Annotated in this window: 48 protein-coding genes (2 of these 48 only partly in view); 31 read left to right on the top strand and 17 right to left on the bottom strand. The window is 73.0% G+C overall.

Annotated features, from left to right (window positions below; genetic code table 11):
• The 11 genes in view from ACFYR0_RS30180 to ACFYR0_RS30130 are tightly spaced (at most 7 nt apart) and all read left to right on the top strand, a layout consistent with a single transcriptional unit that may run on beyond the window.
• Positions 1–1,152 carry the 3' portion of a glycosyltransferase gene (locus ACFYR0_RS30180; protein WP_389334997.1) on the top strand. Its footprint begins 120 nt before the window's first position, so 1,152 of the gene's 1,272 nt are visible here — the last part of the coding sequence; the start codon falls outside the window, past its left edge; the stop codon is at positions 1,150–1,152.
• Positions 1,153–2,388, top strand: coding sequence for a methyltransferase domain-containing protein (locus ACFYR0_RS30175; protein WP_389334994.1), 1,236 nt, complete (start codon positions 1,153–1,155; stop codon positions 2,386–2,388).
• Positions 2,385–3,194: a sugar phosphate nucleotidyltransferase gene (locus ACFYR0_RS30170; protein ID WP_389334990.1), complete on the top strand. Its 810-nt coding sequence runs from the start codon at positions 2,385–2,387 to the stop codon at positions 3,192–3,194. Before ACFYR0_RS30175 ends, ACFYR0_RS30170 begins: the two co-directional genes overlap by 4 nt.
• Positions 3,191–3,838 (top strand): PIG-L deacetylase family protein, encoded by a 648-nt coding sequence (locus tag ACFYR0_RS30165; protein WP_389334987.1) that lies wholly within the window; start codon positions 3,191–3,193, stop codon positions 3,836–3,838. Before ACFYR0_RS30170 ends, ACFYR0_RS30165 begins: the two co-directional genes overlap by 4 nt.
• Positions 3,839–3,841: 3 nt before the next feature.
• Positions 3,842–4,867 (top strand): NAD-dependent epimerase/dehydratase family protein, encoded by a 1,026-nt coding sequence (locus tag ACFYR0_RS30160; protein ID WP_389334984.1) that lies wholly within the window; start codon positions 3,842–3,844, stop codon positions 4,865–4,867.
• Positions 4,855–6,138 carry a DUF4910 domain-containing protein gene (locus ACFYR0_RS30155; RefSeq protein WP_389334981.1) on the top strand — a complete coding sequence of 428 codons (1,284 nt, stop codon included), beginning with the start codon at positions 4,855–4,857 and terminating at the stop codon, positions 6,136–6,138. The genes ACFYR0_RS30160 and ACFYR0_RS30155 overlap by 13 nt, the downstream gene beginning before the upstream one ends.
• Positions 6,139–6,143: 5 nt before the next feature.
• The gene (locus ACFYR0_RS30150; RefSeq protein ID WP_389334978.1) at positions 6,144–7,433 is read left to right on the top strand and encodes a hypothetical protein; all 1,290 of its coding nucleotides are present in this window, start codon (positions 6,144–6,146) and stop codon (positions 7,431–7,433) included.
• Entirely contained in the window at positions 7,430–8,377 is a 948-nt protein-coding gene (locus ACFYR0_RS30145) for a glycosyltransferase family 2 protein (RefSeq protein ID WP_389334975.1), read from the top strand. Before ACFYR0_RS30150 ends, ACFYR0_RS30145 begins: the two co-directional genes overlap by 4 nt.
• Entirely contained in the window at positions 8,374–9,621 is a 1,248-nt protein-coding gene (locus ACFYR0_RS30140) for a polysaccharide pyruvyl transferase family protein (protein ID WP_389334972.1), read from the top strand. Before ACFYR0_RS30145 ends, ACFYR0_RS30140 begins: the two co-directional genes overlap by 4 nt.
• Positions 9,618–10,169, top strand: a complete 552-nt coding sequence (gene rfbC / locus ACFYR0_RS30135; protein WP_389334969.1) for a dTDP-4-dehydrorhamnose 3,5-epimerase — start codon at positions 9,618–9,620, stop codon at positions 10,167–10,169. Before ACFYR0_RS30140 ends, rfbC begins: the two co-directional genes overlap by 4 nt.
• Positions 10,170–10,176: 7 nt before the next feature.
• Positions 10,177–11,511 carry a glutamate-1-semialdehyde 2,1-aminomutase gene (locus ACFYR0_RS30130; protein ID WP_389334966.1) on the top strand — a complete coding sequence of 445 codons (1,335 nt, stop codon included), beginning with the start codon at positions 10,177–10,179 and terminating at the stop codon, positions 11,509–11,511.
• A 101-nt stretch (positions 11,512–11,612) separates the two neighbouring features.
• Here ACFYR0_RS30130 and ACFYR0_RS30125 read toward each other — a convergent pair whose 3' ends face one another.
• Entirely contained in the window at positions 11,613–12,311 is a 699-nt protein-coding gene (locus tag ACFYR0_RS30125) for a phosphatase PAP2 family protein (RefSeq protein WP_389334963.1), read from the bottom strand.
• Between the two features lie 363 nt (positions 12,312–12,674).
• On the opposite strand from ACFYR0_RS30125, the gene ACFYR0_RS30120 reads away from it, so the two are divergent.
• A complete protein-coding gene (locus tag ACFYR0_RS30120; RefSeq protein ID WP_386381747.1) occupies positions 12,675–12,959 on the top strand; it encodes a hypothetical protein in 285 nt (94 codons plus the stop codon).
• A 269-nt stretch (positions 12,960–13,228) separates the two neighbouring features.
• Here ACFYR0_RS30120 and ACFYR0_RS30115 read toward each other — a convergent pair whose 3' ends face one another.
• The 4 genes from ACFYR0_RS30115 to ACFYR0_RS30100 all read right to left on the bottom strand — a co-directional run bounded on the left by ACFYR0_RS30115 (position 13,229) and on the right by ACFYR0_RS30100 (position 19,790).
• A complete protein-coding gene (locus tag ACFYR0_RS30115; protein WP_389334959.1) occupies positions 13,229–13,987 on the bottom strand; it encodes a thioesterase II family protein in 759 nt (252 codons plus the stop codon).
• 177 nt (positions 13,988–14,164) lie between these two features.
• Positions 14,165–15,250: an aminotransferase class V-fold PLP-dependent enzyme gene (locus ACFYR0_RS30110; RefSeq protein WP_389334957.1), complete on the bottom strand. Its 1,086-nt coding sequence runs from the start codon at positions 15,248–15,250 to the stop codon at positions 14,165–14,167.
• Between the two features lie 392 nt (positions 15,251–15,642).
• Positions 15,643–19,011, bottom strand: a complete 3,369-nt coding sequence (locus ACFYR0_RS30105) for a discoidin domain-containing protein (protein WP_389334954.1) — start codon at positions 19,009–19,011, stop codon at positions 15,643–15,645.
• Positions 19,012–19,361: 350 nt separating this feature from the next.
• Positions 19,362–19,790, bottom strand: coding sequence for a hypothetical protein (locus ACFYR0_RS30100; protein WP_389334952.1), 429 nt, complete (start codon positions 19,788–19,790; stop codon positions 19,362–19,364).
• Positions 19,791–19,964: 174 nt separating this feature from the next.
• Between ACFYR0_RS30100 and ACFYR0_RS30095 the strand changes: the two genes are divergently transcribed.
• The 3 genes from ACFYR0_RS30095 (at position 19,965) to ACFYR0_RS30085 (ending at position 22,006) form a co-directional block, all read left to right on the top strand.
• Positions 19,965–20,705 carry a class I SAM-dependent methyltransferase gene (locus tag ACFYR0_RS30095; RefSeq protein WP_389334949.1) on the top strand — a complete coding sequence of 247 codons (741 nt, stop codon included), beginning with the start codon at positions 19,965–19,967 and terminating at the stop codon, positions 20,703–20,705.
• A 77-nt stretch (positions 20,706–20,782) separates the two neighbouring features.
• A complete protein-coding gene (locus ACFYR0_RS30090) occupies positions 20,783–21,340 on the top strand; it encodes a hypothetical protein (RefSeq protein WP_389334946.1) in 558 nt (185 codons plus the stop codon).
• 75 nt (positions 21,341–21,415) lie between these two features.
• On the top strand, positions 21,416–22,006 hold the full coding sequence (locus tag ACFYR0_RS30085) for an SUKH-4 family immunity protein (protein ID WP_389334943.1): 591 nt from the start codon (positions 21,416–21,418) through the stop codon (positions 22,004–22,006).
• 65 nt (positions 22,007–22,071) lie between these two features.
• On the opposite strand, the gene ACFYR0_RS30080 is transcribed toward ACFYR0_RS30085, so the two are convergent.
• The 3 genes from ACFYR0_RS30080 to ACFYR0_RS30070 form a co-directional block, all read right to left on the bottom strand.
• Entirely contained in the window at positions 22,072–22,521 is a 450-nt protein-coding gene (locus tag ACFYR0_RS30080) for an SRPBCC family protein (protein WP_389335055.1), read from the bottom strand.
• 150 nt (positions 22,522–22,671) lie between these two features.
• Positions 22,672–23,148 (bottom strand): hemerythrin domain-containing protein, encoded by a 477-nt coding sequence (locus tag ACFYR0_RS30075; protein ID WP_389334940.1) that lies wholly within the window; start codon positions 23,146–23,148, stop codon positions 22,672–22,674.
• Between the two features lie 48 nt (positions 23,149–23,196).
• Positions 23,197–24,480 carry an MFS transporter gene (locus tag ACFYR0_RS30070; protein ID WP_389334937.1) on the bottom strand — a complete coding sequence of 428 codons (1,284 nt, stop codon included), beginning with the start codon at positions 24,478–24,480 and terminating at the stop codon, positions 23,197–23,199.
• Between the two features lie 609 nt (positions 24,481–25,089).
• Between ACFYR0_RS30070 and ACFYR0_RS30065 the strand changes: the two genes are divergently transcribed.
• The gene (locus ACFYR0_RS30065) at positions 25,090–25,512 is read left to right on the top strand and encodes a pyridoxamine 5'-phosphate oxidase family protein (protein ID WP_389334934.1); all 423 of its coding nucleotides are present in this window, start codon (positions 25,090–25,092) and stop codon (positions 25,510–25,512) included.
• Positions 25,513–25,577: 65 nt separating this feature from the next.
• Here ACFYR0_RS30065 and ACFYR0_RS30060 read toward each other — a convergent pair whose 3' ends face one another.
• The 6 genes from ACFYR0_RS30060 to ACFYR0_RS30035 all read right to left on the bottom strand — a co-directional run bounded on the left by ACFYR0_RS30060 (position 25,578) and on the right by ACFYR0_RS30035 (position 32,901).
• Positions 25,578–26,591 carry an Acg family FMN-binding oxidoreductase gene (locus ACFYR0_RS30060; protein ID WP_389334931.1) on the bottom strand — a complete coding sequence of 338 codons (1,014 nt, stop codon included), beginning with the start codon at positions 26,589–26,591 and terminating at the stop codon, positions 25,578–25,580.
• 59 nt (positions 26,592–26,650) lie between these two features.
• Positions 26,651–27,097 (bottom strand): hypothetical protein, encoded by a 447-nt coding sequence (locus ACFYR0_RS30055; protein WP_389334928.1) that lies wholly within the window; start codon positions 27,095–27,097, stop codon positions 26,651–26,653.
• Complete coding sequence (locus ACFYR0_RS30050; RefSeq protein ID WP_389334925.1) at positions 27,097–29,778, bottom strand: multicopper oxidase domain-containing protein; 2,682 nt, start codon at positions 29,776–29,778, stop codon at positions 27,097–27,099. The genes ACFYR0_RS30055 and ACFYR0_RS30050 overlap by 1 nt, the downstream gene beginning before the upstream one ends.
• A complete protein-coding gene (locus ACFYR0_RS30045) occupies positions 29,759–31,033 on the bottom strand; it encodes a TIGR04053 family radical SAM/SPASM domain-containing protein (protein ID WP_389334922.1) in 1,275 nt (424 codons plus the stop codon). The genes ACFYR0_RS30050 and ACFYR0_RS30045 overlap by 20 nt, the downstream gene beginning before the upstream one ends.
• A gap of 440 nt (positions 31,034–31,473) precedes the next feature.
• Positions 31,474–31,971 (bottom strand): hypothetical protein, encoded by a 498-nt coding sequence (locus tag ACFYR0_RS30040; RefSeq protein ID WP_389334919.1) that lies wholly within the window; start codon positions 31,969–31,971, stop codon positions 31,474–31,476.
• A gap of 96 nt (positions 31,972–32,067) precedes the next feature.
• Positions 32,068–32,901 (bottom strand): DUF2249 domain-containing protein, encoded by an 834-nt coding sequence (locus ACFYR0_RS30035; protein ID WP_389334916.1) that lies wholly within the window; start codon positions 32,899–32,901, stop codon positions 32,068–32,070.
• 422 nt (positions 32,902–33,323) lie between these two features.
• Between ACFYR0_RS30035 and ACFYR0_RS30030 the strand changes: the two genes are divergently transcribed.
• The 5 genes from ACFYR0_RS30030 to ACFYR0_RS30010 are packed head-to-tail and all read left to right on the top strand — an operon-like array spanning position 33,324 to position 40,809.
• Complete coding sequence (locus ACFYR0_RS30030; protein WP_389334913.1) at positions 33,324–37,022, top strand: nitrate reductase subunit alpha; 3,699 nt, start codon at positions 33,324–33,326, stop codon at positions 37,020–37,022.
• 1 nt (position 37,023) lies between these two features.
• On the top strand, positions 37,024–38,577 hold the full coding sequence (narH, locus tag ACFYR0_RS30025; RefSeq protein WP_389334910.1) for a nitrate reductase subunit beta: 1,554 nt from the start codon (positions 37,024–37,026) through the stop codon (positions 38,575–38,577).
• Positions 38,577–39,413, top strand: a complete 837-nt coding sequence (narJ, locus tag ACFYR0_RS30020; protein WP_389334907.1) for a nitrate reductase molybdenum cofactor assembly chaperone — start codon at positions 38,577–38,579, stop codon at positions 39,411–39,413. The genes narH and narJ overlap by 1 nt, the downstream gene beginning before the upstream one ends.
• Positions 39,410–40,192, top strand: a complete 783-nt coding sequence (gene narI / locus ACFYR0_RS30015; RefSeq protein WP_389334904.1) for a respiratory nitrate reductase subunit gamma — start codon at positions 39,410–39,412, stop codon at positions 40,190–40,192. Before narJ ends, narI begins: the two co-directional genes overlap by 4 nt.
• Positions 40,189–40,809, top strand: coding sequence for a vitamin K epoxide reductase family protein (locus tag ACFYR0_RS30010; protein ID WP_389334901.1), 621 nt, complete (start codon positions 40,189–40,191; stop codon positions 40,807–40,809). Before narI ends, ACFYR0_RS30010 begins: the two co-directional genes overlap by 4 nt.
• 6 nt (positions 40,810–40,815) lie before the next feature.
• Here ACFYR0_RS30010 and ACFYR0_RS30005 read toward each other — a convergent pair whose 3' ends face one another.
• The 3 genes from ACFYR0_RS30005 to ACFYR0_RS29995 all read right to left on the bottom strand — a co-directional run bounded on the left by ACFYR0_RS30005 (position 40,816) and on the right by ACFYR0_RS29995 (position 42,970).
• A complete protein-coding gene (locus ACFYR0_RS30005; RefSeq protein WP_389334898.1) occupies positions 40,816–41,505 on the bottom strand; it encodes a response regulator in 690 nt (229 codons plus the stop codon).
• 277 nt (positions 41,506–41,782) lie between these two features.
• Entirely contained in the window at positions 41,783–42,406 is a 624-nt protein-coding gene (locus tag ACFYR0_RS30000) for a hypothetical protein (RefSeq protein ID WP_389334895.1), read from the bottom strand.
• Positions 42,407–42,649: 243 nt separating this feature from the next.
• Positions 42,650–42,970 (bottom strand): WhiB family transcriptional regulator, encoded by a 321-nt coding sequence (locus ACFYR0_RS29995; RefSeq protein ID WP_389335052.1) that lies wholly within the window; start codon positions 42,968–42,970, stop codon positions 42,650–42,652.
• A gap of 264 nt (positions 42,971–43,234) precedes the next feature.
• Between ACFYR0_RS29995 and ACFYR0_RS29990 the strand changes: the two genes are divergently transcribed.
• From ACFYR0_RS29990 to ACFYR0_RS29945, 10 genes are all read left to right on the top strand, one after another.
• Positions 43,235–43,531, top strand: coding sequence for a hypothetical protein (locus tag ACFYR0_RS29990; protein ID WP_389334892.1), 297 nt, complete (start codon positions 43,235–43,237; stop codon positions 43,529–43,531).
• A 269-nt stretch (positions 43,532–43,800) separates the two neighbouring features.
• Complete coding sequence (locus tag ACFYR0_RS29985) at positions 43,801–44,910, top strand: tetratricopeptide repeat protein (RefSeq protein WP_389335049.1); 1,110 nt, start codon at positions 43,801–43,803, stop codon at positions 44,908–44,910.
• The gene (locus ACFYR0_RS29980; protein WP_389334889.1) at positions 44,907–45,935 is read left to right on the top strand and encodes a polyprenyl synthetase family protein; all 1,029 of its coding nucleotides are present in this window, start codon (positions 44,907–44,909) and stop codon (positions 45,933–45,935) included. The genes ACFYR0_RS29985 and ACFYR0_RS29980 overlap by 4 nt, the downstream gene beginning before the upstream one ends.
• 211 nt (positions 45,936–46,146) lie before the next feature.
• Positions 46,147–48,039 carry an FUSC family protein gene (locus tag ACFYR0_RS29975; RefSeq protein ID WP_389334885.1) on the top strand — a complete coding sequence of 631 codons (1,893 nt, stop codon included), beginning with the start codon at positions 46,147–46,149 and terminating at the stop codon, positions 48,037–48,039.
• A 195-nt stretch (positions 48,040–48,234) separates the two neighbouring features.
• Positions 48,235–48,408 (top strand): hypothetical protein, encoded by a 174-nt coding sequence (locus tag ACFYR0_RS29970; protein WP_389334882.1) that lies wholly within the window; start codon positions 48,235–48,237, stop codon positions 48,406–48,408.
• 650 nt (positions 48,409–49,058) lie between these two features.
• Positions 49,059–49,787: a 4'-phosphopantetheinyl transferase family protein gene (locus ACFYR0_RS29965; protein WP_389334879.1), complete on the top strand. Its 729-nt coding sequence runs from the start codon at positions 49,059–49,061 to the stop codon at positions 49,785–49,787.
• A 28-nt stretch (positions 49,788–49,815) separates the two neighbouring features.
• Complete coding sequence (locus tag ACFYR0_RS29960) at positions 49,816–51,243, top strand: acyltransferase domain-containing protein (protein ID WP_389334877.1); 1,428 nt, start codon at positions 49,816–49,818, stop codon at positions 51,241–51,243.
• Entirely contained in the window at positions 51,240–54,494 is a 3,255-nt protein-coding gene (locus ACFYR0_RS29955; protein ID WP_389334874.1) for an SDR family oxidoreductase, read from the top strand. The genes ACFYR0_RS29960 and ACFYR0_RS29955 overlap by 4 nt, the downstream gene beginning before the upstream one ends.
• Positions 54,491–57,310 carry an SDR family NAD(P)-dependent oxidoreductase gene (locus ACFYR0_RS29950; RefSeq protein ID WP_389334871.1) on the top strand — a complete coding sequence of 940 codons (2,820 nt, stop codon included), beginning with the start codon at positions 54,491–54,493 and terminating at the stop codon, positions 57,308–57,310. Before ACFYR0_RS29955 ends, ACFYR0_RS29950 begins: the two co-directional genes overlap by 4 nt.
• Positions 57,307–57,355: the 5' portion of a cytochrome P450 gene (locus ACFYR0_RS29945; protein ID WP_389334868.1), read on the top strand. The gene runs 1,373 nt beyond the window's last position; the window shows 49 of its 1,422 coding nt (coding positions 1–49); its start codon is at positions 57,307–57,309; the stop codon falls past the right edge of the window. The genes ACFYR0_RS29950 and ACFYR0_RS29945 overlap by 4 nt, the downstream gene beginning before the upstream one ends.

Here is a 57,355-nt window from a genome sequence, read left to right as displayed (position 1 = left end):
CGGCGCAGCGACGACATCGCCGCGCGCTCCCTGCCGGGCAAGGTCGCGGTGCCGCTGCTGGTGCCGTGGAACCCGGCGGTCCGCAAGGAGCTTGCCGCGAGGCTGCGCGCCGAGCGGCCGGACGTGGTGCACGTCCACAACGTCTTCCCGCTGCTGTCGCCCGCGGTGCTGGCCGCCTGCGCCGACGCCGGGGTGCCCGCCGTGGCCACGCTGCACAACTACACCCAGATCTGCCCGCCCGGCACGCTCCAGCGGGACGGCCGGCCGTGCACCGAGTGCGTCGGGTCCTCTCCGCTGCCCGCCGTACGGCACGGCTGCTACCGGGGCTCCCGGCTGGCGACGGTGCCGCTCGCGGTCGGCATGTCGGTGAACCGGAAGCGGTGGTGGTCCGGGGTGCAGCGGTTCTTCTGCATCTCCGCGGCACAGCGCGACGTCCTGGTGCGGGCCGGCATGCCCGCCGAACGGCTGGCGGTGAAGCACAACTTCGTGCCCGACCCGGACGACCGCCGGACGGGCCCCGGCGAGCATCTGCTCTACCTCGGCCGGCTCGCCGAGGCCAAGGGCGTACGGCTGCTCATGACCGCCTGGGACGAGATCGCCGCCGGCGGCGGAATCGGCGTACCGCTCGTGATCGCCGGGGCGGGGCCGCTGGAGCCGGAGGTGACCGCCTGGGCCGCGGGCCGCGACGACGTGCGCTGTGTCGGCCTGTACGACCTGGAACAGTGCCGGCGGGCCATCGCACGCTCGGTGGCGGTGGTGGCGCCCTCCACGTGGCTGGAGGCGTTCGGCCTGGTGGTCGTGGAGGCGATGGCGGGAGGGGTCCCGACCGTCGCCGCCGGGCACGGCGCGTTCGTCGAGCTCGTCGAGGACGGCAGGACCGGGCTGCTGCACCGGCCGGGCGAGCCCGCCTCGCTCGCGTCCTGCCTGCGCCGGATCACGACCGATCCGGACGCCAACCGGGAGATGGGACGGGCGGCCCGGCGCCGGTACGAGCAGCACTTCAGCCCGTCCGTCGGGCTGGAGCGACTGCTGGAGGGGTACCGCGCCGCGATCGCGGCGCGGTCCGGCGACGGGGACGGCCCGCCGCCGGCAGGGGACGACAGCACAGGCTCGCGCCGGGCACGCCCGCGCGGGCGGGATGGGGGGCAATAGATGACACGATGCCGACTCTGCGGCTCGGCCGCGCTGGAGAGCGTCGTCGACCTGGGGGCGACCCCGCCGTGCGAGAGCTTTCTCGCCGCGGACCGACTCGACCGGCCCGAGCCGACGTACCCGCTGCACCTGCGGGTCTGCACCGACTGCTGGCTCGCGCAGATACCGCCGCTGATCAAGCCGGAGGAGACCTTCACGGAGTACGCGTACTTCTCCTCCTACTCGACCTCCTGGGTGGAGCACGCCCGCACCTTCGTCGACGACGCCGTGCGGCGCCTCGGCCTCGGCTCCGACGCCTTCGTGGTCGAGGTCGCGAGCAACGACGGCTACCTGCTCAGGCACGTGGTGGACCGCGGGATGCGCTGCCTGGGCATCGAGCCGTCGGTGAACGTCGGCGCCGCCGCACGGGAGGCGGGCGTGCCCACGCTCACCGAGTTCCTGTCCCCGGACACCGGCGCCGCCGTCCGCGCCGAGCACGGCCCGGCGGACCTGGTCGTCGCCAACAACGTGTACGCGCACATCCCCGACGTGGTCGGGTTCACCCAGGGGCTGCGCGCCCTGGTCGCCGACGACGGCTGGGTGACCATCGAGGTGCAGCACCTGCTGACCCTGATCGAGGAGAACCAGTACGACACGATCTACCACGAGCACTTCCAGTACTACACGGTCGCGGCGGCGATCCGGGCGCTGGCGAGCGGCGGACTCACCCTCGTCGACGTCGAACTGCTGCCCACCCACGGCGGTTCCGTCCGGCTGTGGGCCCGTCCCGCCGAGGCGGCGGGCGAACCGGCCCGGCGGGTGGCCGACGTACTGGACCGCGAGAAGGCCGCCGGGCTCCAGGAGCTGTCCGGGTACACCGAGTTCTCCGCCCGCGTGGCCAAGGTCCGCCGCGACCTGCTGCGCTTCCTCATCGAGGCGGCCGAGCGCGGCGACACCGTCGTGGGCTACGGCGCCCCGGGCAAGGGCAACACCCTGCTCAACCACTGCGGCATCCGGCCCGACCTGCTCGCCTACACGGTCGACCGCAACCCCTACAAGCACGGCAGGTTCACCCCGGGCACCCGCATCCCGATCCTGGCACCCGAGCAGATCGCCGCCGACCGACCGGACTACGTCCTCGTCCTTCCCTGGAACCTGCGGGCCGAGCTGACCGAGCAGCTGTCCTTCGTGCACGAGTGGGGCGGCCGCCTGGTCTTCCCCATCCCGGAACTGAGCATCGTCGAGGTGGGGTCATGAAGGTCGTCCTGTTCTGCGGCGGTTACGGCATGCGCATGCGCAACGGCACCACCGACGACGTCCCCAAGCCGATGGCGATGGTCGGCCCGCGACCGCTGATCTGGCACGTCATGCGCTACTACGCGCACTTCGGGCACACCGAGTTCATCCTCTGCCTCGGCTACGGAGCGCACCACATCAAGGACTTCTTCCTCAGCTACGAGGAGACCACGTCCAACGACTTCGTGCTGCGCGGCGGCCGCACCGAGCTGCTGTCCACCGACATCTCGGACTGGACGATCACCTTCGCGCAGACCGGCATCGAGTCCCCGATCGGGGAACGGCTGCGCCGGGTACGGCACCACCTGGACGGCGACGAGATGTTCCTCGCCAACTATGCCGACGTGCTCACCGACGCCCCGCTGCCGGAGATGATCGACCGGTTCGCCCAGCGCGACGCCGGCGCGTCGATGATGGTCGTGCCGCCGCAGTCCTCGTTCCACTGCGTGGACCTCGGCGAGGACGGCCTGGTGGGCGGCATCACCCCGGTCAGCGAACTGCCGCTGTGGGAGAACGGCGGCTACTTCGTGCTCCGCCAGGAGGTCTTCGACCACATCCCGGAGAACGGTGACCTGGTCGCCGACGGCTGCGCCCAGCTCGCCAAGCGCGGACGGCTGGTGGCACACCAGCACAGAGGCTTCTGGAAACCCACCGACACCGTGAAGGAGCGGGCCGCGCTCGACGAGGCCTACGCCCGCGGCGACCGCCCCTGGGCCGTGTGGGAACACGACGGCGCGGCAACGAAGGCCCGGGTGGGGAGCGCATGATCAAGCTCGGCACCGCACGCCTGGACCGGATCGTCGCCGTCGGCGCGCACTGCGACGACATCGCCATCGGCGCCGGCGGCACACTCCTCGCGATGTGCCTCGCCCGGCCGGGCCTGCGCGTGGACGCGCTGGTGCTCTCCGGCGGCGGCAGTGACCGCGAGCAGGAGGAGCGGGCCGCGCTCACCGCCTTCTGCCCCGGCGCCGACCTGAACCTCACCGTGCACAAACTGCCCGACGGACGGCTGCCCGCGCACTGGGACGAGGCCAAGGGCGCGGTGGAGGACCTGCGCGCCCAGACCGAACCGGACCTCGTCCTGGCCCCCCGCACCGACGACGCCCACCAGGACCACCACGGCCTGGCCCGGCTGATCACCACCGCGTTCCGCGACCACCTCGTGCTCGGCTACGAGATCGTCAAATGGGACGGCGACCTCGGCCGCCCCTCCGTGTACCAGCCGCTGTCCACCGAGACCGCCGAACGCAAGGTGCGCCTTCTCCAGGAGCACTACCCCTCGCAGCGCCACCGGCCCTGGTACGACCGGGAGGCCTTCCTCGGCCTCGCGAGGATCCGCGGCATCGAGTGCAACGCCCGCTACGCCGAGGCGTTCGCCGTCACCAAACTCACTCTCGACCTGGGGGAATGAACCTTGCGCGTACTGCTCACCGGACACCAGGGCTACCTGGGCACCGTGATGGCCCCCGTCCTCACCGCCGCCGGGCACGAGGTCACCGGCCTGGACGCCGGACTGTTCGCCGGCTGCGTACTGGGCCCGGTCCCCGCCGACCCGCCCGGACACCGGGTGGACCTGCGCGACGTCACCACCGACCACGTGGCCGGCTTCGACGCCGTCATCCACCTGGCCGCGCTCTCCAACGACCCGCTGGGCTCGCTGGCCCCGCAGCTCACCTACGACATCAACCACCACGCCTCCGTGCACCTGGCCCGCCTCGCCCGCGACGCCGGAGTGGGCCGCTTCCTGTACGCCTCCACCTGCTCCGTCTACGGCGCCGCGGGCGGCGAGGAACTGGTCGCCGAGGACGCCCCGCTGCGCCCGGTGACGCCCTACGCGGAGTCCAAGGTGCGGGTGGAGGACGACCTGCACGCCCTGTCCGACGGCGACTTCAGCCCGGTCTACATGCGCAACGCCACCGCCTTCGGCTTCTCGCCCCGGCTGCGCGCCGACATCGTGCTGAACAACCTGGTGGGGCACGCCCTGCTGTCCGGCGAGGTCCTCGTGCTCTCCGACGGCACCCCCTGGCGCCCCCTGGTGCACGCCGCCGACATCGCACGGGCCTTCACCGCCGCGCTCACCGCGCCGCGCGAGGCGGTGCACGACCGGGCGTTCAACATCGGCAGCGAGTTCAACAACGTCACGGTCGCCGAGATCGCCGAACAGGTCGCCGAGGCGGTGTCCGGAGCCAAGGTGAGGATCACCGGGGAGAACGGCGCCGATCCGCGGTCGTACCGCGTGGACTTCTCCCGGTTCCGTGCCGCGATACCCGGCTTCGACTGCGAGTGGACCGTGAAACGCGGCGCGCTCGAACTCGCCGACGCCTACCGCGAACACGGCCTGACCCGGGAGGACTTCGAGCAGCGCTTCACCCGGCTCGCCGTGCTGCGCGCGGCCTCCGACGCGGGCACCGTCGACGACACCCTGCGGTGGCGCCCGTGACCACGGCCGGCGAGGAGATGCACGAACTGGTGGAGCGGATGTACCCGCTGTGCCGGAGCATCACCGGCGACGGGGTACGCGCCACCCTGGACATCGTCGGCGAGTACATCCCGCTGACGGTGCACGAGGTGCCGACCGGGACCCAGGTCCTCGACTGGACGGTGCCCCAGGAGTGGAACATCCGGGACGCCTACATCGCCGACCCCTCCGGCAGGCGCGTCGTCGACTTCGCCGACTCCAGCCTGCATGTGCTCGGCTACAGCGTGCCCGTCTCGGCGACCATGCCGCTGGCCGAGCTGCGCGGACACCTGCACACCCTGCCCGACCACCCGTCCTGGGTGCCGTACCGCACCAGCTACTACAAGCCGGAATGGGGGTTCTGCCTGGCCCAGGACACCCTGGACGCGATGCCGGACGGCGAGTACGAGGTGCGGATCGACTCCACGCTCGCCGACGGCCACCTCACCTACGCCGAGCACGTGATCCCCGGGCAGGTCACCGACGAGGTCATCGTCTCCTGCCACGTCTGCCACCCGTCGCTGGCCAACGACAACCTGGCCGGCGTCGCGGTGGCGACCTACCTCGCCCGGGAACTGGCCGCGCAGACGCCCCACTACACCTACCGGTTCGTCTTCGCGCCCGGCACCATCGGCGCCATCACCTGGCTGGCCCGCAACGCGGAACGCGTGCACCAGGTCAGGCACGGACTGGTGCTGGCCTGCGCCGGCGACCCGGGCCGGCTCACGTACAAACAGAGCAGACGCGGCGACGCGGAGATCGACCGGGTACTGCGGCACGTGCTCACCGCGTCCGAACGCCCGCACCGCATCGACGAGTTCACCCCGTACGGCTACGACGAGAGGCAGTACTGCTCCCCCGGCTTCGACCTCGGCGTGGGCTCCCTCAGCAGGACCCCGTACGCCGGCTACCCCGAGTACCACACCTCCGCGGACAACCCGGACTTCGTCTCCCCCGAGGCCATGGCGGACACACTCGCCCTGTGCCGCGAGGCGTTCGCCGTCCTGGACCGCAACCGGCGGTACGTCAACCTCAGCCCCTACGGCGAACCACAGCTGGGACGGCGCGGGTTGTACGACTCGCTCGGCGGCCGCAGCGACGCGAAGGAAGCCCAGATGGCCATGCTCTGGGTGCTCAGCCTCTCCGACGGCGAGCACAGCCTGCTGGACGTCGCCGAACGGTCGGGACTGCCGTTCGACACCGTCGCCGCCGCGGCCGACGCCCTGCACGGCGCCGCACTGATCAAGGCGTGACGCCGATGACCACCGAGGAGGACAGGTCGACGGCACCGCCGGGATCCACCCGGCGGGCCTTCGCCGGCCGGCTGTCCTGGGGGCTGGCCGACCAGGCGGCCTCCAGCATCAGCAACTTCGCGGTGGGCGTCTACGTGGCCCGCTCGCTGGGGGTGACCGCGTTCGGCGTGTTCAGCCTCGCCTGGGTGACCTACGGCGTGGTGCTCAACGTCTCCCGCGGTCTGGCCACCGATCCGCTCGTGGTCCGCTTCAGCGGCGTGTCCGACGCCTCCTGGCGCAGGGCGGTGGCCCGGTCCTCGGGCACCGCCCTCGGCGTCGGCGCCGCCGTCGGAGCGGGGTGCCTCATCGCCGGCCTCGCTCTCGGCGGAGAGGTCGGGCCCGCGTTCGCCTGTCTCGGTGTGATGCTGCCGGGGCTGCTGCTCCAGGACTCCTGGCGGTACGCGTTCTTCGCCGCGGGCACCGGGCGGAAGGCCTTCGTCAACGACGTGGTGTGGGGCGTCGCGCTCGTCCCCGCCATGGTCGTGGCCGCCCATGTGCACAGCGTGGCCGCGTTCGTGCTCGCCTGGGGCACCTCCGCCACCGTGGCCGCCGGGTACGGCCTCCTCCAGTCCGGCATCCGGCCCCGCCTCTCCCTGGCCCGCGCGTGGCTGCGCGAGCAACGCGACCTCGGCTACCGGTACCTGGTCGAGAACGTCAGCCTCAGCGGAGCGAGCCAGCTGCGCGCCTACGGGCTCGGCGCCATCGTCGGGGTCGGCGCGGTCGGCGCCGTCCGGGGCGCGGAGCTGCTGCTCGGCCCGTTCCTCGCCCTGCTGATGGGGCTGTCGCTGGTCACCGTCGCGGAAGCGGCACGGGTACTGAGGCAGGCCCCGCAGCGGCTGGGGAGGTTCTGCCTCCTCCTCGGCGGCGGGCAGGCCGTCGCCGCGCTGTGCTGGGGCGGGGCGCTGCTCCTGATGCCGGACCGGCTCGGCGAGCTGGTGCTCGGCGACGTCTGGACCTCCGCCGCACAGCTCGTCGTGCCGGTCACCCTCGGCGTCGCGGGCGCCGGCCTCGGCACCGGCGCCGCGGCCGGACTGCGCGCGCTCGCCGCGGCCCGCCGCAGCCTGCGCTGCCAGCTGTTCGCCTCCGCCTGCTACGTCACCGGCGGACTCGGCGGCGCGGCCCTCGCCGGCACGGTCGGCTCGGCCTGGGGCGTCGCCACCGCGACCCTCGCGGCCTCGGCCGTGTGGTGGCTCCAACTGCGCTCCGCCCTGCGCGAGCACCATCTGAACTCCATCCCCGAAGTGAGGACGCAATGACCGCGCAACCCAGGCTGAGCATCGGCCTGCCCGTGTACAACGGCGAGGAGTATCTGGCCGAGTCGTTCGACGCCCTGCTCGGCCAGACGTACGAGGACTTCGAGCTGGTCGTCTCCGACAACGCCTCGACCGACGGGACCGAGGACATCTGCCGCCGGTACGCCGCGAAGGACTCACGTGTCCGGTACATCCGGCTGCCCCGCAACATCGGCGCGGCACCGAACCACAACTACGTGTTCACCGAGTGCCGCGGCGAGCTGTTCAAGTGGGCCTCGCACGACGACCTGTACGCCCGTGACCTGCTGCTGCGCTGTGTCGAGGCGCTGGACGAGCGGCCGGACACCGTCCTCGCGCACAGCGGCCAGGCGGTCATCGACGGCGACGGCCGGGTGAAGGTCCCCTACGAGTACGGACTCGCCACCGACTCCCCGCACGCGCCGGAGCGGTTCCGCAGCCTGCTGTTCGAGCCCGGCGGCGACGACTTCTACGGGGTGATGCGCGCCGACATGCTGCGGCGGGTGAAGCCGCACGACAGCTACCACCACGCGGACCGCACGTTCGTCGCGGAGATCACCCTGCACGGGCCCTTCCACCAGGTGCCGGAGCTGCTGTACTTCCGCCGCGACCACCCCACCCGCGCCGAGCGGGCGAACCCCTCCAAGCGGTCCCGGTGCGTCAACCTCGACCCGCGCCGGGCCGGCCCGCTGCACCCGACGCCCCGGCTGCTCGCCGAGTACGTCTGGGGTTTCGTCGCGGCGATCCGGCGGGCGCCGCTGTCCCCGGCCGACCGGCGGGAGTGCTACCGCCATCTGGCCACGTGGATGACCAGCCGGGCCCGGCCGGGCGCCGGTGAGCGGGTCGAGGACCGTGCCCCGGTCGACCCGGCCCGGCTCACGGTCTCCGTGGACGCCCTGGTCGCCGGCCGCGAGGGGAGGCACGCATGACGCGTGCGGGCGAAACCCCTTTGCGTGTGGGGGTGTTCGGCCTGCTCGGCTCCGGCAACCTCGGCAACGACGGCTCGCTGGAGGCCGTGCTCGGCTACCTCCGCGCCGAGCACCCGGAGGCCGTCGTGGACGCGCTGTGCGGCGGCCCCGAGGTCGTCTCTGCGCGGTACGGGATTCCGTCGACGCGGCTGCACTGGTACCGCGGGGAGTACCGGACCGCGTCGCGTGCGGGCGCGATCGTGGGCAAGGGACTGGGCAAGCTCGTCGACGTGGTGCGCACCGCCGCCTGGGTGCGCCGGCACGACGTGGTGATCGTGCCGGGGATGGGCGTCCTGGAGGCCACGCTGCCGCTGCGGCCGTGGGGCTTCCCGTACGCGCTGTTCCTGCTCTGTGCGAGCGGGCGGCTGTCCGGGACCCGGGTGGCGCTCGTCGGTGTCGGCGCCGCGCCGATCGGCGACCGGGCGACCCGGGCCCTGGTGCGCCGGGCGGCTCGGCTGGCCGCCTACCGGTCGTACCGGGACGCCCAGTCCCGCGAGGCGATACGGGCCATGGGTGTGGACACCTCCCGTGACGGGGTCTACCCGGACCTCGCGTTCGCCCTGCCGACGCCGAGTGTGCCGGGTGCCGCGGCGGGGGCGGGGGGGCCGGGCACGGTGTGCGTCGGTGTCATGGACTTCCACGGCGGGAACGACGACCGGGCCCGGGCCGAGGAGATCCACCGGCGCTACCTGGAGGGGACGACCCGGTTCGTGCGGGCGCTGGTCGAGGAGGGCAGACCGGTCCGTCTCCTCACCGGCGACGAGTGCGACGCGTCGGTGGTCGCCGCGATCCTCGACGCGGTGGACTCGCCGCTGGTCACCGCGGCCGAAGCGGCCTCGCTGGCCGACCTGATGAAGGAGACGGCGGCCGCCGGCACCGTGGTGGCGACCCGGTACCACAACCTGGTCTGCGCGCTGAAGGCCGGCACACCGACCCTCGCGCTCAGCTACGCCGCGAAGAGCGACGCGCTGATGGCGCGGATGGGACTGGGCGACTACTGCCACCCGGCCCGCGAGGTCGACGCGGACCGGCTGCTCGCCCAGTTCCGGGGGCTGGAGAAGCGAGCGGCCGAGCTGCGGCAGACCCTCGCCGAGCGGAATCTGATCGCCGCCGGGGAACTGGAGCGCCAGTTCGCCGACCTGACCGCGGCCCTGTTCCCGGCGGCGGGCCACGTCCGCGCCCATGTCACGCGGGAGGCCTCATGAAGGCGACCGAAGTCCCGTCCGTCGCGGGCGCGTTCCTGTTCGAGCCGACGCCGTACGCCGACGAACGCGGCTTCTTCTGCCGCACGTTCGACGCCGACGTGGTCCGCTCGGTGGGCCTCGACCCGGACGCCTTCGTCCAGGACAGCGTGTCCCGCTCGGTCCGGGGGGTGCTGCGCGGGCTGCATCTGCGCTCCGGCGACGGCGAGGCCAAGCTGGTGCGTTGCTCGTACGGGCAGATCTTCGACGTGGTCGTGGACCTGCGGCCGGACTCGCCGACGTACCGCAACGTGGCCACTTTCGAGCTGTCCGGCGAGACGCAGAGGACCCTGTACATCCCGGCGGGGTGCGCGCACGGTTTCCAGGCGCTGACCGAGACCGCCGACACCTCGTACCGCATCGACCGCGCGCACGATCCGGCCGAGGACGTGACGATCGCCTTCGACGACCCGGAACTCGCCATTCCCTGGCCGCTGCCGGTCGCGTCGATGTCCGAACGGGACCGGAAGGCACCGAGCCTCGCCGAGGTCCTGAAGCACACAGAGAGCTGAGGTCGGCGTGCACACCGAAGACACCGAGGAACTCCTCCTCCCCCGCTCGCGGGAGGCGAACGAGCGGCTGCACGCCCTGATCCCCGGGGGCGCGCACACCTACGCCAAGGGCGACGACCAGTACCCCGAGAACCTGGCCCCGGTCATCAGTCACGGCCACGGCGCGCACGTCTGGGACGTCGACGGCAACCGGTACGTCGAGTACGGCTCCGGTCTGCGGTCGGTCAGCCTCGGTCACGCCCATCCGCGCGTGACCGAGGCGGTGCGACGCGAGCTCGACCGCGGCGCCAACTTCGTCCGGCCGTCGATCCTGGAGGCCGAGGCCGCGGAGCGCTTCCTGGCCACGGTGCCGACCGCCGAGATGGTGAAGTTCGCGAAGAACGGCTCCGACGCCACCACCGCCGCGGTGCGCCTCGCCCGCGCCGCCACCGGGCGCTCACGGGTGGCGCTCTGCGCCGACCATCCGTTCTTCTCCACCGACGACTGGTTCATCGGCACCACACCGATGTCCGCCGGTATCCCGGACGCGACCAACGACCTCACCGTGGCGTTCCCGTACGGCGATCTGGCCGCCACCGAGGAGCTGCTCAGCCGGTACCAGGACGACGTCGCCTGCCTGATCCTCGAACCCGCCACCCACACCGAGCCGCCGCCCGGGTATCTGGAGGGCCTGCGCGCGCTGGCCGACCGGCACGGCTGTGTCCTGGTCTTCGACGAGATGATCACCGGCTTCCGCTGGTCGGAGGCGGGCGCCCAGGGCCTGTACGGCGTCGTGCCCGACCTCTCCACGTTCGGCAAGGCGCTGGGCAACGGGTTCGCGGTCTCGGCACTGGCGGGGCGCCGGGAGCTGATGGAGCGGGGCGGGCTGCGGCACTCCGGAGACCGGGTGTTCCTGCTGTCCACCACGCACGGCGCGGAGACGCACTCCCTGGCCGCCGCGATGGCCGTGCAGACCACGTACGCCGAGGAGGGCGTGACCGCGCGGCTGCACGCCCTCGGCGAGCGGCTGGCCGCCGGTGTGCGCGAGGCCGCGGCCGGCATGGGCGTCGGGGACCACGTCGTCGTCCGGGGCCGGGCCAGCAACCTGGTGTTCGCCACCCTCGACGAGCGGGGGCAGCCGTCGCAGCCGTACCGCACCCTGTTCCTGCGCCGGCTCCTGGCGGGTGGGGTGCTGGCCCCGTCGTTCGTGGTGAGCAGCGCGCTCGACGACGCCGACATCGACCACACCGTCGAGGTGGTGGCCCAGGCGTGCGCGGTGTACCGGAAGGCGCTGGACGCCGGTGACCCCACGCCGTGGCTGGGCGGACGACCGGTGAAGCCGGTGTTCCGCCGCCAGGCGTGACATGGGGTGACGTCGGACCCGTGTGCCGCCGCGCGGCGTGACGTGGGCCGACGGTCCGACCCGTGTACCGCCGCCCGCAATGACGTGGGGCGGCGGTGTCTTCAGCGGTGCTCCCCCGCACCGGCGTCGGCCGTACGGTCGGCCGGGCGGCAGGCCCTCCGGTCCGCCGTCCGGTCGACCAGCCACGCGGTCACCGGTACGACCGCCAGCGCGGTGCACCAGCCGCCGAGGACGTCGGTCGGGTAGTGCGCGCCCAGGGCGACCTGCGCCCAGCCCATGGCGCCGCCCGCGACCGCCGCCGCGGCGAGCACGAGTGCGGTGCCGGCCGCCCTGCCGAGGCCGCGCCGGCCGGTCACGAGCAGGGCCGCCACGAGGGCGAACGCGGTGAGGAAGGCGGTGTGCCCGCTCGGGTAGGACAGGTTGTCGGGGCCGTGGATCGTACGGCCCACCAGGGGCTTGAGCAGCGTCGCCGTCACCACGGCCAGGCCCGGGCCGGCGACTACGAGCACCGCCGCGCGGCGCCACCGAAGCAGCAGACAGCCCGTCACGACTGCCACGACCAGCAGCGCCGCTCCGGCCGGCTCCCCCAGGAAGTCCGCGGCCAGGGCGACGTGCCGCAACGGCGGCCCCACGCTGTCCGCCGTCGGCTCGACGAACCACCTGTCCACCCTGCCGGGCAGGCTGTGCCCGGCGTACAGGGCCCCGATCGCGACGACCACCAGCACGCTCAGAGCCGCGATCACCCCGAGCGGCCCCCGCAGCGTCGGAGGCAGCAGCGCGGGCGTGGACGCCCCGGTCACCCGCCCACCGCGCTCTGTCGGTTTTCGGCTGCTTGCGCCCACGCGAATTCCCCCCACCAACGAGCCCCCGTCGTATCCGACTTGGCCCCGTACGGGCCACCGGTCCGCGCCGCCCCCAACCAGTCGGCCGGTCCGTCACCCCGGTCAAGGGCATCGGACTCACTCTCCGTCCGCCACCCTAACCAACGTGGCCGTCGCGGCACACCGCCGTAGATCACGCCCCGGCCGGCTCCGCCCCTCCGTTCGGACCACCCGGCGAGAGCCTTTCCGGTGATTCGCGCCGGACCCGCGCCGACCGCGGTCGCCGGGGCGGGTACGCCGTCCCCACACGACACGACCTCACCCATCACGAGGAGACCAGCCATGTACGCAGTGGTCCGCCGGTACGAAGGAGTCACCGACCCGGCCGAGGCAGGACGCAGGGTCGACGAGGAGTTCGTCCCGCTCCTGCGTCAGGTCGAGGGCTTCGTCGCCTACTACTTCGCCGACGCCGGCGACGGGGTCATGGTCTCGACCGGGGTCTTCCAGGACCGGGCCGGCGCCGAGGAATCGACCGCCAGGGCACGCGACTACGTACAGGACCGCCTCGCCTCCCTCCTGCCGCAGCCGCCGCAGATCACCGCGGGCGAGGTCGTGGCCCACTCCTAGGCCCTGTCGTCAGTCAAACTCCCGCCTGCCCCGCGACGCCGTGCACGCTCCCCCACTTCGTGGGAGGTGCCCCCACTCGCCGCACCGGGCACCAGCCCGAGTACGTCCGGTACGAGGGCCTGCACCCGGCACTCCCCCAGAGGGGGACCCCCAGAGCACGCACCTGACGCCGCGGGGCCGCCCTCCGGGCGACGCCGGGAGTCCGACGACAGGACCCAGCTGACGTGCCCGGCCGCCGACCGTGCCGCCCCGCCGGTGGCGCCGACGGCTCATGCCACGCGGTGGCCGAGGCGCGCGCGGACCAGCTCCCTCACCTCGTCCTGGTGGTCGTCCAGGTAGAAGTGCCCGCCGGGCAGCAGGCGCAGTTCGAAGCCGCCGCGGGTGTGCCTGGCCCAGGCCTGTGCCTCGTCGAGGGTGGTCCAGGGGTCGGAGTCCCCGATGACCGTCAGGATGGGTGTGCGCAGCGCCAGACCCGGCGGGCAGCGGTACGTCTCGATCGCCCGCAGATCGCTGCGTACGGTCGGGACGATCATGGCCCGTGCCCTGGCGTCCTCCATCAGCCGGCTGTTGGCGGGGCTCAGCTCGGCGATGTGGGCGGCGAGCTGGGCGTCGTCGAGCAGATGCACCAGCTGATCGCGCTGTCTGGAGGGTGCCCGGCGCGCGGAGGCGACGAGTATCCCGGGGCCCGTGCCGTCGGCCTCCAGGCGTCGGGCCACCTCGAAGGCCAGTGTGGCGCCCATGCTGTGGCCGAAGAGGGCGTACGGGCTGTCACCGACGGCGTCCCGCAGGGCCGGGAGCACGCCCTTGGCCAGTTCCGCGAGGTTCTCGACCCGAGGTTCGGCGATCCGGTCCTGCCGACCCGGGTACTGCACCGCGAGGACCTCGACGTCCGCCGGGAACGCCGACGCCCACTGGTGGAAGACCACCGCCGAGCCTCCCGCGTGCGGGAAGCAGACCAGCCGTACGGCGGCGTCCGGCCGGGGCCGGTAACGGCGGATCCAGGTGCCGGGACCGCTGTCGCGCTGCATTGCGGAACGTCCTCCAACGGGGAGCGTCTCGGGAGCGGGCGGCGTGCGGGGAACCGAACGCGGCCCGGCGGCCCAGGCTAGCGCGCGGCGGCGGTGGCGGCGCAGCGCGCTGACGCGGTCGCCGGGAAGCTGACACGGCTGACGGAGGCGCTCCGGCGCCGACGCGGCGGGAAGGCCCTAGCCTCGGGTCGCGGTGCGGGCCCACTCGCCGAGGACGGGAACGCATTTCTCGGCGAAGTACTCGTAGTCGGCGGCGGTGTTGTACACGTGCGTGGACAGCCGGACGTAGCCGACACCGTCGAAGCTGGTGAACGCCGCCGCCACGTCGAGTTCGCGCGCGACCCTGTCCCGCAGCGCGTCGGCTTCGAGGCGGGTGGCGGCCAGACCGTCCGGCAGTCTGACGAGGCGAAGGGCGTCGACCGGCATGCCGACGTCGACGGGCCGGTCGTCGCCGGTCAGTTCGGCGATGGCGGCGCCGACGACGTGCACCGCGTAGTCGCCGAGTTCACGCATGTACGTGCGTGCGGCCTGCCATCCCCAGGTGTCCTCGATGAATCCGAGGGCGGCCGGGGCGGCGAGGCAGCCGGTGACGTCCAGCGTTCCCTGACTGTCGAAACGGCCGGGGAAGGGGTCCTCGGCTCCCCACGAGTCGATGAGCGGGTACAGCCCGTCGCGCAGCGGGGTCCGCGCGACGAGCACGGCCGCGCCGCGCGGGGCGCAGCCGAACTTGTGGAGGTTGCCGACCCAGAAGTCGCACTCCAGGTCCCGCAGCGGATCGTCCAGCAGTCCCGGGACATGCGCCCCGTCCACTAGGAACGGAACGCCGCGGCGGCGTGCCTCCCGCCCGATCCGCTCAACGGGCAGGCGGCGGGCCGTGGGCGAGGTGATGTGGTCCACGACGACGAGCCCGGTCCGCTCGCCGACCGCGGACATCACGGCGGCGAACGCCTCGTCCTCGTCGGCGTCGAGCGGCACGTGTGCCGTGCGCAGTGTGCCGCCGTGGCGGCGGGCGAGCCGCTCGGCGCCCATGGTGACGGCGCCGTAGCCGTGATCGGTGACCACGATCTCGCCTCCCGCCGGGAAGGGCACGCCGTTGTAGACGACGCTCGCGCCGCCGCTGGCGTTCGGCACGAGGGCGAGGTCGTCGGGGGCGACGTTCAGGAACCGGGCCACGGCCGTGCGCGCCTGTCCCGTCCGGGCGGCGAGCCCGGGGAACCAGACGACGGGGTTGCGCTCCATCTCCTCGCGCAGCTCCTGCTGCACCGCCTGGGCGGCCAGCGGGACGGCCCCGAAGGAACCGTGGTTCAGGTGTCTGGCATCCGGGTCCAGTGACCAGGCGTCCGCGGCCGGACGGCCGTCGGCGAGCAGGAGGGGGCGGGGGGGCGGTGGTGAGGCCGGTCTCGGTCACGTCTCTCCATGGCGGGGCTTCGGAGGCTCACCGGCGGAGGTCGGATGAGTCGATGGATTCTGGCACCCTGGCGGGCCCCGCAACCAGGGGCCCTTTCTCGGAGATCACCGGTTGCCGGAATCGGCTGTTCGGCCCGGCCTCGGTGACGGGAGTGGACTACCGGTCCGGCCGGTCCGCCCCGGTGGGGACGGACCGGTCGCACGTGCGGCGCGGTCCGGCGGACCGGCCGCACGGGTGGAGCGACGGGTCAGCCGACCGCCCAGCTGGTCAGGCCGGCACCGTAGCGGTACAGCGGGTTGCCGTACGTCGTCGGCACCGGCTGCCCGGCGTCGATCCTCGCCCGGATGTCCGCCCGCTCGGCGGCCGTCGCGCCGAGGTCGTACGGCAAATCCCAGGCCTCGTTCGCGTCGGCCAGGACGTCACCGCCGCCCGGCTTGAGCACCTGGTCCAGGCTGCGCGGCAGCTGCCAGGGCAGCTGGCTGTGCGGGGTGTAGTCGCCGAACAGCAGGCTCGCCGTCGCGGGACCGACCTCCTCACCGCCGCGGTAGGTCACCACGATGGCGTCGGCCAGGTCGTTCCACTCGCTGATCACCATGGGCCTGGGCAGGGTCAGCACGACCACCACCTTCAGTCCCTGGTTCTTGTAGTCCCGGATCAGCGCCGCCTGGTCGGCCGGCAGGTGCGGCCGGAGGTTCGGCCAGGCGGTGGCGTGCGTGTACGAGGGCTCACCGGCGTACACGACCGCGACCTTCGGATCGGCGGGGTTGCCCTGGGAGACGTTCACCCCGTTCCGCGCGGCTCTCGCCTTCAGGGCGTCGAGCTGGTTCAGCGACCCGTGGTCCTCGTGGAAGTAGCTGGACCAGATGCAGCACGCGGCGCCGTCGGTCGCCCGGTCGCCCGCCACCACGATGTTGTCGCCGGAGTTCAGTCTCAGCGGCAGCACACCGTTGTTCTTCAGCAGGGTGTTGGACTCGCGGGACGCCTGGTTGGCCAGCTGCGTGTACGACGGCTGGTGGAAACGGTAGGGGCCGTTGACCGGGTCGCCGTACGGGCGCTCGAAGACGCCCAGCTCGAACTTGAGCTTGAGAATCCGCGAGACGGCGTCGTCGATCCGGGCGAGCGGCACGTTCTGCTCGAACTCCGCCATGGTGAAGCCCGGGGCGCCCGGGTCGGCGCCGCCCATCACGTCGGAGCCGGCGTTGGCCGCCCTGACCCAGGTGCCGGACGGCAGCCAGTCGGTGGTGATCAGACCCGTGTAACCCAGGTTCTGCCGCAGGTAGTCCAGGATCTTCCTGCTGTCACCCGCACCGGGTCCGCCCGGGTCGAGGTACGTGCTGCCCGCGTAGCCCGGCATGATGTTGACCGCGCCGGCCTCCATCGCCGCGCGGAACGGGATCATGTGGTACTTGATCGTCGTCCCGTCGTAGACGATGCCGGCCTCACCGCCCGCGCCCTCGCCCGGCCAGTGCTTGACCGTGGCCAGCACCGAGGACGGGTTGAGCTCCGGCCCGCCCTGGAGTCCCGCGACCAGCGCCCGCAACTGCGCGGCGGCCACGTCGGCGTTCTCGCCGCCGCCTTCCTGGATGCGCGGGTAGAGCACCTTGGTGCCGACCTCGGCGAGCGGCGACAGGGTGCCGCGCGCACCGACCTCCAGCTGCTCCCTGCGCTGCATGTCGCCGAGCCTGTAGTCGAGCGGGTAGTTCCTGCCCGCCGCGAGGGTGCTCTGGAGCGGGTACGTCGTCTGGTAGCCGGCCGTGGTGTCGCCCGCCGTGACCGGCGGGATGCCGAGCCGGGTGGCGGCGGTCGACCTCAGGACGCCGTCGAGGTCCGCCGGTTGGGCGGGCCCGAAGTGCCAGCCGGACAGCGGGAATTCCTGGACGTTGTAGAACATCTGGTACGCCTTCTCCTCCAGCGTCATCCGGCTGAGAAGGTCGCTCACCCGCACGTCGACCGGCTGGCGCCAGTTCTCGTACGGCTCGATCCGGCCGTTCTTGTTGAGGTCACGGGCGCCGTCGACGACGTTCACGCCGTCCGCGACCTGTTCCATGTCGGGCTGGTAGAGGCTGAACGTACGGATGGTGGAGGTGGTCCTGGCGCCCGAGCCGGAGACCGCCACCACGAACCACTTGTACGTCCAGCGGTCGGTGATGTCCCAACTCGGCGTGTAGGTGGTGTCGGTGGGCTCGGCGACCTTGGTGTACAGGTCCAGGAGGTTGCCGGACGCCGTCCAGTCGTAGTCGGTGCGGCTGATGTTGAGCCACACCTCGTAGCGGGTGGTGCCGGCTACGGCGTTCCAGCTCAGTCGCGGTCGGCGGGTGGTGGTGACCATCGCCTTGTCCGCCGGTGCGGTCAGCTGGAACTGGCCTGTCGTGGCCGGGGCCTTGGTCGGGCCGGACAGCAGGGGCGGGGTCGCGGTGCTGGTGTCGACGGTGCCGTAGACCTGGAACTCCCAGAGGGAGTAGCCGTATCCGCTGGCGCGGGCCGTGCCGGTGAGCCGTACATAGCGGCCCTTGCCGGTCACCGGGAGCTTCTCCACACCGCCCTTGCCCGTCGTCGTGGCGTAGAGCCGGGTCCATGACGTGCCGTTGTCCGAGATCTCGAGGCGGTAGCCGCTGCCGTACGCGGCCTCCCAGTTGAGGACGACGCCGCTGAGGGTGCCCGTGCCGCCGAGGTCGACCTGGAGCCACTGGTCGTCGGTGGCGAGGCTGGACCACCGGGTGGTGGTACGGCCGTCGAGGGCGGCGGCCGGGGCGTTGCCGCCCTCGTGCGAGGACGCCGTCACCTGCTTGTAGGCGGAGATCACCGTGCCGGAGAAGTCGCCGCCGCCGGGGTCGGGCGGGGTGGTGGTGCCGGTGGTGCGGACCTGGAACTCCCACAGGGAGTAGCCGTATCCGGTGCCGCGGGCGGTGCCGTGCATCCGCACGTAGCGGCCGGTGCCGCTGACGTCGAGCGTCTTGTCGCCGCCCGTTCCGGTGGTGGTGGAGTAGACGTCGGTCCAGGTCTGCGCGTTCTCCGAGACCTGGATCTTGAAGGCGGTGGCGTACGCCGTCTCCCAGTTCAGCACCACCTGGCAGACCGTCGCGCCGGCGCCGAGGTCGACCTGGAGCCACTGGGGGTCGTCGGCCGCACTGGACCAGCGGGTTCCGGCGTCGCCGTCGACCGCCGCGGACGCCGGGGTGCCCGCGTTCTCGGTGGAGGAGGCGGTCGCCGTCCTGCCCTGCGCGGCGTTGGTGGTGCCGCAGGCGCCGGTGCCGCCGGCGGTGCCGTAGACCTGGAACTCCCACAGGGAGTAGCCCCAGCCGGTGGCGCGGGCGGTGGCGTGGATGCGGACGTAGCGGCCGGAGGCGTCGACGGGAATCGTCTGCCGCCCACCGGTGCCGGTGGTGGTGGAGTAGGCGTCGGTCCAGGCCTCGCCGTCGTCGGAGACCTGGATCCTGAACGCCGTGGCGTACGCCGCCTCCCAGTTGAGCGAGACGGAGCTGAGAGCGGCGGTGCCGCCGAGGTCGACCCGCAGCCACTGCGGGTCGCTCGCGGCGCTGGACCAGCGGGTTCCGGCGTCGCCGTCGACCGCCGCGGACGCCGGGGTGCCCGCGTTCTCGATGGAGGAGGCGGTCACGGTCCTGCCTGCGAGAGCAGGGTGGGTGCGGCGTACGCGGTATCCGGCGTGGCGGTGAGCGCCCCGGCGACCGCGACCACGGCGGCGACCGTCGCGGCCAGCAAGGGTCTTCCGCGCCGGACGCGCCGCAATAAGGGGGACAGGAGGCTCATATGCATCTCCATGAGGGGGGTTGGGCCCTGAAATAGAGCCGGGAGAGCGCTCTCCCGGGAGTCTCACGGAGGCCTCCGACCGTGTCAATGCCTGCGCCCGGGGGACGCCGAAGGGCCGGCTGGGCGGGGTGGGGCGGCGCCGGGCGCGGGATTCGCGTGACCCTGCTCGCGTGGATCACGTCGGCGAAGTCGGCCGGATCAGGGTCCGGGCAGGGGCCTGATGAAGATCCGGCCCAGATCCGCCCGGGTGACAAGCGCAACGGTGGACCGGTCTCGGCGGATCTCCACCGAGGCCGACGTGCAACGGGCCGGCAACTGCCCTTCGGCGACGATCAACGCGTCTCGCAACTGGGCCGCATGCCCGACGTGCGTCAAGGCGCCCTCGTGATCCGGTGCTCCGACCAGATACGCGTCCGGCTCGCGCGGGTCGTCGAGGACCTGGACGTCGGTCTGCGAGACGGTGAGGACGAGGCGTTGCCCGTGGAGCACCTCGACACGGTCGGCGACGCCCTTGCGGATCCACCAGCTCGCGATGCCGGCGGCCTGGGCCAGAACGTTCACACCTGTCAGGTGAAGAAGGCTCGAGGGTCCTTCCGTCCGCGTGACGTCGCGGCGGAACCGGTACATCGGCTCTTCGGGATCTATGCGACCTCCTCGTGTCGACCCCAGTCTCCCCCGGTCCGCGGACGCCGAGGCGGCATCGTCACCGGCGCGACCCCGCCGCCCGACCGGCGCCACCACGCCCGGGACGCGCACCGTGGGCGTGGTGTCGGCCCCAGCCCGCCGCGCATACTGCTTGCCGTGGCCACATACGACAGCATCGGCGCGACCTACGCTCACACCCGACGACCGGACCCCCGTATCGCCGCCGGAATCCATGAGGCCCTCGGCGACGCCGCCACCGTGATCAACGTGGGAGCGGGTACCGGCTCCTACGAACCGGCACAGACGGTGCTGGCCGTCGAACCGAGCTCGGTGATGATCGCCCAGCGCCCGGCGGGAGCCGCGCCGGCGCTGGAGGCGTCCGCCGAGTCGATCCCCGTCGCCGACGACTCAGCCGACGCGGTGATGGCCCTGCTGACCGTGCACCACTGGAGCGACCTGGAAGCCGGCATCGGCGAACTGCGCCGCGTCGCCCGGCGGCGGATCGTGATCCTCACCTTCGACCTCGAGATGAGCCACGGCTTCTGGCTGCTGAAGGAGTACCTGCCGGAAGCGGCCGCGTTCGACGAGCGACGAGCCGTCCCCGTCGAGCGTCTGGTCGCCCTGCTGGGAGGCGCCCGCGTCGAACCCGTCCCGGTTCCGCACGACTGCACCGACGGATTCCTCGCCTCGTTCTGGCGTCGGCCGGAGGCGTACCTCGATCCCCGGGTGCGGGCCGGTATCTCGCTGTTCGCCCAGATCGGCGACGGGCTCCTCCAGCCGGGACTGACGCGGCTGTCCGACGACCTCACCTCCCGCCGATGGCACCGACGCCACGCCGATCTGCTCGACCGTGAGGCACTCGATGTCGGCTACCGGCTTGTCGTCGCCGACGTGTAGCGGCTGGCGCAGGAGTCGTCGCGGCGGGGATGCGAGCAGAACGCCGCGCCCTGCCGCCCTGCTCTAGGGTGGTGGCCATGGCACTCGGTTCGAACGACCTTCTGCCCGACGAGGCGGTGCAGTTCTCCAAGAACGCCAATGCCGTGGTGAACGTCGCCGAAGCCGGGCTGGAACGTTATGGCCACGACCAGATGATGTGGACGGTCGGCATGCGGGGCATGGAGGCGATCGGCGGGAGGCTGCATGTGACGAACTACCGACTCGTCTTCAACGCCCACCCGTTCAACCGCATGCGCGGCCGTTTCAGCGTCTTCCTCCCTGTCATCACCCAGGTCCGCGACACCTCACGCGGGATCAAGAGGCAGGTCGAGATCTCCACGGGGACACACCGGTTCACCTTCGTGGCCTGGGGGATCCCCGCGTTGATGACGGCCGTCGAACGCCTCCGGCAGCCGCCCATGACCCCCGCCCGGGTGAAGTGGCTGGCCGGCACGGCGACGGCCGACCACGCCAAGATCGGAGAAGGCCTGGGACCGAAGCCCGGCCACGCTCTCTCCCCGGACATGAGCCCCATGGCCTTCATAGGCGCGGTGGGACTGGCGGAACTTCAGGAGCTCGCCGGTCGACTCGGGTGACGAAGCCTCCACCGTCGTGCGGTTGACTGGGCGCCGACGGTGTTCGGGTGAAGCAGGATGCATGGGAGCAGGGCTGTGACGAGCGACAACACTCCGCTGATTCCGGACGCGGCGTGGCTGGAGGAGCGGCTGGGCGAGGGCTCGCTCTGGCGACCGGACGAGGCAGCGCTGCCGGCCGAGTTGACCGATGCCGAGTCGAAGGCGTTCTTGCTGTCCGTGGGCTTTCCGGCCGTCCAGGTCAAGGGCGCGGGGATCGACACGCGCCACTTGCGAGGCCGGGACGGACTGGAGCCGTTCGACGCCGACGAGCTGTACGGGAACCGCTACCCCGACGACGATTCACCGCCGGAGAACTTCTGCTTCACCGTGGCCCTTTGGGGCGACCAGCACCTGATGCTCGACGCGGCGGACGGTGACATCACCCACTACGATCCCAACGGGTGGGATCACGGGGCCGGTTGGCAGGGCACGGCCGCCCACTCCCTGCCCGTCCTCGCCGTGCTCCTCGGCCTCGTCGCCCAGTTCGGCGACGCGCTGGACTCGGACGAAGACGCCGTACGCGCGAACGCGCTCGGTGAGCTGCGTGACCGCATGATCGCCCAGGACCCGTGCTGTGTGGAGGAATCCGCGTTCTGGGGCGAGATCTTCGAGTCCATGGCCGAGTGAGTCCGAGGTGCGGCCGGGCGGTCCGGCCCGCCCCGGTCAGGTCGGCCCGCCCCTGTCAGGTCAGGTCACACGTGCTCGGCGGCGTCCTTGATGCGGTCGGCGAAGGCGGGGGCGTCCTTGCGGGCCGCGGCGAGGGCCAGGGGTGCCAGCAGTTTGCCCACGCCGTGTCCTTCGAGGTCGTTGTATACGTGGAGACGGGTGCGCCGGCCGCCGTCGAGCGGGTCGAGGTCGTAGCCGCCCTCGGTGGCGGTGATCAGGTTCTTGGACCGCTCCTCCCAGCGGATGCGGCGCGGAGGGTCGAAGGCGCTGATGCGGAACTCCCGGTCCGTGGTCATCCCCGCGTCCTTCACCTTGCTCCGGTAGACGGTGCCCACATCCGTCGGCCCGTCGGGGGTCCGCTGCATCGACTGGACACGGGGACTGAACTTGGGGTCGTTGGTGCCGTCGGCGAGGAAGGCGAAAACCTCCTCGATGGGGCGGTCGATCTCCACGGTCGCCTCGAATCGGCCCATGATCAGCTCCTTGGTCGTCCCCGAGCCGTCCACCTCGTCGTCTCCAGGGTCGCAAGATCCTCACCGCCGGGCCACAGCAGACACCGCCCGTCATCTTCGCCGCCGGGCCACAGACACTGCCCGTGCCGTTCTCCGGCGCGCGCCGGAGGGTGTTCAGGCGGCGGGCCGGGCCGGGGTCCCGCCCGCCCCGGCGCGCGCCGCCTCGACCGCCTCCCACTGCTCCGTGCCGAGGTAGGCCAGTGCGGCGGGGAAGACGCCGTCCTGTTCCTTCAGGATGTGGGCGCGCAGCAGGGCCGCCGCCGCCATCAGGCGGTCCGGCCAGGTCGGGTCCGAGGGCGTGGCGCCGTCGGCCGCCTCGGCCAGCACCGCCTCGACACGGCGGTGCTCGGCCTCCAGGGCGGCGATCTGGTCGGGGAAGTCCCCGGCCAGGGCGGGGAACAGGCCGTGTTCCTCGACCTGGGTGTGCGGACCGAGGACGCTCGCGATCTCCCGGGCGACCTCCGCCAGCCTGGCCGCTTGACCGGCCTGGTGGGCGGGCCGGAGGTGGCTGATCAGGCGGACCACCTCGTCATGTTCCCGGGTCAGTTCGTCGATCGTCTCCAGGGCCTGGCAGCCGCAGTACTCGCACACCGGTCCCTCTCCTTTCCTCTCGGCCTGTCCGATGCCTGCCGCTCGTCCTTACGCGCGGGTGTCCGCCGTGCGGTGCCCGTGGCGGCGGCCGGTGCGCGGCTCGCGCTCGCCGCCTTCGACCGCGGCGCGGATGCCGGTGAGGGTGTAGGCCAGCGCGGCGGCCGCCACCATCGCGAGCAGGACCAGTCCGGCCGCGTAGGTCCCGTACGTGCCGTACAGCGAGCCCATCACCAGTGGCGGCAGGAAGCCGCCCAGTCCGCCCGCGGCACCGACCACGCCGGTGACCGAACCGACCTTGTCGGCCGGGGTCAGGAGCGCCACCAGGGCGAAGGTCGCCCCGCTGCCCGCGCCGAGCGCGGCCGCCATCGACAGGAAGGCGATCGTGCCGACCGGCGCCAGGGCCGGGGTGAAGGACTGCACGAGCGCACCGGCCACGACCACGGACAGCGAGCCGGACAGCACCTTCGCCGGGCCCAGCCGGTCCGACAGCCAGCCGCCCACCGGGCGCATCGCCACGGCGAGGAGCACGAAGCCGGCCATGCGGTTCGCGGCGTCGGCCTGGGTGAGGCCGTAGCCGGTCTTGAGGTAGGTGGGCAGGTAGACCGAGAAGGCGACGTAGCCGCCGAACGCGACCGCGTAGAGGGCGGACGCCTGCCAGGTGATGGGCAGCCGGGCGGTGGCGGCCAGCCGGCGGGCCAGCGGCTCCGTCGGCACGGTGCGGCCGGGTGCGTCACGCAGCAGCAGCGCGGCGACGACGGCGTACACGGCCAGGGCCGCGGCGGTGATCAGGAAGGGGGTGGACATGCGCTGAGCGTCGACCAGCTTCACCGTGGTCAGGGCGCTGATGGCGGTGCCGCCCATGCCGGCGCCGAAGACGCCGATGGCGAGACCGCGCCGCTCCGGCGGGAACCAGGCGTTGACCAGCGGCACGCCGACCGCGAACGCGGTGCCGCCGATGCCGAGGAAGAAGCCGCCGATCAGCAGGGCGGCGAGGGAGGAGTGCCCGGCCAGGCCGAGGTAGAGCACCGGCACGATGGTGGCCGCGGAGACGATCGGGAACATGACCCGCCCGCCGAACCGGTCGGTCAGTGCGCCGACCGGGATTCGGCCCAGCGATCCGACCACCACGGGCACCGCGACCAGCAGCGACTGTTCGAACGACGACAGGTCGAGGCCGTCCTTGAAGCGGGGGCCGAGCGGGCTGAGCAGCGCCCAGGCCCAGAAGTTCACGGCGAACCCGACCGTGGCCAGGGCCAGCATCATCCACGCCCGGCCCGACACCGGTGCGCCCGACGGCGAACCGCCGCTCTGCGACTTCAACTGCTGGACCATGCTGTCCGTCCCCTCTTGATCAGGTGGCACTGCGCCACTGGGATCGCCTGCGCGTCGCGTCGTCCTGTCCGCGCGACGGCCGAACGTCGTCCCATATCCACTGTCCGCGTCGGGACCTGTCGCGGGCATGGGCCGACTGTCCCTGCCGACCGCGCCGGACGGTCCCGGATCATGGGTCCGGCCGTCCCCCCGACCGTCCGTGTCCGCCCGGCTCGGGGTCCCGCCAGTCGGCATCCGCCCAGGTCCGGGTCCCGCCCGGACGGTCCCGGATCACGGGTCCGGCCGTCCCCCCGACCGGCCGTGTCCGCCCGGCTCGGGGTCCCGCCAGTCCGGACAGCGCCCAGGCCCGGGTCCCGCCCCACCGGGACAGCGCCCAGGCCCGGGTCCCGCCCCGCCGAGGCGCGTCCGGGGCGCGCACGTCCCGGCCCAGGTCGTAGCCGGGAGTACGACGTCCCGGCCCGGGCCGCCCTCCGCGGCGCAACCGCCCCGCCCCAGTAAGCACAGCGGCCCCACCCGGGGCGCGACGCGCGCGACCGGCCCTCCCTGGTCCCGGTGGGTAGGGCCGGTCGGCCCTACCCCGTCGCAGGGGCCCCGGGGGACGATGGGCTGATGTTGCACAACGACGCCTTCCGCGCACTCGACCGGCAGGAGTGCCTGGGCCTGCTCGCCAAGGTGCCGGTCGGCCGCGTGGTCTACACACGGCACGCTCTGCCCGCGGTCCTGCCCATCAACTTCGCCCTGGACACGGACGACTCCGTCCTGCTGCACACCTCGCCGGACTCGGATCTCGTCCGCGCCGTCGACGGTTTCGTGGTCGCCTTCGAGGCGGACGAGTTCGACGCGGCGACCAGGTCCGGCTGGAGCGTGATCGTCACCGGACGGGGCACCGTGGTGACCGATCCCGCCGAGCACGAGCGTCTGCTGCGGGCGGGCCCCACCTCCTGGATGCCCCTGCGCGACGCGGTGTTCGTGCGGATCGAGGCGGAGATGGTCACCGGACGCGAACTCATCGGAACGCGCGCCGCGCTCTGAGACGCCGTCCGCGGGACGGGAGTCGGGCGGAGGCGCCGCGGCGCCTCCGCCCGCTCGTGAACGGGTCAGTCGGTGTCATCCGTCGGCGGTGCCGGGGGACGGCCGGTGACGTGCCCGGGTCCTCGCGGAGTGCCGGCCGCGTCCGGGCCGTAGCCGAACCGGATCAGCACCTGCGGATGGCAGCGCTTGTGTCGTGGCAGGGCCGTCGCGGCCCGCAGGTCGGACCACTCCATCGCCTGGTGCAGCAGCGAGGTGCGCACCCCGTGCGCGGTCGCCGTCAGGAGCACGTACTGCAGGGCCTGGCCCGCGCGCAGCCAGTCGTCCCGCCGGTCGTGGGAGGTCCACAGCAGGCCCAGCTGGACGTGGCGTTCGAACCACAGGGCGGGCCGGCGGGTCACGGGCACGGGTCCGGTGAAGTCGCGCATCGGTATCCGCCGGCCCGCGTCGGACGGCCCGAGGGCGGTGACGGGAATGCCGTAGGGCGTGTCCGCGCCCGGGGCGGTGATCCAGGCGCGGGTCTCGGCGAGGCGGTCCCGGCGGGCGTGGTTGCGTGCCTCGGCGGCGGCGGTCAGGTTCAGCAGCCGCCGTGTTCCCACGATGTCCGGTACGTGCAGGCGGGCTCCGGCGGCGTGCGCGGCCGACATCATCTCGGCCACGATCGGCTCGGGGACCGGGCGTCCGGTGAACGGCATCCGGCTCGTGTGCCGCCGCGCGATGGCCTCGTACAGCCCGGGGACCGACGCCCGGTCGTCGTCGCCGAGCGGGGCGGTCAGGCGTACGGCGGCCAGCAGGCCGGGCTCGTGCGGGTCCGGCAGCAGCCTCACCTCCGGCCGTCGGCCGAGGTGGAGGGCGGCGAGGCGGAGGTTGAACACCGCCGCGCCCACGGACAGGTACTGGGCGCGGTGCATCGGGTCGGTCAGCGGCAGGGTGCACTCCGGGGCCGAACGGACCTCCAGCACCTGGTGCTCGGGGTCGAGGCGAAAGCGCCAGGGCTGTGTGTTGTGGATCGACGGGGCCGCCACGGCGGCCGCCAGCAGCGCCTCCAGGGTGGCTGCGTCCAGGACGGGTCGGGTGCGCATGATGCCTCCTCCAACTTCTGCTTCTCGTGGCCGCGTTCCGTGTTTCGCGCGGCCGTCGGTCATGTGGCGGGCAGGGCGGTGGCCAGCAGGACGACGCCGAGCGAGCCGACGAGCGAGACGACCGCGAGAACCCGGGCCAGTTCGGCGCGGCCCTTGGCGTGGGCGATGCCGTGCCCGGCGGCGGCGAGCATCACCACCGCGAACAGGGCGAGTTTGGCCGCGAGGGTGCGGCCGTAGCCGGGTTCGGCGAGGGACGCCCAGGTGACTCCCCTGTGCTGGGCCATGGCCAGGCCGGTGGCCAGTTGCACGGGCAGGAACACCGCTCCGGTCAGCATCCCGAAACGGCGGCCGGCCGCGGCGGTGAAGCGGTCCTTGGCGTCCGGGGCGAGCAGATGACGGGCCAGCGGCAGGACGACCAGGGAGAGGGCGAGCTGGCCGCCGACCCACAGGGCGGCTCCGGCCACGTGCGCGAAGCGCACCAGGGACCACCAGCCGACGGTGTCCATCAGCCGCTCACCTCCACCGTGCCGTGCGCGCCCGCCTCGGCGTGGCGCATGTCGTGGTCGACGAAGGCGTAGTGGCCGGCCTCGGGGAACGTCGTCTCGACGAAGCCGCCCTGCGCCGGGGCCAGGTCCAGCACCTGCGCGCCGCCCGCGTCCTGGGGCTTCAGCAGGTAGGCGCCTTCCTTGTACACGGTGTCGAAGACGGTGCCGACGACGTGGAAGGCGATGCCGTCGCCGGGACCGCCGGCGACGACCCAGAAGCGGGCCCGTTCACCGGCCTTGGCCTTCAGGGGCTGACGGGCGTACTGGTTCGCGATGCCGTTGAACGCCCAGGCGTCAGGGGTGTTCTGCCGCATCTTCGTCACCTGGGCGGTGCTGCCGGGGGTGCCGAGGTAGAGCTGGGAGGAGACCAGTACGTATTCGTGGTCGGCCTCGGGCAGGCCGGGCGGGTCGATGACGACCGCTCCGTACATGCCGTTGCCGATGTGCTGGAGCATGGGTGCGGTGCTGCAGTGGTAGAGCCAGGCTCCGGCCTTCTCGGCGCGGAAGCGGTAGACCAGGCGTTCGCCGGGCCGGATCGTGCGCATCGGCCCGTCCGGGGCGAGGGAGCCGGCGTGGAAGTCGATGCCGTGACCCATGTCGTGGTCGTCGTTGACGAGTGTGACCTCGAAGACGTCGCCGACCTTGCCGCGCAGGGTGGGGCCCGGGGCGGTGCCGCCGAACGTCCACATCTGCTGCTTCACGCCCGGAGCGACCTCCACCGTGGTGTGGGCGGCGCGCAGTTCGACCTTGTGGAGCTTCCCGGCGGGTGCGGGCGCGAGGCGCGCGTCGCGTGCCCGCCAGCCGGTGGTGAAGGGCGCGCCGAGGTCCAGGCCGCTGTCGTCGGGGGCGGTGGCGTGTCCTTCGTGCGCCCCGCCGCCGGCGCCGGAAGAGGCGTGTCCCTGGTGCTCGCCGTTGCCGCCGGCGGCCGAGGTGTGGGCGTCGTCGGTCGCCGAGTCGTCCTTCACGACGATGTCCATCGTCATTCCGGCCGCCCGGTGGCCGGGCAGGGTGCACCAGGCCTCGCGGTCCTCGGTGACAGGTCCCAGGTCGAGTTCACGGGTGCCGCCCCGGGCGAGCATCGGGGTGGAGGGGCCGTTCTCGACCTTGAGATCGTGGCGCTGGGCGTCGGTGTTGGTGACCCTCAGCCGCAGTACGGTGCCCGCCGGGACCTCGATCCGGGCGGGACGTACGCGCATGTCGGCCAGGATGACGGCGACCGTGCGCGGTGTTCCGCCGCCCGGGCCCGCCGTTCCGCCGGCGCTCGCCGGGCCGCTCGTGTCGCCGCCGCTGTTGGCGACGAGGACGGCCAGCACGGTGACCGCGGCGCCCACGGCCGTGCCCCAGACGGCGGGGCGCCGGGCGATGCGGGTCCGGTCCGCGTCCTGGGCGAGTCTCTGTGCGCCGCGGACCAGTGCCCACACCACCAGGGCGAGGAACGATGCCACGGCCGCTCCGGCCAGCAGCGTGCCCACCGTGCCGACGGGGCCGGGCAGCGGCAGCGCGAGCAGGGCGAGGCCCAGGTTGAGCAGGACGAGCCGCGCTGCCCAGCCCCGTTCGAGGACGGCCCGCAGCGCGGCCCGTTCCCCCGGCCCGCCGGAGAGCACGATGGGCAGCAGGTAGGTGAGGGCTCCGACGAGGATCTGCCCGACGAAGCCGACGAGCAGTACCGGGACCAGGGACCCGACGCCGTCCGCGACCTCGGCGAGCGGCCGTACGGCCAGCAGCGCCAGGTCCGCGGCCACGCCGGCGACGAGCCAGCCCGTGGCGGCGGCCAGCATCCACGCGGCGGCCGCCGAGACCGCGGGCCGCCGTCGCACCGTACGGGCCAGGAGCTGCCCCGCGACGGCGACACCGGCCGCGTACGCGGCGACCCCGGCGACGGCGGCGGGACGCCGTCCCGCGGCCAGTGCGGCGACGGCGGTGAGCAGGCCGCCCCCGGTGAGCATCAGCACCCGGCGCGCCAGGCGTGTGGTGCGCTCGGCCATCCGCACACCCAGCACGGTGGGCCAGAGCATGAACAGCGTGCCGAGGACGGGCAGCCCGATCCAGCCGAGCAGGGTGGCGTGTACGTGGGCGAGTTTGAGTCCGGCGTAGTGCTGGGGGCCTGCCGTACCGGTGGCCAGCAGCCAGCCCGGTACCGCGCCGACGATCAGGGCCGCGGCTCCGGCCCGGTAGTAGTCGGCGATGGGGGCGAGCCGTCCGCCGAGCGCGCCCCGGCCCATGCGGACCAGGACCACCAGGTGCGCGCCGACCGCGGTGATCAGCAGCACGCTGCCGACGCCGGTCAGTACGGGCAGGTCGGCCCAGAGGCCGGTCAGGACGCCCACGGCACCGGCGTTGACGCCGGCCAGCCGGGCGTTGCTCCAGCGCCGTTCGGGGAGCCGGGCGTGGAGCATGGCCACGGCGAAGTGCTCGCTCCACACGAGGACGGCGGTGGTGGCGGCGCCGACCAGGAACATGTGGACGGACAGCCAGCGGGCGGCGGGCAGGGTCTGCTGCAGGCTCGCCGCCAGCAGCGCGAGCACCACCCAGGCCGCGACCAGGACATGGGCCGTCAGATGCCGTCGGCGCGGTCCGGACGCCTTGAACCTGGTGGGCGGCCGGCCTCCCCCGGCGGCCGCGTCATCCTGCTTGGTGTACATGACGCTCCTTGCCGCCCGGTGCGGCGGTCTGGCGGGGCCGAGCTTGGCCCTCCGTGTCGGGGCCGCCGCCCAGCAGCGCGGCCAGCTCCCGTCGGCGGGGGAAGGACCCGGGTACGTATCCGCACCACGGTTCCTCGGCGTAGGGGTCGCCGGTGACGCCGTAGGCGCGCGAGCGCGAGCCGCCGCAGACCCGGCGGAACTCGCACGCCCCGCAGCGGCCGCCGAGCCGGTCGGCGTCCCGCAGGCCGGTGAAGAGTTCCGAGGTGCGGTAGATCTCCGTCAGCGGTGTCTCGCGCACGCTTCCGGCGCCGAGCGGCAGGAATCCGCTCGGGTGCACGGTGCCGGTGTGGGAGACGAAGACGAAGCCACGGCCCGCGTTGACGTCCAGGGGTGGCCGCCGGACCCGGCGGGCCGCGGTGTCCAGGTGCAGTTCGGCGGTCCGCTCGCGCAGTTCCCGGTACAGGGGGCCGAGTCCGAGCACGGCCGCGTGGTCGTCGCCGGCGGCGGCGAGGACCTGGCGCTGCAGGGCGACGCGGCGGAAGTGGTGCGCCTCGGTGGTCTTGGCCGGCACGGTGAGGCCGACGTCGTACACGAAGTTGAGGACGTCCTCCACCTCGGCGGCTGTCAGCGCGCCCAGGGTGCGGCCGCGGCCGGTGGGCACCAGGAAGAAGGCGCTCCACAGCATCGCCCCGTGTTCGGCGACCAGGCGGACGATGTCCGGCAGGTCGTGCAGGTTGTGCCGGGCCACCGTCGTGTTGATCTGCACCTTCATACCGAGGGCGCGGGCGGCGTCCCAGGCGTCCAGGGTCCAGCGGAACACCCCGGGCACGCCGCGGAAGGTGTCGTGGATCTCGGCGGTCGAGCCGTCCAGGCTCAGCGAGAGCCCGACCGCGCCCGCCTCGTGCAGCTCCCGCAGCCGCTCGGCGGTGAGTGTCGGGGTGCCGGACGGGGACACCGCGACCCGGACCCCGGCCTCCTGCCCGTAGGCGACGAGCTCGTTCAGGTCGGGGCGCTGGAACGGGTCGCCGCCGGTGATGACGAACAGCGGGGCGGGCTGCCCGAAGGCGGCGACCTGGCGCAGCAGGTCCTTCGCGGCGCCGGTGTCCAGCTCGCGCGGGTCGCGGGCGGGCACGGCCTCGGCGCGGCAGTGCAGGCAGGCCAGCGGGCAGGCCCGGGTTGACTCCCAGATGACGATGAAGGGCCGCTCCCCCGCGTCGTGCCGCTGGCGCCGGATGGCATGGGCGGTGGCGTTCATCGCGCGGCCCTGCCCGGCGCCCTGGTGCTGTGTCCGGCCGCCCTGGAGTCAGGGCAGACGAGGCGGGCGGCCGGACGGTGACCGGGCCCAGGGCCCTTCCGGCGGATCTGCGTGCGCGGCACCCACCGTGAGCCGCAGCGGTGGAATCGGCCTCGAGGGCGGTCGACATGGTCGTGCACGGGATACCTCCGGGATCGGTCGCCGTCAGCATCCACCGGCGGCGGTTGTCGGCGCGGCGGCCGATGGTCCAGTCGAGCGGGGCCGTTGGTCCCTCGTCGCGGCGGCGCGACCGGGCCGAACGGCCGTGGGACGGGCGACGGCGTGCGGGAAGGGGCATCGCGGCCGTCGGACGGGCGACGGCGTGCGCGCAGCGCCTCGTGGGCCGGGCGTCCCCGGACGGGACGGACGCCCGGCCCCTCTCCGTGCGCGCCGCCGCATGGTCAGGAACGGTTCGGGGAAGGGGTCGTCAGGGCGTCCGCGGTCGCCACCAGGGCGGCTCCCAGACCGGTCAGCGCGGCGCCGAGGGCCGTGACCAGGGTGGTGAGGTGCCACGCCTGACAGGCGGACATCAGCGAGGCGCGCAGGGTCTGGCCCATGAACGCCGTCTGACGGAGGTCGGCGAGCTTCTCGTCGTCGCTGTCGTGTGCCTCGGCGCTGATCTCCGCGTAGGTGCGGCCGCCCGTGGCATGGGCGACGTTGCCGTTGATGAACTCGGCGTAGGCGTGGGCCTGCGGACCGGTCTCCACGCGCCGGCCGGCGTAGGAGACGAGTCCGGCGGGCAGTCCGCGCTCCGGGAACGTGATCTTCTGGGCGGCCAGCTCGGTACGGATCTCCTTCCTGCCGCTTCTGCCGCGCCACACCATGACGGGTCCGGCGACTGCCAGGGCCGTGCCGACCGTCCCGAGCAGAAGCCCGGCTCGACGATGGGGTCTGTTCACGATGATTTGTCCTGCTTTCTACGATATGTGGGGCGGGGCGGGTGTGTGGCTGCCGGGACGTCGCTCAACACCCGTGCCCCGCTGGGAGGTTGCCGGTCAGCAGTGGCTGAGCCGCAGCCGCCAGGCCTCGGGGCCTCGCTCCAGGTACTCCACGCCGAAGACTCCCGGGCTGCGCTGTTCGATCTGCGCGAGCAGGGGCAGCGGGTCGTGCGGGGCGACCAGCACCATCGCGGTGCCCGCGGGGACGGCGTCCAGTGCCCCGAAGACCGTGGCGTGGCGCAGGGCGTGCGGCACGTCGCGCACGTCCAGTTCGGGCTCGGCCGGCTCCTCGGCGCCGCCGCAGCCGCAGACCCCGCCGCAGCCGCCGGTCTCCTCGGTCCGCTCTTCCTCCACAGCCCTTCCTTGCTGGGTGTCCCGGTCCTTCTCGGGGCTCACGCCGTTCGTGTCGTGGGCGAACCGCCGGTGCATGTCCGACAGCAGTGCGGCGAGGGAGACCTCCGGCGTCATGGCGAGCAGCGGCAGGACGAGGCCGTTCTCCTTGGCCACGTGCTCCTCGAAGAGCACCTGGAGGGCCCGCGCGTCGGCGGCGGCGCCGGCCGGGTCGGGCGCGGTGCGCAGGGCGTCGACGAGGGCGGTGAGACAGCGGTGCTCGCCGATCAGGCTCTCGATGAGCAGCCGGGCCTCGGGCCTGGCGTGGGCGACGGGATAGAGCGCGGCCTCCTCGGCGGCGGCGTGCGGCAGCAGGGAGCGGTCGCAGAAGTCCACGAGCCCGGCGTGGATCCGCTCGGCGGCGCCCGGGTCGCGGTCCACGGCGGTGAGCAGCAGGGTCACCCGGCCGGCCAACTCCCCTGCCAGGCGGGCGTGATGTGCTTCGGCGCTCTGGAGGGCCGTGGCGTCCTCGGGGACCGAGGCGAGGGTCAGCACACTCATGACGGTGTCTCCAGCGGGTCACGGACGGCTCGGCCGGCCGGTGCGGATAGGGGGAGCGCACCCCGGGGTGCGGGCGCCGGAGAACTCCAAGGCGTGGGCACCGGGGTGCCACGTCCGGCCGCGAGGAGCGGCCGGACGCGTGACCGAACCGGGCGCCGCTCGCCGTACGGACCGTGCCCGTGGCAGGCGGGGTCGGGGGAGTTGGCCGCCTGGCGGACGGGAACGCGGTCGTGCGGTCGGGCACGTGCGGTTCGTTCGCCGCCCAGCATGCAACGGATACCGGGCCCGGCCACCGGCCGACCGGGCCCAAGCACCGGGACCATTGGGCCCTACCCCGGACCGCCAGGTTGGGCCGGAAGGTCGCCGGGCGGGGACCGCAGGCCCCAGGTGCGGCCGGGGGTGCGGCGCCTAGCTTTCTGGCCATGGAGAACGATCAGAAGGCACGGCACCAGGCACCGCGAGACGGGGAGGGCTGGCCGCTGGCGGCCCGCAGGCTGCTGAACCGCCGCGAGGTGTCCGCCGACGGCCGCGCCGTGTTCGGCACGGGCGATCCGCAGTGGGAGGGCTTCTACCGTGACCGGTGGGCCCACGACAAGGTGGTGCGCTCCACGCACGGCGTGAACTGCACGGGCTCGTGCTCGTGGATGGTGTACGTCAAGGACGGCATCATCACCTGGGAGCACCAGGCCACCGACTACCCGTCGATCGGCGCGGACTGCCCCGAGTACGAGCCGCGCGGCTGCCCTCGCGGTGCCTCGTTCTCCTGGTACACCTACTCCCCCAGCCGGGTCCGCTACCCCTACGTCCGCGGCGCCCTGCTGAAGCTGTGGCGCGAGGCCCGCAAGCGGCTGGGCGACCCGGTGGCGGCCTGGGCGGAGATCACCGGCGACCCGGCGAAGGCCCGTGCCTACAAGCGGGCCCGCGGCAAGGGCGGCCTGGTGCGCGCGGAGTGGGACGAGGTGTCCGAGCTGGTCGCCGCCGCCCATGTGCACACCATCAAGGAGTACGGCCCCGACCGGGTCGCGGGCTTCTCCCCGATCCCGGCGATGTCGATGGCGTCGTTCGCGGCCGGTGCCCGTTTCATGTCGCTGATCGGCGGCACGCTGCTGTCGTTCTACGACTGGTACGCCGACCTGCCGGTCGCCTCGCCGCAGGTGTTCGGTGACCAGACGGACGTCCCCGAGGCCGCCGACTGGTGGAACGCCGGCTATCTGATCATGTGGGGCTCCAACATCCCGGTGACCCGCACGCCGGACGCGCACTTCCTGACCGAGACGCGTTACAACGGCACCAAGGTGGTCGCGGTCAGCCCCGACTACGCGGACAACGTCAAGCACGCGGACGAGTGGGTGGCCCCGCACCCGGGCACGGACGGGGCGCTGGCGATGGCCATGGGGCACGTCATCCTGCGCGAGTTCCTCGTGGACCGTGAAGTGCCCTACTTCCAGGACTACCTGAGGAAGTTCACGGACGCGCCGTTCCTGGTGGCGCTGCGCGAGAACGACCGCGGGCTGGTCCCGGCCGGGTTCCTGACCGCGGCCGACCTCGGGCACGACACGGAGCACGCCGAGTCCAAGACGGTGCTCCTGGACGCGGCCACGGGTGAGCCGGTGGTGCCGAACGGTTCGCTCGGCTTCCGCTGGGGGGAGGCCGAGCAGGGCCGCTGGAACCTCGACCTGGGCGACACCGTGCCCGAGCTGAGCCTGCTCGACAGCGCCGAGGACACCGTGGCCGTGGCGCTGCCCCGCTTCGACGAGGGCGGCACGGAGGGCGGCTCGGTCATGGTGCGCGGCGTGCCGGTACGGCGCGTCGGCGGGCGCCTGGTCACCACCGTCTTCGACCTGATGCTGGCGCAGTACGGGGTCGGGCGCCCGGGTCTGCCGGGCAACTGGCCGACGTCGTACGAGGACGCCGACGAGCCCTACACCCCGGCCTGGCAGGAGACCATCACCTCGGTCCCCGCCGAGCAGGCGGCCCGCATCGCGCGGGAGTTCGCCCGTAACGCGGAGCGGACCAACGGCCGGTCGATGATCGCCCTCGGCGCCGGCACCAACCACTGGTTCCACTCCGACACCATCTACCGCGCGTTCCTGGCCCTGCTCACCATGACCGGCTGCCAGGGCGTCAACGGCGGCGGCTGGGCGCACTACGTCGGCCAGGAGAAGATCCGCCCGGTCACCGGGCTCCAGCATCTGGCGTTCGCCTTCGACTGGCAGCGCCCCACCCGGCACATGGCGGGCACCTCGTACTGGTACCTGAACTCCGACCAGTGGCGCTACGAGGCGTTCGGGCCCGACGAGCTGGCCTCCCCGCTCGGCGAGGGCCGCTTCCAGGGCAAGGGCTTCGCCGACTGTCTGGCGCAGGCGATCCGCCTGGGCTGGACGCCCGGTCACCCCGGCTTCAACCGCAACCCGCTGGACCTGACAGAGGAGGCGAAGGCGGCGGGCCGGCCGGTCGCCGAGCACATCGTCGGTGAACTGAAGTCGGGGCGGCTGAAGTTCGCCGCCGAGGACCCCGACGACCCGGCCAACTTCCCGCGCGTGCTGACCGTCTGGCGGGCGAACCTGCTCGGCTCCTCCGGCAAGGGAAACGAGTACTTCCTGCGCCATCTGCTGGGCACCGACGCGGCGGTCCGCTCCGAGGAGACTCCGCCCGGGCAGCGCCCGAAGGACGTGGTGTGGCGGGACGAGGCCCCCGAGGGCAAGCTCGATCTGCTGGTCGACGTGGACTTCCGGATGACCTCCACCGGCCTGCTCTCCGACGTCGTCCTGCCGGCCGCGACCTGGTACGAGAAGGACGACCTGTCCTCCACGGACATGCACCCCTTCGTGCACGCTTTCACCCCGGCCATCGCCCCGCCCTGGCAGGCCCGCACCGACTACGACACGTTCCTCACCATCGCCGACCGCTTCAGCGACCTGGCCGCCGAGCACCTCGGCACCCGCACCGACGTCCTCGCCGTGCCGCTGCTGCACGACACCCCGGACGAACTCGCCCAGCCCGGCGGGGTCGTACGGGACTGGAAGACCGGTGAGTGCGAACCGGTGCCAGGCCGGACCATGCCCAAACTCGTCGTCATCGAACGGGACTACGCCGCGACCGCGCAGAAGATGCGCGCCGTCGGCCCGCTGCTGGACACCCTCGGCACCACCACCAAGGGCGTCACCGTCCACCCGAACCAGGAGCTGGACGAGCTGCGGCGGCGCTGCGGCACCGTCCGGGACGGCATCGCCGCGGGCCGCCCGTCCCTGGCCACCGCCACCGACATGTGCGAGGCGATCCTGGCGCTGTCCGGCACCACCAACGGCCGCCTGGCCACCGAGGGCTTCCGCGAACTGGAGCGGCAGACCGGCAGCGAGGGCCTGGTGGAGCTCGCCTCCGAACGGGAGGCCGAGCGGATCACCTTCGCCGACACACGCTCCCAGCCGCGCGCGGTGATGACGTCGTACGAGTGGTCCGGCAGCGAGACCGGAGGCCGGCGCTACTCGCCCTTCGTCATCAACGTCGAGCACAAGAAGCCCTGGCACACCCTCACCGGCCGGCAGCACTTCTTCGTCCAACACGACTGGATGACCGAACTCGGCGAGCAACTGCCCGTATTCCGGCCGCCGTTGAACACCCCCCGGCACTACGGGGACGAGCAGCTGCACGAGGACGGCCGGGCGGAGGTCACGGTCCGCTACCTCACCCCGCACTCGAAGTGGTCCATCCACTCCAACTACCAGGACAACAAGTACATGCTCGACCTGTCCCGCGGTGGCCCGGTGATCTGGATGTCCACCCTCGACGCCGAGAAGATCGGCGTGAAGGACAACGAGTGGATCGAGGCGTACAACCGCAACGGTGTCGTCGCCTGCCGGGCCGTGGTCACCCACCGCATGCCCGAGGGAACCGTGTACATGTACCACGCCCAGGACCGCAACGTGAACGTACCGAAGACCGAGGTCAGCGGGAAGCGCGGCGGCATCCACAACTCCCTGACCCGGCTGCTGCTCAAGCCGACCCATCTCGCGGGCGGCTACGCCCAGTTCACCTACGCCTTCAACTACTACGGCCCGACCGGCAACCAGCGCGACGAGGTCACCGTCATCCGCCGCCGCAGCCAGCAAGTGGAGTACTGACATGTCCCGTGGCGAAGCCCCCATCGGACGAGTGATGGCACAGATCGCGATGGTGATGAACCTCGACAAGTGCATCGGCTGTCACACCTGTTCCGTCACCTGCAAGCAGACCTGGACCAACCGCACCGGCGTCGAGTACGCCTGGTTCAACAACGTCGAGACCAAGCCCGGTGTCGGCTACCCCCGCCGCTACGAGGACCAGGAGCAGTGGAAGGGCGGCTGGATGCTCGACAAGAAGGGGCGCCTGGTCCTGCGCTCCGGGGGCCGGGTCAAGCGGCTGCTGTCACTGTTCTCCAACCCCGACCTGCCGGGCATCGAGGACTACTACGAGCCGGTCACCTACGACTACGACAACCTCATCAGCGCCCCCGCCGGCCCGGACATGCCGGTCGCCCGTCCCCGCTCCGTCCTCACCGGCCGGCCCACCGCCATCACCTGGGGCGCCAACTGGGAGGACGGCCTCGGCGGCGCCGCCGAGAACGCGGGCGCCGACCCCAACCTGAGCGGCGAGTGGGCCGAGAAGGTCAAGTTCGAGTTCGAGCAGACCTTCCTCTTCCATCTGCCCCGCCTGTGCGAGCACTGCCTCAACCCCGCCTGCGTGTCGGCCTGTCCGTCGGGCGCGATGTACAAGCGGGTCGAGGACGGCATCGTCCTCGTCGACCAGGACCGCTGCCGGGGCTGGCGGATGTGCGTGACGGCGTGCCCGTACAAGAAGGTGTACGTCAACCACGCCACCGGCAAGGCCGAGAAGTGCACCTTCTGCTTCCCGCGCATCGAGGCCGGACAGCCCACGGTCTGCTCCGAGACCTGCGTCGGCCGCCTGCGCTACCTCGGCCTGCTCCTCTACGACGCCGACCGCGTCGGCGAGGCGGCGGCCACCCCCGACGAGCGGGACCTGCTGGACGCCCAGCGGAACGTGTTCCTCGACCCGAACGACCCCGAAGTCGCCGCCGCCGCAAAGGAGTCGGGGATTCCGGAGGACTGGCTGGCGGCAGCCCGCCGCTCCCCCGTGTACGACCTGGTCTCCCGCTACAAGGTGGCCCTGCCCCTGCACCCGGAGTACCGCACCCTGCCCATGGTCTGGTACGTGCCGCCGCTGTCCCCCGTCCTCGACGCCGTCGACGCGGCGGGCGGCAACCAGGACGACCCCGACCATGTCTTCGCCGCCGTCACCCGGCTGCGCATCCCGCTGGAGTACCTGGCGGAGCTGTTCACCGCCGGGGACACCGACGTCGTCGCCGGAGTGCTGATGAAACTCACCGCCCTGCGCTCGTACATGCGCGAACGCACCCTGGGCGAGGACGGCGACGAGGCGGCGCTCCGGGCCGTTGGCCTCACGGCACGCGAGGCGGAGGACCTGCACCGGCTGCTCGCCGTCGCCAAGTACGAGGACCGCTACGTCGTCCCCGCCGCGCACAAGGAGGACGCCGCCGCGCTGACCGCGATGGAGAACCGCTGCCCGGTCGAGTCCTCCGGCGACCCGGAGGGCTCCCCCCGCGGCCGCGTGATGCTCGGCATCCCCACCCTGCGCCGCAACACCGCCGGAGACCGCTGATGAGCCCCCGCCCGAACGCCGCCCAGGGGACACCCAGAACGGCCACGATTCCCGCGCTCGTGCGCACCCGCGTCCGCGCGGCCGTACGCCGACCCGCCCGGCTCACCCGCGAGGAGGCCGAGGCACGCACCCTCACCCTGCGGCTGTGCTCGCTGCTGCTCCAGTACCCCGACGCCGAACTCACCGCCTCGCGGGCGGTGCTGGACTCCACCGTCGCGGCGCTGCCGCCCTCGCCGGCCGCCAAGCACCTGGCGTCCTTCACCGCCTGGTTCACCGGCCAGGAGCCCGACGCGCTGGAACGGCACTACGTCGAGACGTTCGACCTGCGCCGCAGGAGCAGCCTGTATCTCACCTACTACCTGCACGGCGACACCCGCCGCCGCGGCATGGCCCTGCTCACCCTCGCCCAGCGCTACCGGGCCGCGGGCTGGGACACCGACGGCAGTGAACTGCCCGACCACCTCCCGGTCGTGCTGGAGTTCGCCGCCCTGGCCGGACCCGGCGGCGGCGAGGCACCGCTGCGCCAGCACCGGCGCGGCCTGGAGCTGATCCACCGGGCCCTGACCGACGCCGACTCGCCCTACCGGCACGTCCTGGCCGCGCTGCTCACCCTGCTGCCGCCGGCCAGCGAGGCCGACCGCGCGGCGGTGGCCCGCCTCGTCGCCGAGGGCCCGCCGAACGAGGACGTCGGCCTCGACCCCTACGGCTCCGACGGGTCCAACGGGCTTTACGGAGACGGGGAGTTCGCGCCTCCGGGCACCTTCACGCCGCCGATGCCCGCCCCGCCGACCCGGGTTCCGCCCGCCCCGACCCTTCACACGGAAGGCCCACGATGAACACCGCGCACTCCCTCTCGGCCGCCGCCCCGGCGAGCGGTGCCGATCTGCTCCTGTGGGTCGCCGTCCCCTACATCTGCCTCGCCGTGTTCGTGGTCGGGCACATCTGGCGCTACCGGCAGGACCAGTTCGGCTGGACCTCCCGCACCAGCCAGCTCCTCGAACACCGCTGGCTGCGCTTCGGCAGCCCGCTGTTCCACCTCGGCGCCTTCATGGTCATCGCCGGGCACGTGGTCGGGCTCGCCGTCCCCGACTCGTGGACCGAGGCCGTCGGCATCACCGAGCACGCCTACCACACCACGGCCGTCTGGGCGGGCTCGGTGGCGGGCGTCGCCATGGTCGCGGGACTGGGCATGCTGTGCGCCCGCCGGCTGCTGAACCGCAGCATCCGGCTGGGCACCGACCGCAGCGACAAGCTGCTCTTCCCGCTGCTGTCCGCCACGGTCCTGCTGGGCATCCTCGCCACCTTCGCGCACAACGTCTTCGGCGCCGGCTACGACTACCGCTCCACCGTCTCCGTCTGGTTCCGCGGCCTGTTCGTCCTCCAGCCGCAGCCGGAGGCCGTCGCCGGCGCACCGTTGCTGTTCCAGCTGCACGCCCTCACCGCCTGCCTGCTCTTCGCGGCCTGGCCGTTCACCCGGCTCGTGCACGTGTGGAGCGCCCCGATCGGCTACCTGGCCCGCCCGTATCTCGTCTACCGGCGACGGCCCACCACGGCCACGGCCCCGGCGGGCACGCGCCGGACCCGGTCGGCCCCCGGTTCCCGACGGGCCGCATGACGCGCGCGCTCACCGAGCCGCCCGACGACACCACCGTCCGGCGGCTCGACCGGCGTACCGGGTGGGTGATGGTCCTCACCGGGATCGTCGGCTGGCTCGCGTCCTTCGAGCTCACCCTGGACGACTGGCGACTGCTGCGCGATCCCGCCTATCAGCCGCCCTGCGACCTGAGCCCGGTCGTGAGCTGCGGCAGCGTCATGTCCAGCCCGCAGGGCAGCCTGTTCGGCTTTCCCAACATGCTGCTCGGCCTCGCGGCGTTCGCCGCCGTGACCGCCCTGGGCGTCGCCGTACTGTCCGGGGCGCGGCTGCACCGGCGGCTGTGGCTCGCGCTCGACGCCGGGGCGCTGGTGGGCGTGGTGTTCGTGCACTGGCTGATCGTGCAGTCGCTCTACGAGCTCCGGAAGATCTGCCCGTACTGCGCCGTCGTCTGGGTCGTCACCATCGCCCTGTTCTGGTTCGTCACCCTGCGCTGTCTGGAACGCGGCGACGTCCCCGCGCCACGTGCTGCCGTGGAGCTGCTCAGGGACACCCACTGGCTGTTGCTCGGCGCCTGGTACGGCGTGATCGCGCTGCTCGTCCTCACCCGCTTCTGGGCCTACTGGACCAGCCTGCTGTAGCCGCCCCTACCGCCCGAGCCGGTCCTTGGCCTGGGTGGCGATGACGGCGGCCTGGATGCGCCGTTCCACGCCCAGTTTGGCCAGCAGCCGGGAGATGTGGTTCTTGACCGTCTTCTCCGCGAGGAAGAGCTGCTGCCCGATCTGGCGGTTGGTCAGGCCCTCGCCGATCAGGGCCAGGATCTCCCGCTCCCGCTCGGTCAGGCCGGGCAGGGCGTCGGGCTCGGGGTCGGGCTGCGGTTCCTTGTCCTGACGCAGCCGGGCCATCAGCTTCGCGGTGGCGCTGGCGTCGAGCAGGGACTGGCCGGCGGCCAGCGTGCGTACGGCCGAGACCAGGTCGGTGCCCTTGATCTGCTTCAGCACGTACCCGGACGCACCGGCCATGATGGAGTCCAGCAGCGCCTCCTCGTCGTCGAACGAGGTCAGCATCAGACAGGCCAGCTCGGGCATGGCCGACCGCAGCTCCCGGCACACGGTCACGCCGTCGCCATCCGGCAGCCGCACGTCCAGCACCGCGACCTGGGGCCGCAGCGCGGGTACGCGGACCAGTGCCTGCTCGGCGGTGGCGGCCTCACCGACGACCGTGATGTCCGGTTCGGTGTCGAGGAGGTCGTGCACCCCCCGCCGCACCACCTCGTGGTCGTCCAGCAGGAAGACCCGGATCGGGTTGTCGGGGCCCGGCTGCTCGCCGTCCGCCATCGGTCGCTCCTCGTTCTGCGCTGTCTGAATGCCGCACCGGACCTCGCCCGTCGGTCCGGTACCGGTACGTGTCTGGCACAGATCTTGCGCGATCGCGGGCGGAAGAGCCAGTGCCGCCCGGCCCTGCCGCCCCTGGAACGCACCTTCCGTCGGCCGCATATCGGCACGAATGCGGTGCTACCGGGGCATTTGACCTCTGGCTGTGGGAGGGAGCACACACGGACAGGGGCACCTCCGCCGTAGAGCGGAGGTGCCCCTGTCCGACCTGCACACGGCCTCACCGCAGCCAGCGGTGACGGCTGACGAAGGGCAGTCGCGCCCAGGCCCTGCCCAGCCCCCAGGTGGCGCCGGCGCCCGCGGCGGCGAGGCCGACGAGCACGACGGCGTAGACGAGGTGGTAGTCGGCGAACGGGTTGGTCGACATGCTCGCGGACCCGTCCGACAGGTGCCTGGCCGGCGGCCACTCCGCGACCCACATCAAGGCCATCATCGCCGTGCCGGCGGCCGCCGCGATCCGCAGTCCGACACCCGCGATCAGGGCCAGGCCGACGCCGAGCAGCCCCAGCATGAACAGCCAGTCCGCCCAGGCGGCCCCGGCCCAGTCATGGAAGGCGGACTCCATCGGGCCGACGGCGACGCGGCTGAGGAATCCCTCGGTCGGCGAGCCGCCGTCGATCCAGCCCTTGCCGGACGGGGTGGCGTAACCGAAGCCGAACGTCTTGTCCAGGAACGCCCACAGGAAGACGAACCCCATCAGGAAGCGGAGCCCGGCCAGCACGTACGCGCGGGACGCGGTCGCCGCCGTGGCCGTCGGCTCGGCGGACGCGGGAGAGTTCACGGCCCGACGCGGGGACGTGAAGCGGAACCTCGGGTACCGGTGGGGGTGGTTGTGCACTGCCATGGTCGTTCATCCCTTCCAGGGCTGGGACGTACTGGTGACGGACGGCTCTCGCCGCCCCACCAATGTCCCGCGCCGCCCCCACCGCCCAGAGGGGCTACAGGCCCCTCCCCCAGGCCCGAACGTCCCTGCCCACCGGGCCTGTTGGCGGCATCCCCGGCGCTCGCCTCCGCCGGAAGAGGGCAATCCCGGCAAGCAGGCGCGGTCCGGAACGGCCGCGCCGGGGCGGCACCGTCGGCCGGAGTGTCAGCCCACCGCGGTGGCCGGCTCCGGTGCGGCGACCACGCGCTGCCGTTCGTGTTCGATCCGGGCCGCCTCCAGGAGGCTTCGCCAGGACGTGACGAGCGGCCGGCGCCGCAGCAGGGCGCGGCGTTCGCGCTCCGTCATGCCGCCCCAGACGCCGTGCTCGATGCGCTGGTCCAGCGCGTGGGCGAGGCACTCGGTCCGCACGGGACAGCCCGAGCACACGCCCTTCGCCTGGTTCTGGGCGGCTCCCTCGACGAACAGTCCCTCCGGGTCCGTGCCCCGGCATGCCGCCCGACCGCCCCACTCCGCCTCGTCCCACATCAACGACGCCACCCCTCTCCCCACTCCGGCCCGTCCAACCCCACCTGATTCACCAGGCAGTTCCGAGACCGTACGCCAGTCTCGTCGAACAGAGGACGGCCCGAACGCGACCACGACCCCAACGAGTGAACACCTCTTGCACACCGAGCGAACGGCTGCTTCACCCCGAGTTGGCCGGAGTGCCGGTCTCGTCGCACGGGTCCATGACGTTCCCGCTCCCCGACGAGAGGCGGGCAACTACCCATGAATGCTGCGCTTTTGTCCATGTACGGCCTCCTCTCCCGGGGCATGACGCGGGCCAAGGACAATACGGCACGGGAGCGGCACATGTTCAACCGGACCAGCGGCAAACGCAGGCCGAGAAGAATCACCCAGGCGTGGTACTGGCATGCGAAGCACTACGTGGTGACCGAGTTCGTCCGGTCCCGTGCCGTAAGGACGGTGGCGGGCAACGCGGGCACGTTCTTCAGCACGCTCGAGGACAGCGCCGACGTTCACTCGGGCGACTCCGCCAGCGCGGACGGGGATCGGTTTCCGGCGGGGTCGAGAACGTCGGAGTGATGTTCCGCCGGCGCTCCCGAACGCGGTCGCACGGCGCATCAGGGCGGCCCCAGCGCGCCCGCCACCGCTGACGCACCCTCACGTGATCTGCGCCTCACGGGCAACCCCGGCCATCCCGCCGACGTCTTGCCCGACGACAGCTGAAGCCTTGGCTCCGGGCCCGGGCTTCTTTCCCCACGCTCTATACACATCCTGTATACGCACCGTGTATACACGCCATGTATACACCTGGTGCCCCACTCGGTGTGGAGATCGACCGAAAGGCATCGATGTACGGCAAGGCATTCGCGCCGGAGTACCAGGGCGCACTCACCACCCTCTCCGTCAACTCGTCTCTCACCGACGTACTGGCCGCCGGCACCGAGCAGTTGAAGGCGGCCGAGCAGGCCGGACAGCCCGGCGAGGCGGCGCGTTCCGGGCTCGCGGTCGCCGAGGCGCACCGTCGGCTGGGCCGCGTGGAGGAGGCCGACCAGGCCTGGAAGGCGAGTTACCGCGCGGCGCGTGAGGCCGGGGACACGGCGGCGATGGCCTGGGCCCTGTGGAGCGGCGGCACCCTCGCCCGGCAGCGCGGGGCGTTCGCCCTGGCCAGGCGACTGCTCGAACTCGCGGCCGAACTCGGCGAGCAGGGCGGTGACATCGTCGTCCGCGGCTACTCGCTGGCGGGCCTGGCCGAGACCGGCCGTATCCAGGGCGACTACGAGGCTGTCGGCCGGCTCCACGAGCAACTGCTGGCCGAGGCCCGGCGGCGCGGCGAGGCACGGCACACGGTGTGGGCCCTGGAGGGCATCGCGCAGATGCACCGCAACACCGGCGGCTACGACACCGCGTACGACCTGTTCGAGGAGGCCGCCGGGATAGCCGAGGAGGCCAACGACCATCGCGGTCACGCCTGGGCCCTGCGCGGGCTCGCCGACGTGGTGTCCGTGCGCGACGGCGACACCGAACGCGCGCTGACCTGGCTGTCCGAGGCGGAGACGACGTGCCGGACGATGAAGCTGTCCAGCGCGCTGGCCTACAACCACAAGATGCGCGGCAACGTCCTGTACCGCGCCGGGCGGTACGCCGAGGCCCGCGCGCTGTACGAGCGGTCGCTGGCGGAGTTCCGCGCCATGCGCGAGCCGCGCGGGGAGGCCCTGTCCCGGCTGGGCCTGGCCAAGTCGCTGGCCCGTCTCGGCCGCGACCGGGCCGAGACCGCCGCCGAACTCGCCGACCTGGCCACCACACTGGACCGCATCGGTCTCAAGCACGCCCGGGAGATGGTCGCCAGGGCGCACGAGGAGCTCGGTCTGGCGGGGGCGAGCGGTACGGTTGCGGCGACGTACGCGGGTGCCGGCACTCCGGCGGACGGCACCAACTCCCGCGCGGAGGTCGCACGGTGACCGCGCTGTCCTCCACGGCCCCGGCCGACGCCCCCGCCGCGCTGGACCGCTGCCGGTCGCTGGTGCGGCCCGCACTGGCCGCGGCCGTGGCACGGCTGCACCCCTGGGTAGGCGAGATGGCCGCCTACTCGCTGGGCTGGTGCGAGGTGGGCGGCACCCCGGCCGTCGGTCAAGGCGGCAAGGGCGGCAAGGGCGTACGGCAGGCACTGGCCGTGCTGGGGGCCGAGGCCGCCGGTGCGCCCGCGCGGGCCGGTGTGGCCGCCGCCGTCGCGGTGGAGCTGGTGCACGTCTTCTCCCTGCTCCACGACGACATCATGGACGGCGACGAGGCCCGGCGAGGCCGCCCGGCCGTGTGGAAGGCCTACGGCACCGGACCCGCCGTCCTCGCGGGTGACGCCCTCTTCGCCCTGGCCGTGGAGACGCTCGCCGAACAACCGGGCGGCGCCCACGCGGTGCGGACGCTGTCCGCCGCGCTGAGCGATCTGGTGCGCGGCCAGGCCGACGACCTGCTGTTCGCCGCACGCCCCTGGACGGGCCCGGAGAGGGTGACGCCCGACGAGTACCGGGCCATGGCCGAGCACAAGACGGGGGCGCTGCTGGGATGTTCCGCCGCCCTCGGAGCGGTCCTGGGCGGCACCGACCCCGGCACGGCCGCCGCTCTGGACCGGGCGGGCCGACACCTCGGCGTCGCCTTCCAGATCGTCGACGACGTCCTGGGCATCTGGGGCGATCCCGCCGTCACGGGCAAGCCCGTGCACGGCGACCTGCGGGAACGGAAGAAGACGCTGCCGGTGCTGGTGGCTCTCGGCACTCCCGCCGCCGGGCAGCTCGCGAGGCTCCTGGACACCGATCCCCAGGCCGCCGCTGAGCTGATCGAGAGAGCAGGGGGGCGCTCGGCGGCGCTGGACGAGGCGCGTCGGCATCTCGCCGCCGTGGAGTCGGCGCTCGCCGGGGTGCCGCTGCGCACGACGGCAGTCGACGAGCTGCGGTCTCTGCTCGCCTTCCTCGTGAGCCGGGAACTCTGACGCCACCTCGGCCGCTGTCCGCGAGACCTGGCGGCGGGAGGCGCCGGACCTGTGAGCACCGGCGCAGCCGCGTTCGTCACACCCCCGAAATACTCCTGTTCCCTGCCCTCCAACAATGCTATCTATGGTGGAGAGCGTCGAAGTCCTTGGAAGTCCACCGCACGGCCGCTGCTGTCCGAAGGTGTCCCGCCCTCCTACGGACAGGAGCCCCGTGTCACATCGTGCAGTTGTCGTCCCTCCGCCCTGGCTCGGGCACGCGTTGCGCGCCCAGCGGGGGCCGGTTCCGTGGAGTGCGGTGGTGCGTGGGGCGCTGGCGGCGGGACCGCTGCTGGCCGCCGCCCTGGCCGTCGGGCAGGTCTCGCTCGGGGTCGTCGCCGCGATCGCGGCCATGCTGGCCGGGATCAACGACCGGCCCGGGAGCCGGCGTTCCGCGGTGACACGGCTCGGGGTCCCGGCGGTCGTCGGCGCGGCCGGGCTCGCCGTGGGAACGTACGCCGGTCAGTCGATGGGAGCCGTCGCGCTCAGCCTCGTCCTGCTGGCGCTCGGGACACTCGCGGGATGTGTCAGTGCCGTAGGGCCCGTGGCGTCCTCGGCGGCGACGCAGTTGCTCGTCGCGGCGGCCGTGGGCGCCGGGATGCCGCTGCCCGAATCCGGCTGGCAGCGCGGACTCGCCTATCTCGCCGGGGCCGGCTGGCTGCTCCTGCTGCGCCTGGCGCTGCCCACGCCCGGCGCGCTCGCCGGTGACTTCCGGTTCGACGGCGAGCGGGCGGCCGTGGCCCGGGTGTACGACACGATCGCCGACCTCCTCGACGCCGTCGGCGGCGGGGACGCCGTGGCCCGGCGCACCGCGCTGACCGCCGCGCTCGACCAGGCCCAGGACGCCCTCGCGGGGCCCCGGCTGCGACGGTACGCCGCGTCCGCCGCGGAACGCGGACTGCACGCGCAGTACGCCGCGGCCCTGCCGCTCGCCGAGGCCGCGACCGCGCTGGCCTGGTCCGCCGAAGCCGTCGACGCCCGGGCCCCCGAGGCGCTGCGGAGGCTCGCCGCCGCCGTGCGCGGGGCCACGCACACCGGTCCGCTGCCCGCGCCCCACCGTTCCGCGCCCGCGCTGCGCGCTCTCGACGACGCGCTGCTGGCCGCCGCCCAGGCCTTCGACCGCGGCGACGGGGGCGTTCCGCACACACGCGGCGCCGGGCCCGCCGGTGCCGTCCGCACGGCCCTCGGTGTCGGCGGGCGCGAGTACGGCTTCCGCGTGGGTCTGTCCTTCGGGGCGGCCGCGGCCGCCGCGCAGTGGCTGCACCACGCGCAGTGGTACGGGGCGCACACCCACTGGTACTGGCTGCCCGTGACCGCGGTGTTCCTGGTCAAGCCCGATCTCGGGCCGCTGGTCTCGCGGGTGCTGTGCCGTGCCGCGGGGACCGTGCTGGGCGCTCTCGTCTTCGCCGCTCTCGCCGCCGTCCCGCCCGGACCGGCGGGGCTCGTCGCGGTGGTGACGGTGTGCGGGGCGCTGCTCCCCGTCGCCACACGGCACTTCGCCGCGCTGACCACGGTCGTGACCGTGCTGGTGCTGGCGCTGGTCATGGCGGGCGGCGAACCGCAGGCCTCCACGGGCCGGATCGGCGAGACCCTGCTGGCCTGCGTGATCGTCCTGGTCGTGGGGCACCTGCCGGTGCCGCTGCCCGGGGATCGCGGCGGAAACGTCCGGGCCCGCCTCGCGACGGCGGCCGAGGCCGCACAGAACTACCTCGCGCACGTGCTGAGCGGCGCCGACGACCGCCCTCGGCGCTGGGGGCTGCGCCGCGAGGCGTACCGCACGCTCGCCGAGGCCAGAGCCACGATCGCGCTGACCGCCGCCGAACTGCCCGCCCTCGCCCGGCACGCCGACGGCGCGGAGGAGGCCGTCGCCCTGCTGGAGCGGCTGGTCGACACCGTCACCGCGTGCGCCGTGCACCTCGACGACACCGGTGGACTGACTCCGCGGCACACCCGTCAGATCGACGCCGTACTGGAACGGCTCGCGGTCCACCAGGAGAAGGCCGGCCTCGCGCTGCCCCCGTTCGTCCTCCCGGTCCCGCTCGCCGAACGGGCGGTCACCGCCGGTTAGGTCCCGGCGACCTGTCGGCGGAGCGGCAGGCCGGGGCCGGCGACTGGCCGAAGGGGCGGCAGGCCGGGCCGGCGACAGGCCGACGAGGAGGCAGGCCGGCCGGACCGTGGCGCGCCGAGCCACGGCGGAAGGGCCGGTACGTGTGACCTCCCCGCTTCGCGGGCACTCGGGCGGGGTGAGTGGGGAGGTGCTGCAATGAGCGCTGGAGAGAAGGCCAAGGCCAAGGCCGAACAGGTCGCCGGAAAGACCGTGCGAACCGTGGCCCACGCGATGCACAAGGAAACCCTCGCGGCCAAGGGTGCCGCCCTCGAGACGCGCGGCAAGATGCGCGGGGCGAAGGAGAAGACCAAGGACTCCTTCAAGCACTGACGACCGGCGCGCCCTTCGCGCCGGTGCCGCCCATCGGGTGGCGGTCCGCCGCGCGGCCAGGTCCACTCCTGGCCGCGCGGCGGACCGCTGCGCACGCACCGGTCTCATAGCCGCCGCACGGCCCGACCTGGAACTCTTCGACCTGTTCCCGCCCGGGTGCCGCACGCCCGGCCTCGGCCCGGCGGCCGAGCGGGGAGCAGCACATCATTTCGGCCAGGGCGGCGGCGCCAGTAGTTGCCACTCAAATCGAACACATGACGCGGCACTACTCCCGTGCGCCTCCGGCGAAGCCACCTCGGAGCTCCCACCGTCAGGGCGTGGCCGGCCGAGCCCGCTTGAGTGCCGCCCACTCATGTGACCGGGTGGCCCCGGTGATGTGCTGGCCACAGCCAGCACGACCGCCTCGCCGCACACCTCACCCACTGCCCGGCACCGACGTACCCCTCGGAGTCACCGCCCTGGCCGTTCAGGCCCGACGGGCACACCCCCGCGTACCCGCACGTCCGCGCCGCCAGGCGTTCCCGGCACACGTTCCCGGCACACGAAGGACACGAAGGAGTCGGCTTGATGAGGACCTCGGACCCGTATCCAGGCGGGCTCGGCGGCCACTTGTCGTTCCCGTTCCGGGCCGAGCACGCGGAGGCCGCGCGATGACGGACCTGTGGCTGCTGCCCGAGGACACGGCGGGCGTCTTCGTCGAGCGCATGGGCGAGGACCGGCTGCTGGGAGAGCAGGAACGGGTCCGCATGGAACGGATGTTGATGCCGCGCCGGCGTCGGCAGTTCCTCGCCGGGCGGCTGTTGTGCCGGCGCGCGCTGAGTGCGCGCACCGGTCATCCCGTGGACGGCTGGGAGTTCCCGGTGAACGAGTTCGGGCGGCCCGAGCCCAGTCCCGGCTGGTACGGCGTGCGGTTCAATCTCTCGCACACCGACGGCCTCGTCGTCTGCGTGGTGACCGACGGCGCGGCCTGCGGCGTGGACGTGGAGGGCCCCCTGTCGCAGGAGTCGGCCGCCCACGTCTCCCGGTTCTTCTCCCCCTCCGAGCGGTCCGAACTGGCCGCCCTGCCCACCGCCGAACGTGCCCGGCGCACAACCGAGTTGTGGGCGCTCAAGGAGGCGTACCTCAAGGGTCTGGGCATCGGTGGGCGGCGCGACTTCGACGGGTTCTCCTTCGCCCCGCGCGGTGCGGCCCGCATCACCGTCCACGACCCGCAGCACCTGCGCGACAGCGGCCCCGGCTGGTGGTTCGAGCTGCTGCGCACCGCTTCTGGACACACTCTCGCCCTCGCCGTCGAGGGCAGCCGGGCCGACGCCGTGCGCCTGGTGGACCTGACCGATCCGACCAGCCTGGACGAGCACTTCGCCGTGTCGGGCGTCTGACCCCTACTGGAGTCCTCCCGTGAACCCCATGAACCGAAATCTGGACCTGACCGTCGCGCTGTTCCCCGGGCAGGGCGCCTACCGTGCCGGGGCCCTCGCGGGCCTGTGGGAGCGCGGCGTGAGCGCTGTGCGGGACACCTTCGAGGTGGTGGACGAGGTCGCCAAGGAGCGCCTCGGCAAGGAGGTGTCCTCCGTTCTGTTCCAGCCCTCACCGCCCAGCCCCGCCGTCCTCCTCCAGCAGTCCCCGGACACCCTTCAGCTGGCGATCTTCGCCACCTCGGTGGCCACCCACCGGCTGCTGACCGGGAACGGGGTGCGCCCCTCGCTCCACATGGGGCACAGCCTGGGCGAAGTGGCCGCGCTGGCCTGCGCGGGCGCCTACGACCTGGCCGACGCCACCGCCGTGCTGTGCGAGCGGATCTCCGTCGTTCGCGCCCACGACCGCCGGGGCGGCTCGATGCTCGCGCTGCGCTGCGGTCTCGAGCGGGCCGAACGGCTCGTGGCCCTGATCGACCACGCGAACCTGGTGGTGGCCGTCGACAACGCCGTCGACCAGACGGTCCTGTCGGGGCCCGCCGACGCGATCCACACCGCCGAGGCGATCGCCCGGCACCTCGGCATCACCACCGTCCCCCTGCGCTCCCCGCACCCCTTCCACAACCCTCTGCTGGCCGGTGCCCGGCGCGAACTCGCCAGCCGTATCGCCTCGTTCGAGCGCCACGAGCTCACCGTGCCGGTCTACTCGCCGATCCTCGGCCGCTTCTACCGGGACGGCGACGACCTCGCCGAGCTGCTCGCGCTGCACCTGGTCTCCCCGATCGCCTTCCGTACGTCCCTCACCTCGCTGCACGCGGCCGGCGCACGGGCCTTCGTCGAGATGGGCGCCGGACGGGTGCTGACGAGCCTGGCCGAGGCGGCACTGCCGGGTGCGCACACGGTGGCACCGCTGGCGGGGCACGACGACGAGGCCGGGCTCGCGGCGGCCGCGAAGGCGCTGCTCGATCCGCTGGGCGCGCCCGCGGCCGTCCGGTCGGTCGCGGCCCCTGCGGTGGTGCGGGAGCCGGTCCCGGCCCCCGCGGTGGTGCGGGAGCCGGGACCGGTCTCCGCTGTGGTGAGGGAGCCGGTCGCCCAGCCCGTCCAGGCCGCGCCCGGCACGGCGTCGGAGCCCGTCGACGTCGACCGCGACCAACTCGCGGGTCAGGTAAGGACGTTGTACGCCGAGGCGATGGAGTACCCGCACGAGGTCTTCACCGACGACGTCCTGCTGGAGGCCGACCTCGGCGTGGACTCCGTGAAGCAGACCGAGCTGCTGAGCCGGCTCGGCGACCGCTTCGGCCTCGGCGCCCCGCCGAGCGGACTGCGTGTGGCCGACTACGACACGTTCGGCAAGGTCGTCGACTTCGTGGCCGCCGGTGTCGCGGGCGGCGGCTTCGCCGAGGGCGAGGTCACCCGATGAGCGGCCGCGAGCCCGAACCCCGTCACGAGAGCGCCCGTCCGCCCGTACCGCACGACGAGTTCACCGGGCGCATCGCCCTGGTGACCGGCGGCGCCGGCAGCGTCGGCAGGGTGATCGTGGAACGCCTCGCCCGGCAGGGCGCCACCGTGCTCCTCAACTGCTTCCACTCCTACGACGCCGCCAAGGGCCTCGCCCGCACCCTCACCGGGCAGGGCCTGGACGTCAGGGTCGTCAGGGCCTCGGTCGCCAAGCCGGAGCAGGTCGAGCGGATGTTCGCCGAGATCGGCGAGGAGCACGGCCGCCTGGACATCCTGGTCAACAACGCCGCGGCCGGCTCCTTCGTACCGTTCGAGGAGATCACCGAGGAACTGCTCGACCGGACGTACGCCACGAACGTCAAGGGCCCGCTCTGGTGCGCCCGTTACGCCCGCCCCCTGCTCGCGCGGGCCACCCGCCGGGGCGGCGCCATCGTCAACCTCTCCTCCCTGGGGTCGGTCACCGCCCCCGCCAACTACCTTCCGGTCGGCATCTCCAAGGCGGCGCTGGAGTCGCTGACCCGCTACCTCGCCGCCGAGCTCGCCGAGGACGGCATCCGGGTCAACGCGGCGTCCTGCGGGCTGATCGACAACCCCGTGGGCCAGATGTTCCCGGCCTTCGAGGACGTCAGCGCCAACACCGTGGCGGCCACGCCGCTGGCCCGCCTCGGCAGCCCCGAGGACCTCGCCGAGGTCGTGGTGTTCCTGGCCTCGGAGCGCTCCGGCTGGGTCACCGGGCAGACGCTGCTGGCGGACGGCGGTCTCACGCTGCTGCGGTCGGCGATGTCGCCGAGCCCGTCTCCTGTACGGCAGGCGTCCGCGGAGGAGACGTCTGCCGAGGGGCGGACGGCGGAGGAGACCGGGCCGGGGACGGCAGCCGCACGGGCGACCGCGCCCGGGACACCGGCCGAGGGGACGGAGACCGCGGAGACCGGCGCGACGACGCCGGTCGTCGTGACGGCAGACGAGGCGCCGGAGACCCGGGCCGCGGCCGACGTGGCAGCCGGGACCGGAACCGGGCCGACGGCCGACGAGGCGGCCGGGACCGGGGCCGGGGCGACGGCCGACGAGGACGACCCCATCGCCATCGTCGGCATGGGCCTGGCCGTCCCCGGCGCCTCCTCCCCGGACGAGTTCTGGCGACTGCTGCTGGAGGGCCGCGAACTCTTCGTCGAGGCGCCCTCCGACCGCTGGGACATCGCACGCTTCCACGACGAGGACCGCGGCGCGCCGGACAAGACCTACCAGCGCCGCTCCGGCTTCATCACGTCCTTCGAGCCGCACGAACGGCTGCGCGCCGAGGGCCGGGCCACCGCCGGACTCGACCACACCACCCTGTGGCTGCGGCACAGCCTCCACCAGGCGCTGGAGGGCGTTCACCGCGCCCCTGACGCCCGCTTCTCCTTCTGTGTCGGCTACACGCCCGACGGCAGCCAGCACCTCGAAGAGGCCTTCGTGCTGCGGTCCGCGCTGGACACCCTGGCCGAGGACGGCGACGACGCGGTCGAGGGGCCGATCGGGCAGGCGCTGCGCGGCCGCTTCCACCGCGGCGACGACCCGACGGCCGGGTATCTCCCCTACCGGGTCGGGGAGGACGCCATGGCCGGCATCCTGCCCGACGGCACCCGGCTGCACATGGTCGACACCGCCTGCTCCTCCTCGCTCTACGCGATGGACATCGGCGTGCGTGACCTGCTGTCCGGGCAGAGCGACATCGCCGTGTGCGGTGGTTCGTTCGCCCTCGCGCCGAGCGGTTCGGTGCTGTTCGCCAAGCTCAACGGACTGTCCGCGGGCGGCGCCGTGCGTGCGCTGGACGCCGGGGCGGACGGTGCGCTGTTCTCCGACGGCGCCGGTCTCGTCGTGCTCAAGCGGCTGTCCCGGGCCCGTGCGGACGGCGACCGGGTCCTCGGGCTGCTGTCGGCGATAGGACTGTCCGCGGACGGACGGGGCAAGGCGATCTACGCTCCGGCACCCGCCGGGCAGGAGCTCGCCGTGGAACGCGCCCTGGAACGCGGCGGCCTTGACGCGTCGGACGTGGACTGGATCATCGCCCACGCCACCGGTACGCCGGCCGGCGACGAGGCCGAGTTCACCGGACTGCACGCCCGCTACGCCGGTGACCGGCCGATGTACGTCACCTCGAACAAGTCCCTGGTGGGACACAGCGGTTGGGCGGCAGGGGTGGTCTCCGTGATCCACGCGCTGCTCGCGCTGCGGCACGGCACGATCCCCGCCCAGTACCGCTTCGAGCGGCTGCCCGAGGCGCTCAGCGCGCTGTCGGGGGCGCTGAGGGTGCCGCAGGAACCGGTCGCCTGGCCGGCCCGGGCGGGCCGTACCCGCCGGGTGGCCGTCTCGGGCTTCGGGTTCGGCGGCACCAACGCCCATCTGATCCTCACCGAGGACCATCCCTCGGCCGCCCGGTCCGGCAGCCCGATCGCGCTGCCCGCGCCCGTCGACGACGAACTGGTCGTGGTCGGCTGGTCGTCCCGGCTGCCCGGCGACCCGGACGCGGCGGCGGTCGCCGCCTGGGCCGCGGGCGAAGGGCCGTCTCCCGAGGCGTCGTTCGGGACCGTCTACCCCGTGCCGCCGTTCCAGGAGCTGCGGATGCCGCCCCCGACGGCCCGCACCACGGACCGCTCGCAGCTGATGCTGGTCCGCTGTGTGCAGCAACTCGACGAACGGGTGAGGGAGTTCTGCCTGAACCGGCGGATGACCGCCGGAGTCGTCGTCGGACACACCGGCGCCACCCGCAACGCGCTGCTGTACAAGACCCGCGCCTATCTCGACGAGATCGCCCACGCGGTGGCGGGAGCCGAGGAGCCCGCCGTGACCTCGAAGTTCCTCCAGCGTCTGGAGGAACGGGCCACCGGTCTGATCGCCGCGCCCACCGAGGACTCGTTCCCGGGCGAGATGCCCAATGTGATCGCCGCCCGGCTGTGCAACTACTTCGACCTGCGCGGTCTGAGTCTCACCGTGGACGCCGGCGAGGCCTCGCTGCTGGAGGCCTTCGACGTCGCCGGGCTCTATCTCGGCTTCCGGGAGATCGACGTGGCGCTGGTCGCCGGTGTCAACGGCGCGGCGCTGCCCGGCTGGAACGACGCGGGCGGCCGCCCCGCAGCCGAGGGCGCGTTCCTCTTCGTGGTGACGCGCCGCTCACTCGCCGAAGAGGCCGGACTGCCCGTACTGGCCGTCATGGAAAGGAGCGCGGCCGCATGAACGCCACCCAGCGGAACACGACCCTGCTGGGCGCCGAGGGCGCCCGCGAGCTGATCGCCTTCCTGACCGGGGCGGACGGTGCGGCCGCCACGGCGGTCCTGGAACGTCCGGTGCGCCGGGGCGGCCCCGTACAGCGGCTCACCCTGCGCCGTCCCGGCCCGCCCCCGGTCGCCGCGGAGCCCGAGGAAATCGCAGAAACTGCGGAAACCGCGGAGTCCACCAGGTCCGCCGAGTCCGCAGAATCTGCCCCGGCCCAGCCGCACCTCCTGGACCGCCATGTCCTGCGGCTGGCCCCGGCGCCCGACCCCGGCCTCACCCGCCCGGCACCGGACCTGTTCCCGGCCGGCACCGCCGTCCTGACGAACACCGGCCACCACGTCGCCGGAGTGGAGACGCTTCCCCTCGACGCGACGCTCGAGGACGTCGTCGCACGGACCCGGCCCCGGCACATCCGTGTCCTGGTCGATCTGCACACCGAGCGGGCGGCACCCTCCGAGGCCCTGCTCGACCTGCACGACGCGATGTTCCGCACGGCGAAGGCATGCGTCGAGCGCGCGGAGCGCCCCGAGTCGTTCTCCGTGCTCGTGCTAGGCGGCGTCGACGACGCGCGGGTCCCGCACGCGTGCGCGGGCCTGTTCACGGGCTTCGCCAAGAGCCTGGCGCTGGAGTGGCCGGACACCTCGGTCCTGGCGGTCGTGCACGAGACACGCGACCTGGTCACGGCCGAGCCGGACGCGGCCCGCGAGCACGCGCTCCCGCAGATGCTGCCCGTCGTCTACCACGTGGGCGGCACCCGGCTGCTGTGGCAGGCCGTCACCGAGCCCGGTGAGCACGTCGAGCCGCAGGCCGTCACCGGACCCGGCGAGCGCGTCGAGCCGCGGACAGGCTCCCGCGACCGGGTGGTGGTCGCGGCCGGCGGCGCCCGCGGCATCGGCGCCGAGCTGCTGCTCGCCCTGGCCCGCCGCGACCGGCCCCGGCTGCACCTGATCGGTTCGACCGACGTCGACAGCGACGAGGCCGACGAGCGGCTGGAGCGCAAGGACTTCATCCGCGCCCGCACCACGGGCCCGGAGCGGCTCACCGTGCGTGAGGCCAACATGGCCTACGACCGGCTGGGTTCCGCCCGCGAGGTCCGCGCCACGATCGCCGCGCTGCGCGAGCTGTGCGGCGCCGACCGGGTCACGTACCACCGCTGCGATCTGCGTGACGCGGAGGACGTTCGGGCCACCGTACGGCGGATCACGGACGCGGAGAGCGGGGTCGACCTGCTGCTCAACATCGCCGGAACGAACCGGGCCGCCTCTGTCGAGCAGAAGCAGCTGAGGGACTTCCACACCGTCCGCGATCTGAAGGTCCGCTCCTACGCCCACCTCAAGGCGGCCTTCGGCGACCGGCAGCCGCGCCTGTGGTGCAACTTCGGTTCCTTCGTCGGCTTCACGGGCCAGACCGGCGAGACCGACTACGGCGCCGCGAACGACTACTTCAACACCGCCGCCCTGCACCATTCCGCGCACGGGGCAAGGGAGTTCACGCTCGGCTGGACGCTGTGGCGCGATGTCGGCCTGGGCGCCACCCCGCTGATGCGGACCTTCCTCGCCAAGAGCGCCCAGTTCACGGCGATGCCCACGGCCGAGGGCGTCGACCACTTCCTGCACGAGCTGGACCAGGCGGACCACGGACGGCACACGCCGGTGACGGTGTTCTTCGGCGACGCCGAACGCGCCGCGATCGAGGCGGCCGCACCGGGCTATCTGGACTTCTGCCGCGACCGGCCCGCGTCGCGGGCGAGTTCCCCGGTCCCCGCCACCCCCGCCCCCGCACTGCCCGAGTTCTACGTCGACGACATCGTGGACCGCGCCCCCGGCCGGCTCACCGTCGTACGCCGCTTCGGCCTCGACCGCGACGGCTATCTGAACGAACACGTCGTCAACGGTCACCCCACCCTGCCCGGCACGTTCGTCCCCGAACTCGCCGCCGAGGCCGCCATGCACCTGGTGCCCGGCCGCGTTCCGGTGGTCGTGGAGGACGTACGCCTGGAGTCGTTCCTGCGGGTCTACAAGGCCGACCGCGACGAGACCAAGAAGATCACCGCGCGGCTGCTGTCCGACGGGCCGCGGGAGTCGGTCGTCGCCGTCGAGGTGACCGGCGACGTCGTGGCGCCGGACGGGCGGGTGCTGGTGAAGGACCGCAGGCACTTCAGCGCACGTGTCCGCCTGCGCGACGAACCCGTGGCCGCGCCGCGATGGCAGCACTGGGACGACAACGGGGCCGAGCCCCTGTCCGATCCCTACCACGTGCCCAACCCCGCCGTGCTCCTCAGCGGTGTCTTCGTCTCCACGGCCGGCACCCGCACCCATCCGTCCGGCCGGCGCGCCCACTACGCGCCCGACCGGCCCGGCATCGACCGCTGGTTCTCCGGACTGGTCGTGCCGTCCGTGCTGCTGGACGGTCTGGCCCGTGTGTGCGTCCTGGACCGGACCGAACTCCCGGGGCACGGCGGCGACTGGACCCCGCTCGCCGTCCCGCGCACGATCCGCCGTATCGACCTGTACGGCGGCCACACCGACGCCTCGCTCGCCGCCGCCGGGACCCGCGTGGAGCTGTACTCGCTGCCCGCGCGCCTGGACCTGGAGAGCGGCGCGGCGAACCGGGCCGTGGCGGTCGATGCTGCCGGTCACGTGGTGCTCCAGATCAAGGACATGACCGGTGTGGTGCTCGGCCACATCAACCAGACCACCGGCGCCTACCGCGAGCGTCCGCGTGGCGCCGACCTCGCCCGACGGGCGTCGGCACAGGCCCAGGAGGCGACAGCGTGACGCGTCAGAGCACACCGAGGGGCAGTGACACGGACACCGCCCCGC

Origin of the sequence: Streptomyces sp. NPDC005017, assembly GCF_042873115.1 — a bacterium.
Classification (GTDB): domain Bacteria; phylum Actinomycetota; class Actinomycetes; order Streptomycetales; family Streptomycetaceae; genus Streptomyces.
Note: the sequence above shows the minus strand (reverse complement) of the source record. Positions and strands in the feature narration are given on the sequence as shown.

What these genes read in the sequence shown, in the direction of transcription:
- ACFYR0_RS30145 (WP_389334975.1), top strand. Translation starts at nt 7,430, where the DNA reads ATGACCGCGCAACCCAGGCTGAGCATCGGCCTGCCCGTGTACAACGGC.
- narJ (WP_389334907.1), top strand. Translation starts at nt 38,577, where the DNA reads ATGAGCCCCCGCCCGAACGCCGCCCAGGGGACACCCAGAACGGCCACG.
- ACFYR0_RS30165 (WP_389334987.1), top strand. Translation starts at nt 3,191, where the DNA reads ATGATCAAGCTCGGCACCGCACGCCTGGACCGGATCGTCGCCGTCGGC.
- ACFYR0_RS29985 (WP_389335049.1), top strand. Translation starts at nt 43,801, where the DNA reads ATGTACGGCAAGGCATTCGCGCCGGAGTACCAGGGCGCACTCACCACC.
- ACFYR0_RS30090 (WP_389334946.1), top strand. Translation starts at nt 20,783, where the DNA reads ATGGCACTCGGTTCGAACGACCTTCTGCCCGACGAGGCGGTGCAGTTC.
- ACFYR0_RS30030 (WP_389334913.1), top strand. Translation starts at nt 33,324, where the DNA reads ATGGAGAACGATCAGAAGGCACGGCACCAGGCACCGCGAGACGGGGAG.
- ACFYR0_RS30140 (WP_389334972.1), top strand. Translation starts at nt 8,374, where the DNA reads ATGACGCGTGCGGGCGAAACCCCTTTGCGTGTGGGGGTGTTCGGCCTG.
- ACFYR0_RS30120 (WP_386381747.1), top strand. Translation starts at nt 12,675, where the DNA reads ATGTACGCAGTGGTCCGCCGGTACGAAGGAGTCACCGACCCGGCCGAG.
- ACFYR0_RS30060 (WP_389334931.1), bottom strand. Translation starts at nt 26,591, where the DNA reads ATGCGCACCCGACCCGTCCTGGACGCAGCCACCCTGGAGGCGCTGCTG.
- ACFYR0_RS30175 (WP_389334994.1), top strand. Translation starts at nt 1,153, where the DNA reads ATGACACGATGCCGACTCTGCGGCTCGGCCGCGCTGGAGAGCGTCGTC.
- ACFYR0_RS29950 (WP_389334871.1), top strand. Translation starts at nt 54,491, where the DNA reads ATGAACGCCACCCAGCGGAACACGACCCTGCTGGGCGCCGAGGGCGCC.
- ACFYR0_RS30115 (WP_389334959.1), bottom strand. Translation starts at nt 13,987, where the DNA reads ATGCAGCGCGACAGCGGTCCCGGCACCTGGATCCGCCGTTACCGGCCC.
- ACFYR0_RS29965 (WP_389334879.1), top strand. Translation starts at nt 49,059, where the DNA reads ATGACGGACCTGTGGCTGCTGCCCGAGGACACGGCGGGCGTCTTCGTC.
- rfbC (WP_389334969.1), top strand. Translation starts at nt 9,618, where the DNA reads ATGAAGGCGACCGAAGTCCCGTCCGTCGCGGGCGCGTTCCTGTTCGAG.
- ACFYR0_RS30050 (WP_389334925.1), bottom strand. Translation starts at nt 29,778, where the DNA reads ATGTACACCAAGCAGGATGACGCGGCCGCCGGGGGAGGCCGGCCGCCC.
- narH (WP_389334910.1), top strand. Translation starts at nt 37,024, where the DNA reads ATGTCCCGTGGCGAAGCCCCCATCGGACGAGTGATGGCACAGATCGCG.
- ACFYR0_RS30150 (WP_389334978.1), top strand. Translation starts at nt 6,144, where the DNA reads ATGACCACCGAGGAGGACAGGTCGACGGCACCGCCGGGATCCACCCGG.
- ACFYR0_RS30000 (WP_389334895.1), bottom strand. Translation starts at nt 42,406, where the DNA reads ATGGCAGTGCACAACCACCCCCACCGGTACCCGAGGTTCCGCTTCACG.
- ACFYR0_RS29970 (WP_389334882.1), top strand. Translation starts at nt 48,235, where the DNA reads ATGAGCGCTGGAGAGAAGGCCAAGGCCAAGGCCGAACAGGTCGCCGGA.
- narI (WP_389334904.1), top strand. Translation starts at nt 39,410, where the DNA reads ATGAACACCGCGCACTCCCTCTCGGCCGCCGCCCCGGCGAGCGGTGCC.
- ACFYR0_RS30065 (WP_389334934.1), top strand. Translation starts at nt 25,090, where the DNA reads ATGTTGCACAACGACGCCTTCCGCGCACTCGACCGGCAGGAGTGCCTG.
- ACFYR0_RS29960 (WP_389334877.1), top strand. Translation starts at nt 49,816, where the DNA reads ATGAACCGAAATCTGGACCTGACCGTCGCGCTGTTCCCCGGGCAGGGC.
- ACFYR0_RS30045 (WP_389334922.1), bottom strand. Translation starts at nt 31,033, where the DNA reads ATGAACGCCACCGCCCATGCCATCCGGCGCCAGCGGCACGACGCGGGG.
- ACFYR0_RS30010 (WP_389334901.1), top strand. Translation starts at nt 40,189, where the DNA reads ATGACGCGCGCGCTCACCGAGCCGCCCGACGACACCACCGTCCGGCGG.
- ACFYR0_RS29955 (WP_389334874.1), top strand. Translation starts at nt 51,240, where the DNA reads ATGAGCGGCCGCGAGCCCGAACCCCGTCACGAGAGCGCCCGTCCGCCC.
- ACFYR0_RS30170 (WP_389334990.1), top strand. Translation starts at nt 2,385, where the DNA reads ATGAAGGTCGTCCTGTTCTGCGGCGGTTACGGCATGCGCATGCGCAAC.
- ACFYR0_RS30005 (WP_389334898.1), bottom strand. Translation starts at nt 41,505, where the DNA reads ATGGCGGACGGCGAGCAGCCGGGCCCCGACAACCCGATCCGGGTCTTC.
- ACFYR0_RS30035 (WP_389334916.1), bottom strand. Translation starts at nt 32,901, where the DNA reads ATGAGTGTGCTGACCCTCGCCTCGGTCCCCGAGGACGCCACGGCCCTC.
- ACFYR0_RS30100 (WP_389334952.1), bottom strand. Translation starts at nt 19,790, where the DNA reads ATGTACCGGTTCCGCCGCGACGTCACGCGGACGGAAGGACCCTCGAGC.
- ACFYR0_RS30070 (WP_389334937.1), bottom strand. Translation starts at nt 24,480, where the DNA reads ATGGTCCAGCAGTTGAAGTCGCAGAGCGGCGGTTCGCCGTCGGGCGCA.
- ACFYR0_RS29990 (WP_389334892.1), top strand. Translation starts at nt 43,235, where the DNA reads ATGTACGGCCTCCTCTCCCGGGGCATGACGCGGGCCAAGGACAATACG.
- ACFYR0_RS30055 (WP_389334928.1), bottom strand. Translation starts at nt 27,097, where the DNA reads ATGGACACCGTCGGCTGGTGGTCCCTGGTGCGCTTCGCGCACGTGGCC.
- ACFYR0_RS29995 (WP_389335052.1), bottom strand. Translation starts at nt 42,970, where the DNA reads ATGTGGGACGAGGCGGAGTGGGGCGGTCGGGCGGCATGCCGGGGCACG.